The 57671-nt window shown below is 71.5% G+C and carries 51 protein-coding genes, 1 pseudogene and 1 riboswitch (1 of these 53 cut by a window edge); of the genes and pseudogenes, 41 read left to right on the top strand and 11 right to left on the bottom strand.

Annotated elements, in window-relative coordinates; genetic code table 11:
* Positions 1–371, top strand: the 3' portion of a protein-coding gene (gene nusB / locus AQJ54_RS26270) for a transcription antitermination factor NusB (protein WP_062028239.1). Its footprint begins 64 nt before the window's first position; the window shows 371 of its 435 coding nt (coding positions 65–435); its start codon lies beyond the left edge, outside the window; it ends in the stop codon at positions 369–371.
* Between the two features lie 229 nt (positions 372–600).
* Here nusB and bldD read toward each other — a convergent pair whose 3' ends face one another.
* A complete protein-coding gene (gene bldD / locus AQJ54_RS26265; protein ID WP_003956405.1) occupies positions 601–1101 on the bottom strand; it encodes a transcriptional regulator BldD in 501 nt (166 codons plus the stop codon).
* 254 nt (positions 1102–1355) lie between these two features.
* Between bldD and pyrR the strand changes: the two genes are divergently transcribed.
* The 14 genes from pyrR to AQJ54_RS26195 all read left to right on the top strand — a co-directional run bounded on the left by pyrR (position 1356) and on the right by AQJ54_RS26195 (position 17921).
* Positions 1356–1928, top strand: coding sequence for a bifunctional pyr operon transcriptional regulator/uracil phosphoribosyltransferase PyrR (gene pyrR, locus AQJ54_RS26260; RefSeq protein ID WP_062028238.1), 573 nt, complete (start codon positions 1356–1358; stop codon positions 1926–1928).
* Positions 1929–2013: 85 nt separating this feature from the next.
* Positions 2014–2991 (top strand): aspartate carbamoyltransferase catalytic subunit, encoded by a 978-nt coding sequence (locus tag AQJ54_RS26255; RefSeq protein ID WP_020138101.1) that lies wholly within the window; start codon positions 2014–2016, stop codon positions 2989–2991.
* Positions 2992–2996: 5 nt separating this feature from the next.
* On the top strand, positions 2997–4283 hold the full coding sequence (locus AQJ54_RS26250; protein WP_062241466.1) for a dihydroorotase: 1287 nt from the start codon (positions 2997–2999) through the stop codon (positions 4281–4283).
* Positions 4280–4858: a PH-like domain-containing protein gene (locus tag AQJ54_RS26245; RefSeq protein WP_062028233.1), complete on the top strand. Its 579-nt coding sequence runs from the start codon at positions 4280–4282 to the stop codon at positions 4856–4858. The genes AQJ54_RS26250 and AQJ54_RS26245 overlap by 4 nt, the downstream gene beginning before the upstream one ends.
* A complete protein-coding gene (gene carA, locus AQJ54_RS26240; protein WP_062241464.1) occupies positions 4855–6009 on the top strand; it encodes a glutamine-hydrolyzing carbamoyl-phosphate synthase small subunit in 1155 nt (384 codons plus the stop codon). The genes AQJ54_RS26245 and carA overlap by 4 nt, the downstream gene beginning before the upstream one ends.
* Complete coding sequence (gene carB, locus AQJ54_RS26235; protein ID WP_062241462.1) at positions 6002–9310, top strand: carbamoyl-phosphate synthase large subunit; 3309 nt, start codon at positions 6002–6004, stop codon at positions 9308–9310. Before carA ends, carB begins: the two co-directional genes overlap by 8 nt.
* Positions 9311–9380: 70 nt before the next feature.
* Positions 9381–10481: a quinone-dependent dihydroorotate dehydrogenase gene (locus AQJ54_RS26230; RefSeq protein WP_062241460.1), complete on the top strand. Its 1101-nt coding sequence runs from the start codon at positions 9381–9383 to the stop codon at positions 10479–10481.
* Complete coding sequence (gene pyrF / locus AQJ54_RS26225; RefSeq protein WP_062241458.1) at positions 10478–11323, top strand: orotidine-5'-phosphate decarboxylase; 846 nt, start codon at positions 10478–10480, stop codon at positions 11321–11323. Before AQJ54_RS26230 ends, pyrF begins: the two co-directional genes overlap by 4 nt.
* A gap of 302 nt (positions 11324–11625) precedes the next feature.
* Entirely contained in the window at positions 11626–11949 is a 324-nt protein-coding gene (locus AQJ54_RS26220) for an integration host factor (RefSeq protein WP_003977346.1), read from the top strand.
* A gap of 36 nt (positions 11950–11985) precedes the next feature.
* Positions 11986–12543, top strand: a complete 558-nt coding sequence (gmk, locus tag AQJ54_RS26215; RefSeq protein ID WP_062241455.1) for a guanylate kinase — start codon at positions 11986–11988, stop codon at positions 12541–12543.
* Positions 12544–12594: 51 nt separating this feature from the next.
* Positions 12595–12867 carry a DNA-directed RNA polymerase subunit omega gene (gene rpoZ, locus AQJ54_RS26210; RefSeq protein WP_003988945.1) on the top strand — a complete coding sequence of 91 codons (273 nt, stop codon included), beginning with the start codon at positions 12595–12597 and terminating at the stop codon, positions 12865–12867.
* A 103-nt stretch (positions 12868–12970) separates the two neighbouring features.
* On the top strand, positions 12971–14173 hold the full coding sequence (coaBC, locus tag AQJ54_RS26205; protein WP_062028223.1) for a bifunctional phosphopantothenoylcysteine decarboxylase/phosphopantothenate--cysteine ligase CoaBC: 1203 nt from the start codon (positions 12971–12973) through the stop codon (positions 14171–14173).
* A 240-nt stretch (positions 14174–14413) separates the two neighbouring features.
* Positions 14414–15622, top strand: coding sequence for a methionine adenosyltransferase (gene metK, locus AQJ54_RS26200; RefSeq protein WP_062028221.1), 1209 nt, complete (start codon positions 14414–14416; stop codon positions 15620–15622).
* 148 nt (positions 15623–15770) lie between these two features.
* Positions 15771–17921 carry a primosomal protein N' gene (locus tag AQJ54_RS26195; protein ID WP_062241453.1) on the top strand — a complete coding sequence of 717 codons (2151 nt, stop codon included), beginning with the start codon at positions 15771–15773 and terminating at the stop codon, positions 17919–17921.
* A 126-nt stretch (positions 17922–18047) separates the two neighbouring features.
* Here the strand turns inward: AQJ54_RS26195 and AQJ54_RS26190 are convergent, their stop codons facing one another.
* On the bottom strand, positions 18048–18620 hold the full coding sequence (locus tag AQJ54_RS26190; protein ID WP_211278589.1) for a hypothetical protein: 573 nt from the start codon (positions 18618–18620) through the stop codon (positions 18048–18050).
* 119 nt (positions 18621–18739) lie between these two features.
* A complete protein-coding gene (locus AQJ54_RS26185) occupies positions 18740–19291 on the bottom strand; it encodes a hypothetical protein (protein WP_062241451.1) in 552 nt (183 codons plus the stop codon).
* 267 nt (positions 19292–19558) lie between these two features.
* On the opposite strand from AQJ54_RS26185, the gene fmt reads away from it, so the two are divergent.
* Entirely contained in the window at positions 19559–20491 is a 933-nt protein-coding gene (gene fmt / locus AQJ54_RS26180) for a methionyl-tRNA formyltransferase (RefSeq protein ID WP_062028214.1), read from the top strand.
* 301 nt (positions 20492–20792) lie between these two features.
* Positions 20793–22220: an RsmB/NOP family class I SAM-dependent RNA methyltransferase gene (locus tag AQJ54_RS26175; RefSeq protein WP_062241448.1), complete on the top strand. Its 1428-nt coding sequence runs from the start codon at positions 20793–20795 to the stop codon at positions 22218–22220.
* Positions 22221–22257: 37 nt separating this feature from the next.
* Here AQJ54_RS26175 and AQJ54_RS26170 read toward each other — a convergent pair whose 3' ends face one another.
* Positions 22258–22704: an NUDIX domain-containing protein gene (locus tag AQJ54_RS26170; protein WP_062028211.1), complete on the bottom strand. Its 447-nt coding sequence runs from the start codon at positions 22702–22704 to the stop codon at positions 22258–22260.
* A 29-nt stretch (positions 22705–22733) separates the two neighbouring features.
* On the bottom strand, positions 22734–24905 hold the full coding sequence (locus AQJ54_RS26165) for an MMPL family transporter (protein ID WP_062241868.1): 2172 nt from the start codon (positions 24903–24905) through the stop codon (positions 22734–22736).
* A gap of 134 nt (positions 24906–25039) precedes the next feature.
* On the opposite strand from AQJ54_RS26165, the pseudogene rpe reads away from it, so the two are divergent.
* The 5 genes and pseudogenes from rpe to AQJ54_RS26140 all read left to right on the top strand — a co-directional run.
* Positions 25040–25723 (top strand): annotated as a pseudogene (gene rpe, locus AQJ54_RS26160) (ribulose-phosphate 3-epimerase); the annotation flags it as partial.
* 305 nt (positions 25724–26028) lie between these two features.
* Positions 26029–27072, top strand: a complete 1044-nt coding sequence (locus tag AQJ54_RS26155; protein WP_062241444.1) for a sugar-binding transcriptional regulator — start codon at positions 26029–26031, stop codon at positions 27070–27072.
* A 238-nt stretch (positions 27073–27310) separates the two neighbouring features.
* Positions 27311–28753 carry a GuaB1 family IMP dehydrogenase-related protein gene (locus AQJ54_RS26150; RefSeq protein WP_062028862.1) on the top strand — a complete coding sequence of 481 codons (1443 nt, stop codon included), beginning with the start codon at positions 27311–27313 and terminating at the stop codon, positions 28751–28753.
* A 198-nt stretch (positions 28754–28951) separates the two neighbouring features.
* Positions 28952–30409 (top strand): amino acid permease, encoded by a 1458-nt coding sequence (locus AQJ54_RS26145; RefSeq protein WP_062241442.1) that lies wholly within the window; start codon positions 28952–28954, stop codon positions 30407–30409.
* Between the two features lie 10 nt (positions 30410–30419).
* Positions 30420–30872 carry an Lrp/AsnC family transcriptional regulator gene (locus tag AQJ54_RS26140; RefSeq protein WP_020138123.1) on the top strand — a complete coding sequence of 151 codons (453 nt, stop codon included), beginning with the start codon at positions 30420–30422 and terminating at the stop codon, positions 30870–30872.
* Here AQJ54_RS26140 and AQJ54_RS26135 read toward each other — a convergent pair.
* The gene (locus tag AQJ54_RS26135; RefSeq protein WP_062028204.1) at positions 30865–31320 is read right to left on the bottom strand and encodes an SRPBCC family protein; all 456 of its coding nucleotides are present in this window, start codon (positions 31318–31320) and stop codon (positions 30865–30867) included. The two genes, AQJ54_RS26140 and AQJ54_RS26135, sit on opposite strands and share 8 nt — an antisense overlap.
* A 25-nt stretch (positions 31321–31345) precedes the next feature.
* The gene (locus AQJ54_RS26130) at positions 31346–32086 is read right to left on the bottom strand and encodes a GntR family transcriptional regulator (protein ID WP_062241440.1); all 741 of its coding nucleotides are present in this window, start codon (positions 32084–32086) and stop codon (positions 31346–31348) included.
* Positions 32087–32314: 228 nt separating this feature from the next.
* On the opposite strand from AQJ54_RS26130, the gene AQJ54_RS26125 reads away from it, so the two are divergent.
* The 8 genes from AQJ54_RS26125 (at position 32315) to AQJ54_RS26090 (ending at position 41706) form a co-directional block, all read left to right on the top strand.
* Entirely contained in the window at positions 32315–33469 is a 1155-nt protein-coding gene (locus tag AQJ54_RS26125; RefSeq protein ID WP_062241438.1) for an ABC transporter substrate-binding protein, read from the top strand.
* Positions 33466–34362 carry an ABC transporter permease gene (locus AQJ54_RS26120; protein WP_062028198.1) on the top strand — a complete coding sequence of 299 codons (897 nt, stop codon included), beginning with the start codon at positions 33466–33468 and terminating at the stop codon, positions 34360–34362. Before AQJ54_RS26125 ends, AQJ54_RS26120 begins: the two co-directional genes overlap by 4 nt.
* Complete coding sequence (locus AQJ54_RS26115) at positions 34350–35162, top strand: ABC transporter permease (RefSeq protein WP_030321561.1); 813 nt, start codon at positions 34350–34352, stop codon at positions 35160–35162. Before AQJ54_RS26120 ends, AQJ54_RS26115 begins: the two co-directional genes overlap by 13 nt.
* A 2-nt stretch (positions 35163–35164) precedes the next feature.
* The gene (locus tag AQJ54_RS26110) at positions 35165–36232 is read left to right on the top strand and encodes an ABC transporter ATP-binding protein (protein ID WP_062241437.1); all 1068 of its coding nucleotides are present in this window, start codon (positions 35165–35167) and stop codon (positions 36230–36232) included.
* A gap of 86 nt (positions 36233–36318) precedes the next feature.
* The gene (locus AQJ54_RS26105) at positions 36319–37728 is read left to right on the top strand and encodes an HAD-IA family hydrolase (RefSeq protein ID WP_062241435.1); all 1410 of its coding nucleotides are present in this window, start codon (positions 36319–36321) and stop codon (positions 37726–37728) included.
* Between the two features lie 105 nt (positions 37729–37833).
* Positions 37834–39057 (top strand): MFS transporter, encoded by a 1224-nt coding sequence (locus tag AQJ54_RS26100; RefSeq protein ID WP_062241867.1) that lies wholly within the window; start codon positions 37834–37836, stop codon positions 39055–39057.
* Between the two features lie 115 nt (positions 39058–39172).
* Positions 39173–39961, top strand: a complete 789-nt coding sequence (locus tag AQJ54_RS26095) for a carbon-nitrogen hydrolase family protein (protein ID WP_062241433.1) — start codon at positions 39173–39175, stop codon at positions 39959–39961.
* Positions 39962–40002: 41 nt separating this feature from the next.
* Positions 40003–41706, top strand: coding sequence for a flavin monoamine oxidase family protein (locus AQJ54_RS26090; RefSeq protein ID WP_062241431.1), 1704 nt, complete (start codon positions 40003–40005; stop codon positions 41704–41706).
* A 98-nt stretch (positions 41707–41804) separates the two neighbouring features.
* Here the strand turns inward: AQJ54_RS26090 and AQJ54_RS26085 are convergent, their stop codons facing one another.
* Entirely contained in the window at positions 41805–42491 is a 687-nt protein-coding gene (locus AQJ54_RS26085; RefSeq protein WP_062241430.1) for a DUF5995 family protein, read from the bottom strand.
* A gap of 100 nt (positions 42492–42591) precedes the next feature.
* Between AQJ54_RS26085 and AQJ54_RS26080 the strand changes: the two genes are divergently transcribed.
* Complete coding sequence (locus AQJ54_RS26080) at positions 42592–43806, top strand: glycoside hydrolase family 6 protein (protein ID WP_391148171.1); 1215 nt, start codon at positions 42592–42594, stop codon at positions 43804–43806.
* A 25-nt stretch (positions 43807–43831) separates the two neighbouring features.
* Here AQJ54_RS26080 and AQJ54_RS26075 read toward each other — a convergent pair whose 3' ends face one another.
* On the bottom strand, positions 43832–45037 hold the full coding sequence (locus AQJ54_RS26075; protein WP_062241427.1) for an MFS transporter: 1206 nt from the start codon (positions 45035–45037) through the stop codon (positions 43832–43834).
* A 115-nt stretch (positions 45038–45152) separates the two neighbouring features.
* Here AQJ54_RS26075 and AQJ54_RS26070 point away from each other — a divergent pair, with 115 nt between their 5' ends.
* From AQJ54_RS26070 to AQJ54_RS26025, 10 genes are all read left to right on the top strand, one after another.
* On the top strand, positions 45153–46664 hold the full coding sequence (locus tag AQJ54_RS26070; protein ID WP_062241425.1) for an ROK family transcriptional regulator: 1512 nt from the start codon (positions 45153–45155) through the stop codon (positions 46662–46664).
* A 200-nt stretch (positions 46665–46864) separates the two neighbouring features.
* A riboswitch (FMN riboswitch) is annotated at positions 46865–46995 on the top strand.
* 156 nt (positions 46996–47151) lie between these two features.
* On the top strand, positions 47152–47760 hold the full coding sequence (locus tag AQJ54_RS26065; RefSeq protein ID WP_062241422.1) for a riboflavin synthase: 609 nt from the start codon (positions 47152–47154) through the stop codon (positions 47758–47760).
* Complete coding sequence (locus tag AQJ54_RS26060; RefSeq protein ID WP_062028181.1) at positions 47757–48398, top strand: nicotinamide mononucleotide transporter family protein; 642 nt, start codon at positions 47757–47759, stop codon at positions 48396–48398. The genes AQJ54_RS26065 and AQJ54_RS26060 overlap by 4 nt, the downstream gene beginning before the upstream one ends.
* Positions 48395–49684: a bifunctional 3,4-dihydroxy-2-butanone-4-phosphate synthase/GTP cyclohydrolase II gene (locus AQJ54_RS26055; RefSeq protein ID WP_062241420.1), complete on the top strand. Its 1290-nt coding sequence runs from the start codon at positions 48395–48397 to the stop codon at positions 49682–49684. The genes AQJ54_RS26060 and AQJ54_RS26055 overlap by 4 nt, the downstream gene beginning before the upstream one ends.
* A gap of 24 nt (positions 49685–49708) precedes the next feature.
* Positions 49709–50194, top strand: coding sequence for a 6,7-dimethyl-8-ribityllumazine synthase (gene ribH / locus AQJ54_RS26050; protein ID WP_062241418.1), 486 nt, complete (start codon positions 49709–49711; stop codon positions 50192–50194).
* Between the two features lie 34 nt (positions 50195–50228).
* Positions 50229–50501 (top strand): phosphoribosyl-ATP diphosphatase, encoded by a 273-nt coding sequence (locus AQJ54_RS26045; protein ID WP_018534786.1) that lies wholly within the window; start codon positions 50229–50231, stop codon positions 50499–50501.
* 44 nt (positions 50502–50545) lie between these two features.
* Positions 50546–51394, top strand: a complete 849-nt coding sequence (hisG, locus tag AQJ54_RS26040; protein WP_062028177.1) for an ATP phosphoribosyltransferase — start codon at positions 50546–50548, stop codon at positions 51392–51394.
* Between the two features lie 14 nt (positions 51395–51408).
* Entirely contained in the window at positions 51409–51867 is a 459-nt protein-coding gene (locus AQJ54_RS26035; RefSeq protein WP_062241417.1) for a PH domain-containing protein, read from the top strand.
* A gap of 179 nt (positions 51868–52046) precedes the next feature.
* Positions 52047–53381 carry a hemolysin family protein gene (locus tag AQJ54_RS26030; RefSeq protein ID WP_062028173.1) on the top strand — a complete coding sequence of 445 codons (1335 nt, stop codon included), beginning with the start codon at positions 52047–52049 and terminating at the stop codon, positions 53379–53381.
* Positions 53378–54454 carry a hemolysin family protein gene (locus AQJ54_RS26025; protein ID WP_062241414.1) on the top strand — a complete coding sequence of 359 codons (1077 nt, stop codon included), beginning with the start codon at positions 53378–53380 and terminating at the stop codon, positions 54452–54454. The genes AQJ54_RS26030 and AQJ54_RS26025 overlap by 4 nt, the downstream gene beginning before the upstream one ends.
* Positions 54455–54580: 126 nt before the next feature.
* Here AQJ54_RS26025 and AQJ54_RS26020 read toward each other — a convergent pair whose 3' ends face one another.
* Both AQJ54_RS26020 and AQJ54_RS26015 read right to left on the bottom strand, forming a co-directional pair.
* The gene (locus AQJ54_RS26020) at positions 54581–56443 is read right to left on the bottom strand and encodes an AAA family ATPase (protein ID WP_062028169.1); all 1863 of its coding nucleotides are present in this window, start codon (positions 56441–56443) and stop codon (positions 54581–54583) included.
* A 431-nt stretch (positions 56444–56874) separates the two neighbouring features.
* Positions 56875–57495 (bottom strand): uridine kinase family protein, encoded by a 621-nt coding sequence (locus AQJ54_RS26015; RefSeq protein ID WP_062241412.1) that lies wholly within the window; start codon positions 57493–57495, stop codon positions 56875–56877.
* Between the last annotated feature and the right edge of the window lie 176 nt (positions 57496–57671).

Below are 57671 nucleotides of genomic sequence, written 5' to 3'. Positions count from 1 at the left end.
GCGCCGACGTCCTGACGGTCCTCGCGGACTGGGTCCGGCTGTCCCGGGAGGACACCCGGCAGCCTCCGGTGAGCGAGTACACGATGCAGCTGGTCGAGGGCTACTCGGAGCACGCGAAGCGCATCGACGAGCTGATCGCGCAGTACTCGGTGGGCTGGACGCTGGACCGGATGCCGGTGGTCGACCGCAACCTCCTGCGGCTGGGCGCCTACGAGCTGATCTGGGTCGACGAGACCCCGGACGCCGTGGTGCTCGACGAGATGGTGCAGCTGGCGAAGGAGTTCTCCACGGACGAGTCGCCCTCGTTCGTGAACGGCCTGCTGGGCCGGCTGAAGGACCTGAAGCCGTCCCTGCGCCGAGACGAGGCCTGAGCCGAGACCGCCGGGGCGAGGCGTGAGCCGGGACGTCTCGGCGTCCTGAGACCCGCAGTGCCTGAGGGCCCGCAGCATCACCGCTGCGGGCCCTCAGGCGTACGCGTGCGTCGAAGCGGTACACGGCGGCGCCAAAGCGGTGCGAGGCCCGCACAAAGCCGCCGGGGTGGCCGGAACCCTGAAGTTCCGGCCACCCCGGCGGCACGTTTCTGCTGAGGCGGGGAGAGGCTCAGCTCTCCTCGTGGGACACCGCGCGACGCGCGTCCGCGTCCAGCACGCCCCAGCTGATCAGCTGCTCGGTGAGGACCGAGGGCGACTGGTCGTAGATGACGGCGAGTGTGCGCAGGTCGTCCTGGCGGATCGAGAGCACCTTGCCGTTGTAGTCACCGCGCTGGGACTGGATCGTGGCGGCGTAGCGCTGGAGCGGGCCCGCCTTCTCGGCCGGCACGTGGGCCAGCCGCTCCAGGTCCAGGACCAGCTTCGGCGGCGGCTCGGCGGCCCCGCCCGGAGTCGTGCCGGGCAGCAGCTCCTGCACCGGAACGCCGTAGAAATCCGCCAACTCGGCAAGGCGCTGCACGGTCACCGCGCGGTCGCCACGCTCGTACGAACCGACCACGACCGCCTTCCAGCGTCCCTGGGACTTCTCCTCGACACCGTGGAGGGAAAGGCCCTGCTGGGTGCGGATGGCCCGAAGCTTGGCCCCGAGCTGTTTGGCGTATTCGCTGGACATATAGCTCCCCGGACACTGGATCGACGCGACTTCAGTGGTCCCGAGCCGCGCGTCTGGTAACTCACTGTGAGGTTACGCAGCGTGACGCTTCTGCGTCAAGCCGAATGGTCCACACCGACTCTTCCGTGGTCGCGGGCCCCGATTACGCCAAGGGGGTGACGCGAGGCGCCCGAAAGGGCCTGCTACCGTGGATGGCGCAAATCCGACGTCCTTTAAGGTCCGTCCCGTGAGGCGGAGAAGGAGGTCCGTTTCGTATGGACAAGCAGGACACTTCTGATATGGGCGCGTCCGATGCCCGGCCCGTTCTCGAGGGCCCCGACATCGCCCGCGTACTGACCCGCATCGCCCACGAGATCGTCGAACGCGCCAAGGGCGCCGACGACGTGGTGCTCCTCGGGATTCCGACCCGAGGCGTCTACCTCGCCCAGCGGCTCGCCGCCAAGCTCGAGGAGATCACCGACCGCAAGATCCCGGTCGGTTCGCTCGACATCACCATGTACCGCGACGACCTGCGTCTGCACCCGCCGCGCGCACTGGCCCGCACCGAGATCCCCGGTGACGGCATCGACGGCCGGCTGGTCGTCCTCGTCGACGACGTGCTCTTCTCCGGCCGCACCATCCGCGCCGCCCTCGACGCCCTGAACGACATCGGGCGTCCCCGCGCGGTGCAGCTCGCGGTCCTCGTCGACAGAGGCCACCGCGAGCTGCCCATCCGCGCCGACTACGTCGGCAAGAACCTCCCCACGTCGCTGCGGGAGACGGTCAAGGTCCAGCTCGCCGAGGAGGACGGTCGCGACACCGTGCTGCTCGGTGTGAAGCAGACCTAGCAGCAGGTGCATGGGGGCACTTCTCGGTGCGCCCTCGCCTGCCCGGATCCTCCCGATACCTGAACTGCCTTACGGAGCCTGACAGATGCAGCGTCATCTCATCTCGGCCGCCGACCTCACCCGCGACGACGCCGTCCTGATCCTCGACACCGCCGAGGAGATGGCCCGGGTCGCCGACCGGCCGATCAAGAAGCTGCCGACCCTGCGCGGCCGCACGATCGTCAACCTCTTCTTCGAGGACTCCACGCGCACGCGTATCTCCTTCGAAGCCGCCGAGAAGCGCCTCTCCGCGGACGTCATCAACTTCACCGCCAAGGGCTCCAGCGTCTCCAAGGGCGAGTCCCTGAAGGACACCGCGCAGACCCTGGAGGCCATGGGCGTCGACGCCGTGGTGATCCGGCACGGTGCCTCCGGGGCGCCGTACCGCCTCGCCACCTCCGGCTGGATCGACGCCGCCGTGATCAACGCGGGCGACGGCACCCACCAGCACCCCACCCAGGCCCTGCTGGACGCGTTCACCATGCGCCGGCGGCTCGTCGGGCGGGACGCCGGGATCGGCCAGGACCTCTCCGGCAAGCGCATCACGATCGTCGGGGACGTCCTGCACAGCCGGGTCGCCCGCTCCAACGTCGACCTGCTGCACACCCTCGGCGCCGAGGTCACCCTCGTCGCCCCGCCCACCCTGGTGCCGGTCGGCGTCGAGACCTGGCCCTGCGAGGTGTCGTACGACCTCGACAGCACCCTCGCCAAGTCCGACGCGGTGATGATGCTGCGCGTCCAGCGCGAGCGCATGAACGCCGCGTTCTTCCCGACCGAGCGGGAGTACTCCCGGCGCTACGGCCTGGACGGCGACCGCATGGCGCGGATGCCCGAGCACGCCATCGTGATGCACCCCGGCCCCATGGTCCGGGGCATGGAGATCACCGCCGAGGTCGCCGACTCGGACCGCTGCACCGTCGTGGAGCAGGTCGCAAACGGAGTCTCCATCCGGATGGCCGTCCTGTACCTCCTTCTGGGCGGCAACGAGCCCGCCGTCAGCCACACCCGTATCGAGGAGAAGTAAGTCACATGAGCAAGATCCTGATCCGTGGTGCGAAGGTCCTCGGCGGCGAGCCGCAGGACGTGCTGATCGACGGGGCCGTCATCGCCGAGGTGGGCACCGGGCTGTCCGCCGAGGGCGCCGAGGTCGTCGAGGCGGCCGGCAAGGTCCTGCTGCCGGGCCTCGTCGACCTGCACACCCATCTGCGGGAGCCGGGCCGCGAGGACTCCGAGACCGTGCTGACCGGCACCCGGGCGGCCGCGAGCGGCGGCTACACGGCCGTGTTCGCCATGGCCAACACCTTCCCGGTCGCCGACACCGCCGGCGTCGTCGAACAGGTCTACCGGCTGGGGCAGGAGCACGGTTACTGCGACGTGCAGCCCATCGGCGCCGTGACCGTCGGCCTGGAGGGCAAGAAGCTCGCCGAGCTGGGCGCCATGCACGAGTCGGCCGCCGGGGTCACCGTCTTCTCCGACGACGGCAAGTGCGTCGACGACGCCGTGATCATGCGCCGCGCCCTGGAGTACGTGAAGGCCTTCGGCGGGGTCGTCGCCCAGCACGCGCAGGAGCCGCGGCTGACCGAGGGCGCCCAGATGAACGAGGGGATCGTCTCCGCCGAGCTGGGGCTCGGCGGCTGGCCCGCGGTGGCCGAGGAGTCGATCATCGCCCGGGACGTCCTGCTCGCCGAGCACGTCGGGTCCCGCGTCCACATCTGCCACCTGTCGACCGCCGGGTCCGTCGAGATCGTCCGCTGGGCCAAGTCCCGCGGCATCGACGTCACCGCCGAGGTCACCCCGCACCACCTGCTCCTCACCGACGAGCTGGTCCGGTCGTACAACCCGGTCTACAAGGTCAACCCGCCGCTGCGCACCGAGCGGGACGTGCTGGCGCTGCGCGAGGCCCTCGCCGACGGCACGATCGACATCGTCGCCACCGACCACGCCCCGCACCCGCACGAGGACAAGGACTGCGAGTGGGCCGCGGCCGCCATGGGGATGGTCGGCCTCGAGACCGCGTTGTCAGTGGTGCAGGAGACCATGGTGGAGACGGGCCTGCTGGACTGGGCCGGGGTCGCCGAGCGCATGTCCGCCAAGCCCGCCGAGATCGGGCAGGCGCAGGGCCACGGCCGTCCCGTCTCGGCAGGTGAGCCCGCCAACCTCACGCTCGTCGACACGGCATACCGTGGCTCCGTGGACCCCGCGGGCTTCGCCTCGCGCAGCCGCAACACCCCGTACGAGGGGCGTGAGCTGCCGGGCCGTGTCACCCACACCTGGCTCCGGGGCAAGGCCACGCTCGTCGACGGGAAGCTCACGTGACACCAGTAACCCTGCTCGCCGCCGGACTCGCCGCCGAGAAGAAGTCGGCCGAGGTCACCGACTGGGCCGCCCGTGTCGGCTGGCTCGTCGGCCTCGCCCTCTTCGTCGCGCTCGTCTACTGGCTGATGCGCGAGGGCTGGAAATGGCGCGGCACCCTCCAGGGCGACCTGCCCGAGCTGCCCACCGCGCCGGACGACCCCGGTCCGGCCAGACTGACCATGAGCGGCCGGTACCACGGCTCCACCACCGCCGGGCAGTGGCTCGACCGGATCGTGGCGCACGGCCTGGGCACCCGCAGCCGGGTCGAGCTCACGCTCACCGACGCGGGACTGGACGTCGTACGCCCCGGCGCGACCGACTTCTTCGTCCCCCGCGCGGCCCTGCGGGAAGCCGTGCTCGGCAAGGGCATCGCCGGAAAGGTCCTGACCGAGGGCGGGCTGCTCCTGGTGACCTGGGCGCACGGCGAACGGCTGATCGACTCGGGTTTCCGGTCCGACCGCGCGGCCGAGCACACCGAGTGGGTCGACGCCATCAACTCCATGATCAACAAGACGGAAACGGAAGGCGCACGATGACGACCTCCACCAGGGGAACCTCGAAGGTTCCCGCCGTACTCGTCCTGGAGGACGGCCGGATCTTCCGCGGCCGCGCCTACGGGGCCGTGGGGGAGACCTTCGGCGAGGCCGTGTTCTCCACCGGCATGACCGGCTACCAGGAGACCCTGACCGACCCGTCGTACGACCGCCAGATCGTCGTCGCGACCGCCCCGCAGATCGGCAACACCGGCTGGAACGACGAGGACGACGAGTCCCGCCGCATCTGGGTCTCCGGCTACGTGGTGCGCGACCCCGCGCGCGTGCCGTCCAACTGGCGCGCCAAGCGCTCCCTGGACGACGAGCTGGTCGCGCAGGGCATCGTCGGGATCTCCGGCATCGACACCCGCGCCCTCACCCGCCACCTGCGCGAGCGCGGCTCCATGCGCTCCGGGATCTTCTCCGGTGAGGCGCTCGCCGCCGACGCCGAGCTCGTCGCGCGCGTGCAGGCCCAGCCGCACATGAAGGGCGCCTCGCTCTACGAGGAGGTCGCCACCAAGGAGACGTACGTCGTCCCCGCGGTCGGCGAGAAGCAGTTCACCGTCGCCGCGATCGACCTCGGCATCAAGGGCATGACCCCGCACCGCATGGCCGAGCGCGGCATCGAGGTGCACGTCCTGCCCGCCACGGCGAGCGTCGAGGACGTCTACGCCGTCAACCCCGACGGTGTGTTCTTCTCCAACGGCCCGGGCGACCCGGCCACCGCCGACGGCCCCGTCGCGCTCATGACCGCGGTCCTGGAGCGCAGGACGCCCCTGTTCGGCATCTGCTTCGGCAACCAGATCCTCGGCCGCGCCCTCGGCTTCGGCACCTACAAGCTGAAGTACGGCCACCGGGGCATCAACCAGCCCGTTCAGGACCGCACCACCGGCAAGGTCGAGGTGACCGCGCACAACCACGGGTTCGCCGTGGACGCGCCGCTCGACAAGGTCAGCGACACGCCGTTCGGCCGCGCCGAGGTCTCCCACGTCTGCCTGAACGACAACGTCGTGGAGGGGCTCCAGCTGCTCGACCAGCCGGCCTTCTCCGTCCAGTACCACCCCGAGGCGGCGGCCGGCCCGCACGACGCCGCCTACCTGTTCGACCGCTTCACGTCTTTGATGAGCACCGTCATGGAGGGCCAGCGTGCCTAAGCGCACCGATATCCAGTCCGTCCTGGTCATCGGCTCCGGCCCGATCGTCATCGGCCAGGCCGCCGAGTTCGACTACTCCGGCACCCAGGCGTGCCGGGTCCTCAAGGCCGAGGGCCTCAGGGTCATCCTGGTCAACTCCAACCCGGCGACGATCATGACCGACCCGGAGATCGCCGACGCCACCTACGTCGAGCCGATCACCCCGGACTTCGTCGAGAAGATCATCGCCAAGGAGCGCCCGGACGCCCTGCTGCCCACCTTGGGCGGCCAGACGGCCCTCAACACCGCGATCTCGCTGCACGAGGCCGGCACCCTCGACAAGTACGGCGTCGAGCTGATCGGCGCCAACGTCGAGGCGATCAACAAGGGCGAGGACCGCGACCTCTTCAAGGGCGTCGTCGAGGAGGTCCGCAAGAAGATCGGGCACGGCGAGTCCGCCCGCTCGGTCATCTGCCACTCCATGGACGACGTCCTGGCGGGCGTCGAGACCCTCGGCGGCTACCCGGTCGTCGTCCGCCCGTCCTTCACCATGGGCGGCGCCGGCTCCGGCTTCGCGCACGACGAAGAGGAGCTGCGCCGCATCGCGGGCCAGGGCCTCACCCTCTCGCCGACCACCGAGGTGCTCCTGGAGGAGTCCATCCTCGGCTGGAAGGAGTACGAGCTGGAGCTGATGCGCGACAAGCACGACAACGTCGTGGTCGTCTGCTCCATCGAGAACTTCGACCCCATGGGCGTGCACACCGGCGACTCGATCACCGTCGCGCCCGCCATGACGCTCACCGACCGCGAGTACCAGGTGCTGCGCGACGTCGGCATCGCGATCATCCGCGAGGTCGGCGTCGACACCGGCGGCTGCAACATCCAGTTCGCGGTGAACCCCGAGGACGGTCGCGTGATCGTCATCGAGATGAACCCGCGCGTGTCGCGCTCCTCCGCCCTCGCCTCCAAGGCCACCGGCTTCCCGATCGCCAAGATCGCCGCGAAGCTCGCCGTGGGCTACACCCTGGACGAGATCCCGAACGACATCACCGAGCAGACCCCGGCCTCCTTCGAGCCGACGCTCGACTACGTCGTGGTCAAGGCCCCCCGGTTCGCCTTCGAGAAGTTCCCCCAGGCCGACTCCACCCTCACGACCACCATGAAGTCGGTCGGCGAGGCCATGGCCATCGGCCGCAACTTCACCGAGGCCTTCCAGAAGGCGCTGCGCTCGCTGGAGAAGAAGGGCAGCCAGTTCACCTTCGTCGGCGAGCCCGGCGACAAGACCGCGCTCCTGGAGGCGTCCGTACGGCCCACCGACGGCCGTGTCAACACCGTCATGCAGGCCATCCGCGCGGGCGCCACGCCGGAGGAGGTCTTCGCGTACACAAAGATCGACCCCTGGTTCGTCGACCAGCTCTTCCTGATCAAGGAGGTCGCCGACGAGCTGGCCGGGGCCGAGCGCCTGGACGCCGACCTCCTCGCCGAGGCCAAGCGGCACGGCTTCTCCGACCAGCAGATCGCCGAGATCCGGGGCCTGCGCGAGGACGTGGTGCGCGAGGTGCGGCACGCCCTCGGTGTCCGCCCGGTCTACAAGACGGTCGACACCTGCGCCGCCGAGTTCGCCGCGAAGACGCCGTACTTCTACTCCTCCTACGACGAGGAGAGCGAGGTCGCGCCGCGCGAGAAGCCGGCCGTCATCATCCTGGGCTCCGGTCCCAACCGCATCGGCCAGGGCATCGAGTTCGACTACTCCTGCGTGCACGCCTCCTTCGCGCTGTCGGACGCCGGGTACGAGACGGTGATGGTCAACTGCAACCCGGAGACCGTCTCCACCGACTACGACACCTCCGACCGGCTGTACTTCGAGCCGCTCACCCTGGAGGACGTCCTGGAGATCGTCCACGCCGAGCAGCAGGCCGGGCCCGTCGCGGGCGTCGTCGTGCAGCTCGGCGGGCAGACCCCGCTGGGCCTGTCGCAGGCGCTCAAGGACAACGGCGTCCCGGTCGTCGGCACCTCGCCCGAGGCGATCCACGCCGCCGAGGACCGCGGCGCCTTCGGCCGGGTCCTCGCCGAGGCGGGCCTGCCGGCCCCCAAGCACGGCACCGCCACCACCTTCGCCGGCGCCAAGGCCATCGCGGACGAGATCGGCTACCCGGTCCTCGTCCGGCCCTCCTACGTCCTCGGCGGACGCGGCATGGAGATCGTCTACGACGAGACCCGTCTGGAGTCCTACATCGCCGAGTCGACCGAGATCAGCCCCTCGCGGCCGGTCCTCGTCGACCGCTTCCTGGACGACGCCATCGAGATCGACGTGGACGCGCTCTACGACGGCCAGGAGCTGTACCTGGGCGGTGTGATGGAGCACATCGAGGAGGCCGGCATCCACTCCGGCGACTCGGCGTGCGCGCTGCCCCCGATCACGCTCGGCGGCCACGACATCAAGCGGCTGCGGGCGTCCACGGAGGCCATCGCGAAGGGCGTCGGGGTCCGCGGGCTGATCAACATCCAGTTCGCGATGGCCGGCGACATCCTCTACGTCCTGGAGGCCAACCCGCGCGCGTCCCGCACGGTCCCCTTCACCTCGAAGGCGACCGCGGTGCCGCTCGCCAAGGCCGCCGCCCGGATCTCGCTGGGCGCGACCATCGCCGAGCTGCGCCTCGAGGGCCTGCTCCCGGCCAACGGCGACGGCGGCGAACTCCCGCTCGACGCGCCGATCTCCGTCAAGGAGGCCGTCATGCCGTGGTCGCGGTTCCGCGACATCCACGGCCGCGGCGTCGACACCGTGCTCGGCCCGGAGATGCGCTCCACCGGCGAGGTCATGGGCATCGACTCGGTCTTCGGCACGGCGTACGCCAAGTCGCAGGCCGGCGCCTACGGCCCGCTGCCCACCAAGGGCCGCGCGTTCATCTCGGTCGCCAACCGCGACAAGCGTTCGATGATCTTCCCGGCCCGTGAACTGGTCGCACACGGCTTCGAGCTGCTCGCCACCTCCGGCACGGCCGAGGTCCTCAAGCGCAACGGCATCAACGCCACGGTGGTGCGCAAGCAGTCCGAGGGCCCCGGCCCGGGCGGCGAGAAGACCATCGTCCAGTACATCCACGACGGCGAGGTCGACCTCATCGTCAACACCCCCTACGGCACCGGCGGCCGCCTGGACGGCTACGAGATCCGTACGGCGGCCGTGGCGCGGTCGGTCCCGTGCCTGACGACGGTCCAGGCGCTCGCCGCCGCCGTCCAGGGCATCGACGCCCTCAACCACGGTGACGTGGGCGTCCGCTCGCTCCAGGAACACGCGGAACACCTGACCGCGGCCCGCGACTAGCGGCCCCGAGGGGGACACCGGAAACGGTGTCCCCCTCTTCGTGAGGACACCCCTGTCGTCGTGAGGAACCATGTACAAGATCTTCTTCAACCTCGTCTTCCGGCGCATGGACCCGGAGAAGGCCCACCACCTGGCCTTCCGGTGGATCCGCCTCGCCGTCCGGATCCCCGTGCTGCGCACCTTCGTCGCGGCGGCCCTGGCTCCCCGGTACCGGGAGCTGCGCACCGAGGCCTTCGGGCTGCGCATGCACGGCCCCTTCGGCCTGGCGGCCGGCTTCGACAAGAACGCGGTCGCCGTCGACGGCATGGCGATGCTGGGCTTCGACCACATCGAGATCGGCACGGTGACCGGGGAGGCGCAGCCCGGCAACCCCAGGAAGCGGCTGTTCCGCCTGGTGCCGGACCGCGCGCTCATCAACCGCATGGGCTTCAACAACGAGGGCTCGCTGGCCGTGGCGGCCCGCCTCGCGTCCCGCGAGCCGGTCTTCAAGACCGTCGTGGGCGTCAACATCGGCAAGACCAAGGTCGTCCCGGAGACCGAGGCCGTCGGTGACTACGTCAAGTCCGCCGAGCGGCTCGCCCCCTTCGCCGACTACCTCGTGGTGAACGTGTCGTCGCCCAACACGCCCGGGCTGCGCAACCTCCAGGCCGTCGACCACCTGCGTCCGCTCCTGGCCGCCGTCCGCGAGGCCGCCGACCGCATCGTCGCGCACCGCCGGGTCCCGCTCCTGGTCAAGATCGCGCCCGACCTCGCCGACGAGGACGTCGACGCCGTGGCCGACCTCGCCGTCGAGCTCGGCCTGGACGGCATCATCGCCACCAACACCACCATCGCGCGCGAGGGCCTGAGGTCCGAGGCCTCGCTGGTGAAGGAGACGGGCGGGCTCTCCGGGGCGCCCCTCAAGGAGCGCTCCCTGGAGGTCCTCAGGCGCCTGTACGCGCGCGTGGGCGACCGGATCACCCTGGTGGGCGTCGGCGGCGTGGAGAACGCCGAGGACGTCTGGCAGCGCATCCTCGCCGGTGCCACGCTGGTCCAGGGCTACAGCGCGTTCGTCTACGAGGGCCCCTTCTGGAGCCGTGCCATCCACAAGGGGCTCGCCGCACGCCTGCGCACGAGCCCCTACGCCACCCTCGCCGACGCGGTCGGCGCCGACGTGAGGAAGACGGCATGACCTCGTACGAGCCCTTCGGCGCCCGCCTGCGCCACGCCATGGACGAGCGCGGCCCGCTGTGCGTCGGGATCGACCCGCACGCCTCGCTGCTCGGCGAGTGGGGCCTGAACGACGACGTGGCCGGTCTGGAGCGGTTCAGCCGCACCGTCGTCGAGGCACTGTCCGACCGGGTCGCCGTGTTCAAGCCGCAGAGCGCGTTCTTCGAGCGCTTCGGCTCGCGCGGTGTCGCCGTCCTGGAGAAGACGGTCCAGGCGGCGCGGGCGGCCGGTGCGCTGGTCCTCATGGACGCCAAGCGCGGCGACATCGGCTCCACCATGGCCGCGTACGCCGAGGCCTTCCTGCACAAGGACTCGCCCCTGTTCTCGGACGCGCTGACCGTGTCGCCGTACCTCGGCTACGGCTCGCTCGCGCCGGCGGTCGCGCTGGCCCGGGAGAGCGGCGCGGGCCTGTTCGTGCTCGCGCTCACCTCCAACCCGGAGGGCGGCGAGGTCCAGCACGCGGTCCGCGCGGACGGCCGCGACGTCGGCGCGACCATGCTGGCCCACCTGGCCGCCGAGAACACCGGGGAGCAGCCCCTCGGGTCCTTCGGCGCGGTCGTGGGGGCCACGCTCGGCGATCTGTCGTCCTACGACCTGGACATCAACGGCCCGCTCCTCGCGCCCGGTGTCGGCGCCCAGGGGGCCACTCCGGCCGATCTGCCCCGGGTCTTCGGCAAGGCGATCCGCAATGTCGTCCCGAACGTCAGCAGGGGAGTGCTCCGGCACGGTCCGGACGCCGGGGCGCTGCGGGCGTCCGCCGAGCGGTTCGCGGACGAGGTCCGGGCGGCGCTGCCGACCGGGTGAGAAGGTTCGATTTTCTCGTTCGAGTCCCCTGGCGAGTGGTTCGACAGCTGGTTCGACGAGTGGTCACAGGCCCGCTTGAGTCTGAATACATCCTCAAATCCGGGGCAGTATGTCAGGAATGTCCGTCCTGACGGAGGCTGACCAGGACTTTTCCGCTGTTCTCGCTGACTCTGGCGGAGTTGGCCGCTAGTCTCCGAGCAGAGTCAACGGGCAAGCGTGTTGCTCGTGGCTCACCAGGTGTGGGGCGACTAGGTTCCTCACCGGTCCGTATCCGACAGTTCGACATCCGAGGTGACGTAGGCGTGGCTCTTCCGCCCCTTACCCCTGAACAGCGCGCAGCCGCGCTCGAAAAGGCCGCCGCGGCTCGCCGGGAGCGGGCCGAGGTCAAGAATCGACTCAAGCACTCCGGCGCCTCGCTTCACGAGGTCATCAAGCAGGGCCAGGAGAACGACGTCATCGGCAAGATGAAGGTCTCCGCGCTGCTCGAGTCCCTGCCGGGCGTGGGCAAGGTCCGCGCCAAGCAGATCATGGAGCGTCTGGGCATCTCCGAGAGCCGTCGTGTACGCGGCCTCGGTTCCAACCAGATCGCTTCGCTGGAGCGTGAGTTCGGCAGCACCGGTTCCTGAGCCCGGGCACCCCGGGTTTGCTGGAATAATCGCTGTATGAGTGAACGTCCGCGGCTGACCGTGCTCTCCGGCCCCTCAGGGGTCGGCAAGAGCACGGTCGTCGCCCATATGCGCAAGGAACACCCCGAGGTCTGGCTCTCGGTGTCGGCGACGACCCGCAAGCCCCGCCCCGGCGAGAAGCACGGTGTCCAGTACTTCTTCGTCACCGACGAGGAGATGGACAAGCTGATCGCCAACGGCGAGCTTCTGGAGTGGGCCGAGTTCGCCGGCAACCGCTACGGCACGCCGCGTGCGGCCGTGCTGGAGCGGCTGGAGGCCGGTGAGCCCGTCCTCCTGGAGATCGACCTCCAGGGTGCCCGGCAGGTCCGTGAGTCCATGACGGACGCCCAGCTGGTGTTCCTGGCTCCTCCCTCCTGGGAGGAGCTGGTGCGCAGACTCACCGGACGGGGCACCGAGCCGCCCGAGGTGATCGCTCGCCGCCTGGAAGCGGCGAAGGTCGAACTGGCGGCCGAACCCGAGTTCGATGTGACCTTGGTCAACACCTCCGTCGAGGACGTGGCGCGCGAGCTGCTAGCCTTGATGGATGTCCTGTGATCGTCGCCGGTCACTGACACTGATTCTTTCCCATCCATCGGAAGGTAGAGCGTGTCCTCTTCCATCTCCGCGCCCGAGGGCATCATCAACCCGCCGATCGACGAGCTCCTCGAGGCCACCGACTCGAAGTACAGCCTCGTGATCTACGCGGCCAAGCGGGCCCGCCAGATCAACGCGTACTACTCGCAGCTCGGCGAGGGCCTCCTCGAGTACGTCGGTCCGCTGGTGGACACCCACGTCCACGAGAAGCCGCTCTCGATCGCCCTCCGCGAGATCAACGCGGGTCTGCTGACGTCCGAGGCCGTCGAGGGCCCGGCGCAGTAAGTAGTACGTTCAGATTGCAGTTGGCTTTTCCACAGGCCCGGCAGCGCGACTGTCGGGCCTGTGGTGTGTCATGGAGTCGTTGCTTCGACGAAGGGGAGACCTGGTGGACAAGCCGAAGGTCGTGCTGGGCGTCAGCGGTGGCATCGCCGCCTACAAGGCCTGTGAACTGCTGCGCAGGCTGACCGAGTCCGGGCACGAGGTCCGCGTCGTCCCCACCGCCTCCGCGCTGCACTTCGTCGGCGCCGCCACCTGGTCCGCCCTCTCCGGCAACCCGGTCTCCACCGAGGTCTGGGACGACGTCCACGAGGTACCGCACGTCCGCATCGGACAGCACGCCGACCTCGTGGTCGTGGCCCCGGCCACCGCCGACATGCTCGCCAAGGCCGCGCACGGCCTCGCCGACGACCTGCTCACCAACACCCTCCTCACCGCCCGCTGCCCGGTCGTCTTCGCGCCCGCGATGCACACCGAGATGTGGGAGCACCCGGCCACCCAGGAGAACGTGGCGACCCTGCGGCGGCGCGGTGCGATCGTGATCGAACCCGCCGTCGGCCGGCTGACCGGCGTCGACACCGGCAAGGGCCGGCTGCCGGAGCCGTCCGAGATCTTCGAGGTGTGCCGCCGTGTGCTCGCCAGGGGAGTGCCGGAGCCCGATCTCGCCGGCCGGCATGTCGTCGTCAGCGCGGGCGGCACCCGCGAGCCCCTCGACCCGGTCCGCTTCCTCGGCAACCGCTCCTCCGGCAAGCAGGGCTACGCCCTCGCCCGCACCGCCGCCGCGCGCGGCGCCCGGGTCACGCTCCTCGCGGCGAACACCGGACTGCCCGACCCGGCCGGCGTGGACGTGGTCCCGGTGGGGACGGCCGTACAACTGCGTGAGGCGGTCCTCAAGGCTGCGGCCGACGCCGACGCGGTCGTCATGGCGGCCGCGGTCGCGGACTTCCGGCCGCGCGACTACGCCACCGGAAAGATCAAGAAGAAGGACGGCCAGGACCCCGAGCCCGTCGTCCTGGTGCGGAATCCGGACATCCTCGCCGAGATCTCGGCCGAGCGCGCCCGCCCCGGCCAGGTCGTTGTCGGCTTCGCCGCCGAGACCGACGACGTCCTGGCCAACGGCCGCGCGAAGCTGGAGCGCAAGGGCTGCGACCTCCTCGTCGTCAACGAGGTGGGCGAGCGCAAGACCTTCGGGTCCGAGGAGAACGAGGCCGTGGTGCTCGGCGCCGACGGCAGCGAGACCCCCGTCCCGTACGGACCGAAGGAGTTCCTGGCCGAAACCGTCTGGGACCTGGTGGCGGCGCGCCTCTCCTGAATGTTTCATTCGCTTCTCGGTCCCCTCAAACCTCTGCCACAGAGGTGTGGCGCCCCTGGCCAAGCCCGCTCGGAATTGGGCACAATGCGCGTGCCGCAGGTCACAGCCCTCCCGAGAGGCGAGACAGGGGGGCCGATGGCCGAGCACGACCGATAAGCTGTTCTCGGACGATGCCGGGCGCAGCCCCCGAGCCCGTCCGTCAATGATCAGCCAGCAGCCGCTGCAACCCCAGGGAGCGTTGTGTCCCGTCGCCTGTTCACCTCGGAGTCCGTGACCGAGGGCCACCCCGACAAGATCGCTGACCAGATCAGTGACACCATCCTCGACGCGCTGCTCAAGGAGGACCCGACGTCCCGGGTCGCCGTCGAGACGCTGATCACCACCGGTCTGGTGCACGTGGCCGGTGAGGTCACCACCAAGGCCTACGCGCCGATCGCCCAGCTGGTGCGCGAGAAGATCCTGGAGATCGGTTACGACTCCTCCAAGAAGGGCTTCGACGGCGCCTCCTGCGGTGTCTCGGTGTCGATCGGCGCGCAGTCGCCCGACATCGCGCAGGGCGTCGACACGGCGTACGAGAACCGTGTCGAGGGCGACGAGGACGAGCTGGACCGCCAGGGCGCGGGCGACCAGGGTCTGATGTTCGGCTACGCGACGGACGAGACCCCGACCCTGATGCCGCTGCCGATCTTCCTGGCGCACCGGCTGGCCAAGCGCCTGTCCGAGGTCCGCAAGAACGGCACCATCCCCTACCTGCGTCCCGACGGCAAGACCCAGGTCACCATCGAGTACGACGGTGACAAGGCGGTCCGTCTGGACACCGTCGTGGTCTCCTCGCAGCACGCCTCCGACATCGACCTGGAGTCGCTGCTCGCGCCCGACATCCGCGAGTTCGTCGTGGAGCCGGAGCTCAAGGCGCTCCTGGACGAGGGCATCAAGCTGGACACGGACAACTACCGTCTCCTGGTCAACCCGACCGGTCGCTTCGAGATCGGCGGCCCGATGGGTGACGCCGGCCTGACCGGCCGCAAGATCATCATCGACACCTACGGCGGCTACGCCCGCCACGGCGGCGGTGCCTTCTCGGGCAAGGACCCGTCCAAGGTGGACCGTTCGGCCGCGTACGCGATGCGCTGGGTCGCCAAGAACGTCGTCGCCGCGGGCCTTGCCTCGCGCTGCGAGGTCCAGGTGGCGTACGCGATCGGCAAGGCCGAGCCCGTCGGTCTGTTCGTGGAGACCTTCGGCACCGCGAAGGTCGACACCGACCGGATCGAGAAGGCGATCGACGAGGTCTTCGACCTGCGTCCGGCCGCGATCATCCGCGACCTCGACCTGCTGCGCCCGATCTACTCCCTGACGGCGGCGTACGGCCACTTCGGCCGCGAGCTGCCCGAGTTCACGTGGGAGAAGACGGACCGCGTGGAGGCGCTGCGCAAGGCCGCGGGGCTGTAGTACCGCAGAGCCCTTAGACTGCCGCGAGGCCCGGTGCCCCCTTGGGGGGTGCCGGGCCTCGGCGTTTCACGACCAGGGTCCGGCGGGGCTGCGGGAGCCGGGCTTCCGGCTGCGGTGGTTGTCAGTGGGGGCTGGTAAGAATGTCCGGGTGAGCAGCGAGAACGGGGTGACGGGCGAGGGCGCGGAGGGGGCGCCCCCCGAGCAGCTTGCGCTCATTCGGGAGAGCGTGCGCAAGGCCAAGGTGCCGCGGGCCAAGCCGCGGACCTGGCGGGGAGCCGCGCTGGCCAAGCAACTGCCCGTCGCGCGCGTTCTGGTCGACAAGGGCGTGCTGCATCTCGACCGGTACTTCGACTACGCGGTGCCCGAGGAACTCGACGCGGACGCCCAGCCGGGGGTGCGGGTCCGAGTGCGGTTCGGGGCCGGGCGGGGCCGGGTCAGGGACGGGCGGCGCGAGGGCGGCGGCCTGATCGACGGGTTTCTGATCGAGCGGCTCGCCGAGTCGGACTACTCCGGGCCCCTGGCCGCGCTCGCCCAGGTCGTGTCTCCGGAGCGGGTGCTCAGCGAGGAACTGCTGGGCCTCGCCCGGGCCGTCGCCGACCGGTATGCGGGCAGCCTCGCCGATGTGCTCCAGCTCGCCGTGCCGCCGCGCAGCGCCCGGGCCGAGCAGCGGCCCTCGCCCGCACCCCTGCCGCCACCCGGGGCGCCCCAGGCGGGGTCCTGGGGGCGTTACGAGCGCGGGAGCGCGTTCCTGGAGTCGCTGGCCACGGGAGGCGCTCCCCGGGCGGTCTGGAACGCCCTGCCGGGGCCCGAGTGGAGCGAGGAGCTGGCACGGGCCGTCGCCGCGACCTTGTCCTCCGGACGGGGGGCCCTGGTCGTCGTACCGGACGGAAGGGCCGTCGCACGGGTCGACGCCGCGCTGACCGCGGTGCTGGGGGAGGGGCGGCATGCCGTCCTGACCGCCGACGCCGGGCCGGAGAAGCGGTACCGCGAGTGGCTGGCCGTACGGCGGGGGGCCGTGCGGGCCGTGGTGGGGACGCGGGCCGCCATGTTCGCGCCGGTGCAGGACCTGGGGCTCGTCGCCCTGTGGGACGACGGCGACGACAGCCACAGTGAGCCGCATGCCCCGCAGCCGCATGCGCGTGAAGTGCTGTTGTTGCGGGCCGCGCAGGACAAGTGCGCCTTCCTGCTCGGGAGTTGGAGCTGCACGGTGGAGGCCGCGCAGCTGGTGGAGAGCGGGTGGGCGGGGCCGCTCGTCGCCTCGCGGGAGCAGGTGCGGGCCGTCGCTCCGCTGGTGCGGACCGTCGGGGACCAGGATCTCGCGCGGGACGAGGCGGCGCGGGCGGCCCGGCTGCCGACGCTCGCCTGGCAGGCCGTCAGGGAAGGGCTGCGGCACGGGCCGGTGCTCGTGCAGGTGCCGCGTCGGGGGTATGTGCCGCGGATGGCGTGCGGCAACTGCCGTGCGCCGGCGCGGTGCCGGCACTGCTCCGGGCCATTGGAGGGGCAGGAGTCGGGGGCGGCGCTGAAGTGCGGGTGGTGCGGGCGTGAGGAGCCGGCCTGGCACTGTCCGGAGTGCGGGGGGTTCCGGCTGCGGGCCCAGGTGGTGGGGGCCCGGCGCACCGCGGAGGAGCTGGGGCGGGCGTTCCCCGCTGTTCCGGTGCGCACGTCGGGGCGTGAGCATGTGCTGGACACCGTGCCGGGGGCGCCGGCCCTGGTGGTGAGTACGCCGGGGGCGGAGCCGGTCGCCGAGGGCGGGTATGCGGCGGCGCTGCTCCTTGACGGGTGGGCCATGCTCGGGCGGCCGGATCTGCGGGCCGGGGAGGACGCGTTGCGGCGGTGGATCGCGGCGGCGGCCCTGGTGCGGGGGCAGGGCGCCGGGGGGACGGTGGTGGTCGTCGCCGAGCCGACACTGCGGCCGGTGCAGGCGCTGGTGCGGTGGGATCCCGTGGGCCATGCGGTCCGTGAGCTGGGTGAGCGGGCGGAGCTGGGGTTTCCGCCGGTGTCCCGGATGGCCGCGGTGTCGGGGACGGGGGAGGCGCTGGCCGGGTTCCTGTCGGCGGTGGAGCTGCCTGTTGAGGCCGAGGTGCTGGGACCGGTGCCGTTGCCGGTGACGACGGGCGGGGGGCCTCGGAGGGTGGGGGCACCGCCGGTGGGGGAGCAGTGGGAGCGGGTGCTGGTGCGGGTGCCGCCCGGGCGGGGCGCCGCGTTGGCCTCCGCGCTGAAGGCCGCGCAGGCTGCGCGGATGGCGGCGCGGGGGGAGGGGGTGGTGTGGGTGCGGGTGGATCCGCCTGACATCGGGTGACGGTCGTGTGGGCGAGCGAGTGACGGTCTTGTGGTCGAGCGAGGTGACGGTCGTGTGGTGGAGCGCGGGGGGTGGATCGCGGGTCGTGGTGGAGCGCGGGTGACGTTCGGCCGGTGACGTGCTGGCTCAGGACGACGCCAGAGCGTGGACCAGCAGCCACACCATGCCGAGGAGCATGGCCACGAAGACGAGGCAGCCGAGACGGAACACGAAGAGGCTCCCCTTCTCGACCAGCCGACCGGCAGGAGTGTCCAGGCGCCAGGTCGACGGGATCTCGACGCGGCCCTCGGCGATGGTCGACGCGGCTCGCCGGGCATCCTCGGGGTGATAGTGGTGAAAGGTCGGTGCGGCCCCGTAGGTGCCCCGGCTCTCCCCGCCGAACTCGCGACTGCGGACACCTGCGAGAGAGGCGACGCTCGGCAGCCAGTGCTTACGTACCTGCCACAGCTCGGAGACCTCGTCACTGCCGAGCCAGGGCTCCTCGTCTCCTTCGTGGTCCGACCCGGGTCCTCCCGGATCTTCTTCGTGATCCGGCTCCGGTGCTCCCGCATGTTCTTCGTGATCCCGCTCCGGTGCTCCCGGATCTTCTTCGTGATCCGGCTCCGGTGCTCCCGGATGTCCTTCGTGATCCCGCTCCGGTGCTCCTGGATGTTCTTCGTGGTCCGACTCAGGTGCTCCCGGATCCGGCGTTCGCGGCATGGTCCCCCCTCATACGCGGCCCCCAGTACACACCCCGGCCGTCCGTGTCGCCAGAGCGCCTGCCGTACATGCGTCTGCCCTCCCCGGAGAGGGGAGGGCAGAGGAGGGGACGGGTGGGATCAGCCGTTGCGGGGGCTGGGGAAGGCGGTGGGTCTTGCGTCCTCGCGGAGGGCGGGGCTGCCCGCGGTGGGCTGGGTCGGCATGGAGCGGGCCGCGGGGACCGTGGGGACCGACGGGACCGCGGGGATGCCGGTGTTGACGCTGACCGTGCGGGTTCCCGTCGGCTCGGGGGTGCGCTCGGTGTCGGCCGTGGTCTGGGCCGCGGCCCTGCGGGCGCCGTAACGGCGGTGGACCGCCTGCTTGGTGACCCCGAGGGCGGAACCCACCGCGTCCCACGAGAAGCCGAGCGAGCGGTCGAAGTCGACCGCGGCCGTCACCAGGGTCTCGACGCTGTCCCGCAGCTCCTGCGCGAGACGGACCGTGGGGGCGGGGGCGCGTCCGTAGACGACGAAGCCCGTGGAGGGGCCGGAGCGGCGCGGGCGGTAGACGTTGCCCAGCTGGGCGGTCAGTGTGCGCAGTGCGTCCACCTGCCGGCGGACCCGCTCGATGTCCCGCACCAGCAAGTGCAGGCTGGCCCGAGCCTGGGCGTCGTGGGTTGCGTGGTCGGCCATGAACAAGCCTCTCGAACCGGCGTTGAAAAGGATGGGGCCGCGATCGCGGCCCGTTGTGGTCAACTCTTTCTTGACCAACGCGTCTACGCTCCGCTGGTCACGCAGTGGGGGCGTACCGGCATATGCGTGCGCCGGGGGCGGGGAGTGCGCGCCTTGGCCAAGGGTGTGGGGCGCTGCCGCGGGGGTTCCTCGCGGGGCCCGGGTGCGGGGCGCCATAGACTTGTGCGTCGCCCGTCGTCACCCTCGTCCGAGAGGTCCCGCCCACCCATGAAGCTCGTCTTCGCCGGTACTCCCGAGGTCGCCGTTCCCGCTCTGGACGCTCTCATCGCCTCCGGGCGGCACGAGGTCGCCGCCGTCGTCACGCGGCCGGACGCGCCGGCCGGGCGGGGGCGCAGGCTGGTCGCGAGCCCCGTCGCGGAGCGGGCCGAGGAGGCGGGGATCGAGGTGCTGAAGCCGGTCAAGCCGCGGGACCCCGAGTTCCTCGAGCGGCTGCGGGAGATCGCCCCCGACTGCTGCCCCGTGGTCGCCTACGGCGCCCTGCTGCCCAGGGTCGCCCTCGACATCCCAGCCCACGGCTGGGTCAACCTGCACTTCTCGCTGCTGCCCGCCTGGCGCGGTGCCGCTCCCGTGCAGCACTCGATCATGGCGGGGGACGAGATCACGGGGGCCTCGACCTTCCTCATCGAGGAGGGGCTGGACTCCGGGCCCGTCTACGGCACCGTCACCGAGGAGATCCGGCACACCGACACCAGCGGTGACCTGCTGACACGGCTCGCCTTCGCCGGGGCCGGGCTGCTGGAGGCGACCATGGACGGGATCGCGGACGGCACGCTGAAGGCCGTACCGCAGCCGTCCGAGGGCATCACCGTCGCGCCGAAGATCACCGTCGAGGACGCCCGGGTGGACTGGTCCGCTCCGGCGCTGCGGGTGGACCGTGTCGTGCGCGGGTGCCACCCGGCGCCCGGGGCGTGGACGACGTTCCGTGGCGAGCGGCTCAAGCTGATCCAGGTCCGACCGGCCACCGAGCGGACCGATCTCGCACCCGGCGCGCTCGCCGTCGGCAAGAACAGCGTCCACGTCGGTACGGGGTCGTACGGCGTCGAACTGCTCTGGGTGCAGGCGCAGGGGAAGAAGCCGATGAAGGCCGCGGACTGGGCGCGGGGGGTCAGGATCGCGGACGGGGAGAGCGTCGGCGGGTGACGCCGGAAGTGACGGCGGGTCGGTGACGCCGAGCGCCTCACGGGGACCCGCCGGGGCCTCTCGTGGTGAGGCGCTCGTCGGAGGCCGGTCCCGCCCGGCGTGGTGAGGCGCTCGTCGGAGGCCGGTCCCGCCCGGCGGGGTGACGCGCTCCTCGGAGGCCGGTCCCGCCCGGCGGGGTGACACGCTGCTCGGAGGCCGGTCCCGCCCCGGCCGGGGTGAGGCGCACCTCGGAGGGCGGTTCCGCCCCCGGCGGACGTACCCTTGGGGCGTATCCAGCCCATACCCCCGGAGCACTTTTTTCGTGAGCGAGCAGCCCAGCCGGCCCTCAAAGAACGGCAAGCCCGGCAAGCCCTACCGGCGGCCCCAGAAGGACCCCGTCCGTATCCTCGCCTTCGAGGCGCTGCGGGCCGTGGACGAGCGGGACGCGTACGCCAACCTCGTCCTGCCGCCGCTGCTGCGCAAGGCACGGGAGAAGGGCGGCTTCGAGGGGCGGGACGCGGCGCTCGCCACCGAGCTCGTGTACGGGACACTGCGCCGGCAGGGGACGTACGACGCGATCATCGCCGAATGCGTCGACCGGCCGCTCCGCGAGGTCGACCCGCCGGTGCTCGACGTGCTGAGCCTCGGCGCGCACCAGCTGCTCGGGACGCGCATTCCGACGCACGCCGCCGTGTCCGCCACCGTCGAGCTCGCCCGGGTCGTGCTCGGGGACGGACGGGCCAAGTTCGTCAACGCCGTGCTCCGCAAGGTCGCCCAGGACGATCTCGACGGGTGGCTCGCCAAGGTCGCCCCGCCCTACGACGACGACCCCGAGGACCACCTCGCCGTCGTGCACTCCCACCCCCGCTGGGTCGTCTCCGCGCTGTGGGACTCCCTCGGCGGCGGGCGGGCCGGCATCGAGCGGTTGCTGGCGGCCGACAACGAGCGGCCCGAGGTCACGCTGGTCGCCCGGCCGGGCCGGTCCGGCACCGAGGAGTTGCTGCGCGAGGAGGCCGCCGCCCCAGGACGCTGGTCGCCGTACGCCGTCCGGCTGGCCGAGGGCGGTGAGCCCGGTGCCGTGGACGCCGTCCGCGAGGGCCGGGCCGGGGTGCAGGACGAGGGGAGTCAGCTCGTCACGCTGGCCCTCGCGAACGCGCCCGTGGAGGGGCGGGACGAGAAGTGGCTCGACGGCTGTGCGGGGCCCGGGGGCAAGGCCGCGCTGCTCGCCGCGCTGGCCGCCGAGCGGGGAGCCGTGCTGCTCGCCTCCGAGAAGCAGCCCCACCGCGCCGGACTCGTCGCCAAGGCGCTCCACGGGAACCCGGGGCCGTACCAGGTCATCGCCGCGGACGGGACCCGGCCGCCCTGGCGACCCGGCACCTTCGACCGGGTGCTGATGGACGTGCCGTGCACCGGGCTCGGGGCGCTGCGCCGGCGCCCGGAGGCGCGGTGGCGGCGCCGGCCGGAGGATCTGGAGGGGTTCGGGCCGTTGCAGCGGGAGTTGCTGAGCACCGCGCTGGACTCCGTCAGGGTGGGCGGGGTCGTCGGGTACGCCACGTGTTCGCCTCATCTCGCGGAGACGCGGGCGGTCGTGGAGGACGTGCTCAAGCAGTGGCCGTCCACTGAACTGATCGACGCGCGACCACTGTTCCCGGGCGTGCCGGACCTCGGTGAGGGGCCGGACGTCCAGTTGTGGCCGCATGTGCACGGGACCGATGCGATGTATCTGGCGTTGCTCCGTCGGACGGCGTGACCAGCGCCCTCTGTCGTGGGGCCGCCCGGCGACGTGCTCATCCGTCCAGGCGGCCCAGCCAGGCGTCCTGACCGTCCGCCAACGGGAAGGACAGGGGGAGCGGCTCGAAGCGGCAGTGGAACGTCATGCCGTGGTCACGGCCCGCGCCCGTCACGCGGTGGTCCCACGCGTCCGGGACGTTCGCGTCGCCGTCCACCTCCAGCTCGAAGAAGGTGGTGTGGCGGGGGAAGCGGCGGATCGGGTGAGGGGTGCGCTCCTCCGCGACGGGGCGCAGCACCCGTACGCAGGTCAGGCCGCACTCCTCGGCGACCTCCCGCAGCACCGCCTCTTCCAGAGGCTCCGCCGGGGCCACGCCGCCCGCCGGGACGTGGGTGCCGGGCGGCAGGTCCGCGTCGTGGTCGAACACGAGCAGCTCCGGCGGCCGTCCGGCACGTCGGCGCAGGACGTAGGCGGCCACCCTGGTGCGCACCGTCGGCTCTCGCATTCCGGCAGCCTAGGGGTGGCTCGCCGCGATCAGGAGAGCGGGTCCTTCGTCTGCGGCGCCGTCGTGGCCGGTCGCGCAGTTCCCCGCGCCCCTGGGCGGGTCGACCTGTCCCCCTCCCTGGCAAGGCTGTGCGGCCACCAGATCTTCTCGCCCACGTCCAGGAACAGGGACGTCACCAGGACCGACCGCACGATGAACGTGTCGATGAGGACGCCCAGTGCGACCGCGAAGCCGATCTCCGCGAAGGCGACCATGGGGAGGGTGCCGAGGGCGGCGAAGGTGCCGGCCAGGACCAGGCCTGCGGAGGTGATCACGGCGCCGGTCGCGGCGAGGCCCGTGACCACGCCCGGCCGTGTGCCGCGGTGGGCCGCCTCCTCGCGGATCCGGGTGGTCAGGAAGATGTTGTAGTCGATGCCGAGGGCGACCAGGAAGACGAAGACGAACAGCGGGAAGTCCGTGGACTCGCCCGCGTAGTCGAAGAGGTGACGGAAGGCCAGGGCGCTGATGCCCAGGGCCGCCGCGAAGGACAGGATCACGGTCCCGATCAGCAGCAGCGGGGCGATCAAGGCGCGCAGCAGTCCGCACAGGATCAGCAGGACGACCGCGAGCACCAGCGGGATGATCACCAGGTTGTCGTGCGTGGTCGCCCTGTCCATGTCCAGCAGCGCGGCCGTACCGCCGCCGACCTGCGCGTCGGCGTCCGGGATCGCGTGGACCGCGTCCCGCACCCGCTCGACCGTCTGTTTCGCGGCCTCGCTGTCGGCCGGGGCCGTCATCGTCGCCTCGAACAGGACCTTGCCCTCGTAGGCCGGTTTCGTGCCCGGCGGCAGACCGAGGGACTCCGGCACCACGCCCCGTGTGCCCGCGACCGCCTCGCCCACCTGGCGTGCCTGTGCCTGGTTGCTGACGATGACCAGGGGGTCACCGCTGCCCGCCGGGAAGTACTTCGCGGACACCTCCTGGCCGGTGATCGAGTCCGGTTTGCCGGTGAACGCGTCCGCGTTGGAGATGCCCTCGGCGCGCAGCTGGATCAGGCCCAGCGAGCACACCGCGAGGACCAGTGCCGTGATGATCCAGACCATGCGCGGCCGCTGGGCGATCCGGTGGCCGGTGCGGGCCCAGACGCCGGTCTCGATGCGGTCGGGGGCGCCGAAGCGCGGGGTCGCCGGCCAGAAGATCCAGCGGCCGAAGATCACCAGCAGGGCCGGGAACAGGGTCATCATCGCCACCAGGGCGACCATGACGCCGATCGCGGCGACCGGGCCCAGACCGCGGGTCGAGTTCATCTCGGCGGCCAGCAGCACCAGCATGCTCAGGACGACGGTCGCGCCGGAGGCCAGCACGGCGGGGCCCGCGCGGTGCAGGGCGCGGGCCATCGCCTCGTGGCGGTCCTCGTGGTGGTGGAGTTCCTCCCGGTAACGGGCGACCAGCAGCAAGGCGTAGTCGGTCCCCGCCCCGAACACGAGGACCGTCAGGATGCCCGCGCTCTGGCCGTTGACCGTCAGGCCCGCGTGCTGGGCGAGCAGGTAGATGAAGGCCTGGGCCGTGAAGAGCGCCGAGACCACCGAGAGCAGCGGGACGAGGAGCAGGGTGGGGCTGCGGAAGGTGATGAGCAGCATGACGATCACGACGCCCATGGCCGACAGCAGCAGGGTCGAGTCGATGCCCTCGAAGGCCTTGGAGAAGTCCGCGGAGGTGCCGCCGGGCCCGGTGATGTGCACGGCGAGTCCGTCGCCGCCCTTGCCCACCACGTCACGGAGCGAGTCGACCGCCGGCGCGATCTCCTCCCAGCCCTTCTCGTCCATGGTGATCGGGACGATGATCTGGGCCGCGCGCGGGTCGTTCGGCCGGTCGTAGACCGGTCCCCGGGTCTCCGGTCCGCGGATGCCGTGCGCCGTCAGCCGTTTGATCTCGGCGACGTCCTTCGCGATGCCGGCCCGTTCCTGTGCCGTGAGACCGCTCTCGCGCGCGTAGACGACGACCGCGGGGATCTGTTCCGGCCTGAAGTCCTCGGAGATCTGGAGGACTTGGGTCGACTCCGCGGAGCCGGGCAGCCAGGAGGCCGCGTCGTTGTCCTGGGCGTCGGTGAGCTTGGAGGCGAGCGGTGCCGTCAGGAACAGCACCACCAGCCACAGGGCCAGTACCACCCATTTCGCACGCCGTCCGCAGACGAAGTGCGCGATGCCTCGATTTCCGGTCATGGCCACCCCCGGCGCCACCAGTCGAGTCGAGCAGCCGCCCAGCATGGCACGCACAGCTCGTTCACAACATCCGATGAACGGCTTAGGTCCGGACCGGCGCGCCCCGTGGGGCCCCGGCATGGGAGGCTTGGGGTATGGCCGCGCAGATCAACCCCAGCATCCTGTCCGCCGACTTCGCCCGTCTCGCCGACGAGGCGAAGGCGGTCGAGGGAGCCGACTGGCTCCACGTCGACGTCATGGACAACCATTTCGTCCCGAACCTCACGCTCGGCGTGCCGGTCGTAGAGTCGTTGGCCCGTGCGACGGACACCCCGCTGGACTGCCATCTGATGATCGAGGCCCCCGATCGCTGGGCGCCCCAGTACGTAGAGGCGGGGGCCTCCTCCGTCACCTTCCACGTGGAGGCGGCCGCCGCTCCGGTGCGGCTCGCCCGGGAGATCCGGGCCAAGGGCGCGCGTGCCTCCATGGCGCTGAGGCCCGCGACGCCGATCGAGCCGTACGAGGACCTGCTCCCCGAGCTCGACATGCTGCTGATCATGACGGTCGAGCCCGGTTTCGGGGGACAGGCCTTCCTCGACATCATGCTCCCCAAGATTCGCCGGACCCGCGAGTTGATCAGGAAGCACGGCCTCGAGCTGTGGCTCCAGGTCGACGGCGGGGTCTCGGCCGACACCATCGAGCGCTGCGCGGAGGCGGGAGCCGACGTCTTCGTCGCAGGGTCCGCGGTGTACGGGGCGTCCGACCCGGCCGAAGCGGTACGTGCCTTGCGCAAGCAGGCCGAGGAGGCGACCGCCAAGGCGTCGTGGGCGTGCGACCACCAGGTTCTTCCCGGAGGGCCCGGCCGGCAGGAACCGACGGAATCCGGTCCACGCCAGTGAACGGGGCCTGGTGCGTGCAGCTGCGAGGCGGAGGAGGGAGTCGACGCGATGGGGGCCCCTCCCGCGTGAGGTTGTTCGAGCGTGGGGGAGTCGGCGACCGACGACAACGCCGCAGATGGACGTGCCAGGCCACGCGTCCCTGGCCGGGCCCGCCGGGAAGACCCCGGGCGTCAGGAACGTGAACGGCTTCGATCAGGGCTGATCAAGTGCGCCGGATCTGCAAGGATGAACGGCGAATCCAGAGTGTGAACAGCAGTGAGGAGATCGCCGTGTCGGGTATGTCGGCGGGCCGGTCAGCCATGCGGATGGGACCCGCTGAGCTGGTGCAGGCGGCGGCCATGGCCCGCCGCTTCTACCTCGAGGGCAAGTCCAAGATCCAGATCGCGGAGGAGTTCGGCGTCAGCCGCTTCAAGGTGGCCCGGGTCCTGGAGACCGCCCTCGAACGGGATCTCGTACGGATCGAGATCCGCGTGCCGGCCGAACTGGACGCCGAGCGCTCCGACGCGCTCCGCGCCCGCTACGGCCTCAGGCACGCCGTCGTGGTCGAGTCCCCGGCCGATGCCGAGGACTCGCCCGACCCGGAGAACCTGGGGGAAGTGGCCGCCGACCTGCTCGGCGAGCTGGTCGAGGAAGGGGATGTGCTGGGACTGGCGTGGGGCCGGTCCACCATCCACATGGCGGCGGCCCTGGACCGGCTGCCGCCCTGCACGGTCGTGCAGCTGACGGGTGTCTACGACGCCGGGACCGCCGAGCGCGGCTCGGTGGAGGCGGTACGGCGGGCAGCCCAGGTGTCCGGCGGGGACGCCCACCCCATCTACGCGCCGATGCTGCTGCCGGACGCGGCGACCGCGGCCGCGCTGCGCAACCAGACCGGGATCGCCCGGGCCTTCGAGTACTTCGACAAGGTGACGGTCGCCTGTGTCTCCATCGGCTCCTGGGAGGCCGGCATCTCGACGGTGCACGACATGCTCAGCGACGAGGAGCGCGGCCACTACGCCTCGCTCGGTGTCGCCGCCGAGATGTCCGCCCACCTCTTCGACGCCGAGGGCCGCCGCGTCGGCCGGGACCTGGGCGAGCGGTGCATCACCGTCAAGGCCGACCAGCTCCGCCGTATCCCCGAGGTCGTCGCGATCGCGGGCGGGCAGCGGAAGGCGGCCGCGATCGACGCGGTGCTGCGGTCGGGGCTCGTCACCAGCCTGGTGACGGACACCTCCGCCGCGGACTCCCTGATGACGGCGGGCCCCACCCCGAAGCCGGCCCTGAGCCGGGCGGACCCGGACGGGTCCTGACGTCGGGGCATCCCAGCGTGGACGGAGGGGCGGTCACCGTGCGGTGGCCGCCCCTCCGCGCCGCTCGGGAACGCGGTGCGCGGCCGCCCTTGGAGGTTCGTCCCAACGCCCCTCCGGCCGGTCTGGACGATTCGCCCGTGGGTGACTGCGCGGCCGACGTGGGAGAATGAAGTACGTGCTCTTTCCCCCTGGCTGACCTGACCGGGGGCCGCCTCCGATCGACTGGGATGTGCAGCACGTGCGTTTCCTCAACGACATCCAGCCCCCGTACGACCTGACGTACGACGACGTCTTCATGGTCCCGAGCCGCAGCGCCGTCGGCTCGCGGCAAGGCGTGGACCTCAGCTCCCCGGACGGCACGGGGACCACGATCCCGCTGGTCGTCGCCAACATGACCGCCATCGCCGGGCGCCGCATGGCCGAGACGATGGCCCGGCGCGGCGGCCTCGTCGTCATCCCGCAGGACATCCCGATCGAGGTCGTCACCGAGGTCGTGTCCTGGGTGAAGAGCCGCCACCACGTCCTGGACACCCCGATCGTGCTGGCCCCGCACCAGACCGTCGCCGACGCCCTGGCCCTGCTGCCCAAGCGCGCGCACAACGCCGGCGTGGTCGTCGACGAGGCCGGCCGGCCCGTCGGTGTCGTCACCGACCAGGACCTGACCGGCGTCGACCGCTTCACCCAGCTGGAGGTCGTCATGTCGCGCGACCTGCTGCTCCTGGACGCCGCCATCGACCCGCGCGAGGCCTTCAACCGGCTCGACGCGGCCAACCGCCGCTATGCCCCGGCCGTCGACGAGGACGGCAGGCTCGCCGGCATCCTCACCCGCAAGGGCGCGCTCCGGGCCACGCTGTACACCCCGGCCGTCGACGCGCAGGGCAGGCTGCGGATCGCCGCCGCGGTCGGCATCAACGGCGATGTGGCGGGCAAGGCCAAGCAGCTGCTCGACGCGGGCGTGGACACGCTCGTCATCGACACCGCCCACGGCCACCAGGAGTCGATGATCACCGCGATCAGGACGGTCCGGGCGCTCGACCCGCAGGTCCCGATCGTGGCCGGCAACATCGTGGCCGCGGAAGGCGTCAGGGACCTCGTCGAGGCCGGTGCCGACATCATCAAGGTCGGCGTGGGCCCCGGTGCCATGTGCACCACCCGGATGATGACCGGCGTCGGCCGGCCGCAGTTCTCCGCCGTGCTGGAGTGCGCGGCCGAGGCGCGGAAGTACGGCAAGCACGTGTGGGCCGACGGCGGGGTACGGCACCCCCGCGACGTCGCCATGGCGCTGGCCGCCGGCGCGTCCAACGTGATGATCGGGTCGTGGTTCGCGGGCACCTACGAGTCGCCGGGCGACCTCCAGCAGGACGCGAGCGGGCGGCTCTACAAGGAGTCGTTCGGCATGGCGTCCGCGCGTGCCGTGCGCAACCGTACGTCCGAGGAGTCGGCGTACGACCGGGCCCGCAAGGCGCTCTTCGAGGAGGGCATCTCCACCTCCCGGATGTTCCTCGACCCGGCCCGTCCGGGCGTCGAGGACCTGATCGACTCGATCATCGCGGGTGTCCGCTCCTCCTGCACCTACGCGGGTGCGAACTCCCTGGCCGAGTTCGCCGAGAAGGCGGTCGTCGGCATCCAGAGCGCGGCCGGCTACGCGGAGGGCAAGCCGCTGCACGCCAGCTGGAGCTAGGTCCGTCGCGAACGGCCCCCGCCGGGATGCGGGGGCCGTTCGCATGCCCGGTGAGGGGTATGCGCAACGAAGGGCCGCCCTTCGGTGCGGAACGCAACGATCTTGCGAGTGCGTGCAAGGTTGCTGCATTACGGCTGTGACCCCCGGCCTCATAGGGTGCTTCGCTGTACCCACCTGCAACGACGAAGGAGTCAGCGCGTGCTCGACCAAGGCGCACCCCCGCGACAGCGCACCCCACAGGCGACGGGGCTCGGCGCGCGCCTCATGCGGCGCAAGCCGGTGGAACGCCTCGTCGCCGAGGGCGGCCAGGGCGACGGAGGGGCGCTGCGGCGCTCGCTCGGCCTCTGGCAGCTGACGATGATCAGCATCGGCGCCACGCTCGGCACCGGCATCTTCGTGGTCCTCGGCGAGGCCGTGCCGAAGGCGGGCCCGGCCGTCACGCTGTCCTTCGTGATCGCCGGCCTGACCGCCCTGTTCTCGGCCCTCTCCTACGCCGAGCTGGCCGGCACCATCCCGGTCGCCGGATCCTCGTACTCCTACGCCTACGCGACCATGGGCGAGCTCATCGCCTGGATATGCGGCTGGTGCCTGGTCCTGGAGTACGGCGTCTCGGTCGCCGCCGTGGCCGTCGGCTGGGGCGAGTACCTGAACGAGCTGCTCGACGGGACCATCGGCGTCACCATCCCGGACGCGCTGTCCGCCCCGCCCGGCGACGGCGGGGTCTTCAACCTGCCCGCGCTGATCGTCGTCCTCCTCGCGATGGCGTTCCTGCTCGGCGGCGCCCGCGAGTCGGCCCGCGCCAACACCGTCATGGTCGTCGTCAAGATCGCCGCACTGGTGCTGTTCTGCGCGATCGGCGTCCAGGGCTTCCGCTCCGGCAACTACGAGCACTTCATGCCGCTGGGCATGGCGGGCGTGAGCGCGGCCGGGGCCACGCTGTTCTTCTCCTACATCGGCTTCGACGCCGCCTCCACCGCCGGTGAGGAGGCCAGGAACGCCCAGCGCGACCTGCCGCGCGCGATCATGCTGTCGCTGGTCATCGTGACCGCGCTGTACGTCCTGGTCGCGGCCGTCGCGGTCGGCGCCAAGCCCTGGCAGCACTTCAACGACTCCGAGGCCGCCCTCGCCCAGATCATGCGGGACGTCACCGGGCAGAGCTTCTGGGGCACCCTGCTGGCGTTCTGCGCGGTCGTCGCCATCGCGAGCGTGGTGCTGACCGTGCTCTACGGCCAGACCCGCATCCTCTTCGCGATGTCCCGGGACGGGCTCGTGCCGAAGGTGTTCGGGCGGGTCCACCCGAAGACCGGGGCGCCCCGGGCGAACACGGTGATCGTGTCCCTGTTCTGCGGAGTGCTGGCCGCGGCGATCCCGCTGGGCCAGCTCGCCGACGCCACCAGCATCGGCACGCTCTTCGCCTTCGCCCTGGTCAACATCGCCGTGGTGGTGCTGCGCCGGACCCGTCCGGACATGCCCCGCACGTTCCGCGTCCCGCTCTCGCCGGTCCTGCCCGCCCTGGGCCTCGGCTTCTGCGTCTGGATGATGGGCAGCCTGTCCACCGTCACCTGGGTGGTCTTCGGGGTCTGGATGGCCGCCGGGCTCGTGTTCTACTTCGTGTACGGCCATCGCCGTTCCCGACTCGCAACACCCGAAAGCTGATCCACCCACCGTGCTGAACGATCTCGACGAACGCATCGTGCACGCCCTCGCCGAGGACGCCCGCCGCTCCTTCGCGGACATCGGGCAGATCGTCGGTCTGTCCGCGCCCGCGGTGAAGCGGCGCGTGGACCGGCTGCGCGCGACCGGAGCCATCACCGGTTTCACCGTGCGGGTGGACCCGGCGGCCCTCGGCTGGGAGACCGAGGGGTTCGTCGAGATCTACTGCCGGCGCAACACCTCCCCGGAGACCATCCAGCGGGGCCTGGAGCGCTATCAGGAAGTCGTGGCCGCCTCCACCGTCACCGGGGACGCCGACGCGGTGGTCCAGGTCTTCGCCTCCGACATGCGGCACTTCGAACGGGTCCTGGAGCGGATCGCGGGGGAGCCGTTCGTGGAGCGCACCAAGTCGGTGCTGGTGCTCTCCCCGCTGCTGCGGAGGTTTTCCTCCGGGTCTCCTACGTGACCTGCTCGGCGCGGCGCCGGATCCCCGCAAGCAGGCGCCCGGTGAGCAGGGCGTGCGCCCCCGAGGAGATGACCAGCAGTCGGTAGAGGGCACCGGCGGGCCCCGGAAATCGCGCCCGCGTCTCGGCCCGCAGTCGGGTGCCCGCCCCCTCAGGCTCCAGCCGGAAGATCAGCGCGTACGTCGAGAAACGGTGCCGCCCGACGAGGACGAGCTCCCGGCCCGGGACCGCGTCGGCCACCCGGAACCCGGGCACGACCGCCCCCTCGACGAGTGGCCGCGGCCCGGACGCCCTACGGTCGGCGACGCCGACGAGACGTGCGTACCGGGCCGAGCGGGGGCGGCCGAACGACTGCTCCAGGCTCGCGCCGAGCGCGTCCCAGACCTCGACGGCTGTCGCCGCCACGACCGTCGCGTGCTCGTCGACCCGGGGCAGCACACCGATGTCCATCACAACCTCCCGACGGGCTGCAGCCCTACTCCGCCGTCTTGCGGGCCAGGGCGTTGTTGTCTATCGAGTTGTGGACGCTGAAGCTCACCGCGTCCGAGCGGTAGCGGTCGTCCGACCACTCCACCGGGCGGCCCTCGCGGGTCGTGGTGACGCGCCGGACCCGCAGGAGGGGGCTGGTGCGGCGGATCTCCAGCAGCTCCGCGTCCCGCGCCCCCGCGGCCACCGCGTCGATCACGTGCTCCCCGTAGGCGAAGACCAACCCCGTTTCGTCGTACAGGCGTTGGGTGACCGAAGGGCAGTCGGGCTCGATGGTCTCGACGGTCGGGGAGATCCAGTCGGCGTACACCGTGCGCTCCAGCAACACCGGTTCGCCGTCCAGGCCGCGAACCCGCAGGACGTGCAACACGGGTGTGCCGAAGGGCAGTTGGAGGCGGATCGAGTCCTCCTTGGAGGCCGGCCGGTACTCCTGCTCGACGACCTGCCCGGTGGCCTCACGCCCCATCGCCCGGGCCCACTCGGCGAAGCTGCGCAGTTCCGCGAAGCTCTGGCTGCGACGGCTGGCGAGCACCACACGCCGGGCGCCCTGACGGGAGCCGATGAGCCCCTCCGCGGTGAGCGTCGCGACGGCCTGGCGGACCGTTCCGCGCGAGACGCCGTACTGCGCCGCGAGCTCCGTCTCGGCGGGCAGCAGGCTGCCGACGGTGTACTCCTCGCGGTCGATCGCCCGGCGCAGCTCGTCGGCGATCTCCTCGTGTCGCGCCGGCATGCTTCCCCTCTGAGTCGAATGCTGTGCACAGCGTGACCAGCCTAGTCGACGTTCAGGCGGGTTCCCGGGTGCCACGGATTGTGCGGGAATTCGGGGGCCGGTGTTTCGACAGTGTTTACGAACAGGACACCAGCGGCAGCCTTACTGAGGCCAACTTGTTCAGACAAGTTCTCTCCTTCTCGACTCCTGTATGGCTCCTGCACCCTCGCGCGTCCCCCTGGAGAAGCCGTGACCGTGTCCCTGCCGAGAACCGCCGCCGCCGGTGTTCTCGCCACCCTCGCCGCCCTCGCCCTGAGCGCCTGCGGCGCCGCCCCCGACACCACGTCGACGACCGCCGACGGCAAGAGCGCCGCCACCGCCACCTCCGCGGCCGACTTCGGCGGCCTGGACAAGCTGGTCGCCGCCGCCAAGAAGGAGGGCACGCTCAACGCCATCGCGCTGCCCCGCGACTGGGCCAACTACGGCGCCCTGATCGACGGCTTCCAGAAGAAGTACGGCATCAAGATCTCGGACGAGAACCCCGACGGCACCAGCCAGGACGAGATCAACGCCGTGACCTCGCGCAAGGGCCAGGACCGGGCACCCGACGTCCTCGACCTGGGCAGCTCCTTCGCGCTCAGCGCGGCCCAGCAGGGCCTGCTCGCGCCCTACAAGGTCCAGTCGTACGACGACATCCCCGCAGGCCAGAAGGACACACAGGCCCGCTGGTACAACGACTACGGCGGCTACATCTCCATCGGCTGCGACGCCAAGCGGGTCAAGACCTGCCCCACCACCTTCGCCGACCTGCTCAAGCCGCAGTACAAGGGCCAGGTCGCCCTCAACGGCAACCCCACCAAGTCCGGTTCGGCCTTCGGCGGTGTCTTCGCGGCCGCGCTCGCGAGCGGCGGCTCCTTCGACGACATCCAGCCCGGCCTCGACTTCTTCGCCAAGCTGAAGAAGAACGGCAACTACACGCCCGTCGAGTCCACCCCGGCCACCGTCGAGAAGGGCGAGACCCCGATCAGCATCGACTGGGACTACCTGAACGCCGGGTACGCCGACGAGTTCAAGTCCAAGGGCGTCGACTGGAAGGTCACGGTCCCGAGCGACGGCCAGTTCTCGCAGTACTACTCCCAGGCCATCAACAAGGACGCCCCGCACCCCGCGGCCGCCCGCCTGTGGCAGGAGTACCTCTACAGCGCAGAGGGCCAGAACCTCTGGCTCAAGGGCTACGCCCGCCCGGCCCTGATGACCGCCCTGGAGAAGGCCGGCACCCTCGACAAGACCGCCGCGGCCAAGCTGCCCGAGGTCACCGGAACGCCCAAGTTCCCGACCGAGGCCCAGCAGGACAAGGCCAAGACGGTCATCGCCGGCGGCTGGGCGAAGGCCGTCTCCGGATGACGGCCACCGCCGTACGAGTGGACCCGGCGCCCGCCGCCCGAACCGGTCGGCGGCGCCGGTCCCTCGGCTGGGTCGCCGTCGTCCCGCTGCTCGCGTTCGTCGCGGTCGCCTTCGGACTGCCCGCGATCGCCATGCTGGACGGCGCGTTCACCGCCAAGGACCCGGCCACCGGGGCCACTTCGTACACCCTCGACAACCTGACGACCTCCCTCAAGGGCGCCTACCTCACCGCGCTCCTCGGCAGCGTGAAGCTGTCGGCCGTCTCCGCCGCGCTCGGCACCCTGGTCGGACTGCCGCTCGCCCAGGCCGTGGTGACCTCCCGCTTCCGCGCCCTGCGCGAGGCCGTGCTCACCGCGTCCGGGGTCCTCGCGAACTTCGGCGGGGTCCCGCTGGCCTTCGCCTTCGTCGCCACCCTCGGCAACGCGGGCGTCCTGACCCGGCACTTCGGGCTCACCAGCAAGGGCTGGGACCTCTACAGCTTCTGGGGCCTGGTCGTCGTTTACCTGTACTTCCTGATCCCGCTGATGGTCCTCACCGTCACCCCGGCCCTCGACGGGCTGCGCGTCCAGTGGCGCGAGGCCGCCCGGAACAACGGGGCGACGGCCGTGCAGTACTGGCGTTTCGTGGCCCTGCCCGTGCTGCTGCCCACGCTGCTCGGCGGGTTCGTGCTGCTCTTCGGCAGCGCCTTCGCCGCCTACGCCACCGCCGCCGCGATGGTGGGCAGTTCGATCCCGCTGGTCACCCTCCAGATCGCCGACGCGATCTCCGGCAACGTGCTGGTCGGCCAGGAGAACGTGGCGCTCGCCCTCAGCCTCGACATGGTCCTGGTCGCCGGCCTGGTCATGGCCGTCTACCTGCCCCTTCAGCGAAGGAGCGCCCGATGGCTCGCCTGAACCTGTGGCGGTGGGGCGTGCTCGGCCTCGCCGGACTGTACTTCCTGGTGCCGCTGGCCGCGTCCGTCGTCTTCACCGTCGACGTGCCCGGCCAGGGGATCACCTTCGACGCCTACACCCAGATCTTCTCCACCGCCGGATTCGTCTCCAGCCTGCTGCTCTCACTGGAACTGGCCCTCGCCACCATCGCCGTCGTCCTGCTCCTGATGGTGCCCGCGATGGTCGCGCTGCGGCTCGGGGCGCCCCGGCTGCGGCCCGTCGTCGAGGTGGTGTGCTCCCTTCCCCTGGTCGTGCCGCCCATCGCGTTCGTCGCCGGCATCGGTACCGTCCTCAAATGGGGTCCCGACCACCTCTCCCGCACCCCGCTGTTCGAGACCTTCGTGGCGATCCAGAACCCCGACTTCCCCTTCGTCCTGGTCCTGGCCTACGTCGTGATGGCCCTGCCCTTCGTCTACCGGGCCCTGGACGCCGGTCTCCGGGCCGTCGACGTCCGCACCCTCGTCGAGGCCGCCCGCAGCTGCGGTGCCGGCTGGCCGCAGGCCCTCGTCCGGGCCGTCCTGCCCAACCTGCGGGGCGCCCTGCTCAACGCCTCCTTCCTCACCCTGGCCCTGGTGCTCGGCGAGTTCACCGTGGCCCAGCTGCTGGGCTTCCAGCCCTTCGCGGTGTGGATCGTCAACGTCAGTGGCTCGCAGGCCCAGTTGTCCGTCGCCGTGTCCGTGCTCAGCCTGCTCGTGACGTGGGTGCTGCTCCTCGTCCTGGCCGGCTTCGGCGGCCGTACCCGTACCGCTTCCCGGGGATGACCATGACCCTTCTTGACACCACCCAGACGACCGCGGCCACCGTCGAATTCCAGGGCCTCAGGCGGGAGTTCGGCGCGACCGTCGCCCTCGACGGACTCGACCTGACCGTGCGGCCGGGTGAACTCCTCGCCCTGCTCGGTCCCTCCGGCTGCGGCAAGACCACCGCGCTCAGGATGCTCGCCGGCTTCGAACACCCGGACTCCGGGCGGGTGCTGGTGGACGGCGAGGACGTGAGCCGGGTCCCGGCGCACCGCCGGGACGCCGGGATGGTCTTCCAGTCGTACAGCCTCTTCCCGCATCTCGACGCCCTCGACAACGTGGCCTTCGGACTGCGCATGCGCAAGGTCCGCACCGCCGAACGTCGGTCCAGGGCAGCGGAGTTGCTGGACCTCGTCGGGCTCGCCGACAAGGGCGGGCGGTTCCCGCACCAGCTCTCCGGCGGCCAGCAGCAGAGGGTCGCGCTGGCCCGAGCTCTCGCCCTGCGCCCACGCGTCCTGCTGCTCGACGAGCCCCTGTCCGCGCTGGACGCCAAGGTGCGGCTCAGCCTCCGTGAGGAGATCCGGCGCCTCCAGCAGGAACTCGGCATCACCGCCCTGTTCGTCACCCACGACCAGGAGGAGGCCCTGTCCATGGCCGACCGGGTCGCCGTGATGCACGCCGGCCGGCTCGAACAGTGCGCCACCCCGAGCGAGTTGTACGGCCGCCCCGCCACCGCGTTCGTCGCCGAGTTCGTCGGCACCATGAGCCGGATCCCCGGCCGGCTCGCCCAGGACACCGTCGAGGTGCTCGGACAGCGGCTGCCGGTCGACGGTCCGGTGCCTGCGGCGACCGAGGTCGACGTGCTGGTGCGTCCGGAGGCCGTGCGGCTGCGGGCCGAGGCCGACGGGACGTCCCGGGTGGTCGCCACGTCCTTCCTGGGCGCCGTCGTCCGCGTCACCGTCCGGCTCGCCGACGGCACCGAGGTCAAGGCCGACCTGCCCGCCCACGAGTCCGCCGAGCTCACCGCCGGGGCCGCGGTGACCGTGTCCCTGCCCGAGCGGCCGGTGCTGGTGGCGGAACGCGCCCACTGACCGGTGCCGGTGGCGGAGCACACCCGCTGACCCTCCCCGCATCCAGCTCCCACCCGTACGTCCCCCCCCCCACGAAAGAGACAACCGTGAGCCGACCTGCCCTGCACGCCGTCCTGTTCGACATGGACGGCACGCTCGTCGACACCGAGCGGCTCTGGTGGGAGGCGGTGGAGCGGGTCGCCGGGCGGCCCCTGACCGAGGCGGACCGGCCCGACGTGCTCGGCCGCCCGGTCGAGCACACCGCCGCCTGGCTGGCCGCGGCCACCGGCAGCCCCGTCGGGGACCTCGCCGACACCCTCCACCGCGAGTTCGCCGACCGCGTCCGCACCGGAGTCGTGCCCCGCCCCGGCGCCCTCGACCTGCTCGACGCGCTGGCCCGCGAGGGCGTACCGACCGCCCTGGTCACCGCGTCGCCGCGGGCCGTCGCGGAGGTCGTCCTCCAAGCCCTGGGAGGCGCGAGCCGGTTCGCCGTCTCCGTCACCGCCGACGACACCGAGCACACCAAACCCGCCCCCGACCCCTACCTCACCGCCTGCCGCGCCCTCGGCGTGGATCCCGCGAACTGTGTCGCCGTCGAGGACACCGAGACCGGCGTCCGCTCCGCCGAGGCGGCCGGCTGCGCGGTCCTCGCCGTGCCCTCGCTCGCGCCCATCGAGCCGGCCCCGGGCCGTACGGTCCTCGAAGGGCTGGAGGGCGTCACGGTGCCCCGGCTGCGCGCCCTGCTGCCGTACCGGCTCCGCGTGATGACCTGGAACCTCTGGTACGGCGGCACCAAGGTCCACGACCACCGCGCCAAGCAGCTCAAGGTCATCGCCGAGACCGGCGCGGACGTGGTCGGACTCCAGGAGACCTACGGCACCGCCGCCGAGGAACTCGCCGAGGCGCTGGGCTGGCACCACCACAGCGCCGGACCCAACCTCGGCGTCATCAGCCGCTTCCCGGTCACCGCCGTGCTGGGCGACCCGGACGTCGGGTTCTACGGGGCCGCCGGCGCGCGGATCGCCGTAGCCGACGAGGAAGTCGACATCTGGACCGCGCACCTCGACTCCGAGCACTACGGGCCCTACGCGTCCGAGCCGCTCGCCCACGAGGAGGTACGGCTCGGGCAGCTGCGGGAGGCGCTGCGCAGGATCGGGGACAGCACGCCGGCCGTCCTCGTCGGGGACTTCAACTGCCCCTCCCACCTGGACTGGCCGGACGTCGAGTGGCCGGTGACCAAGGCGGCGGAGGAGGCGGGGTTCCGGGACTCCTACCGGGAGGCGCACCCCGACGCCGTGCGCGAGCCCGGGCACACCTGGTCCCCGGTCCACGCCGAGCCCGAGCCCCAGGACCGCATCGACTTCGTGCTGCACCGGGGGCTGCGGGTCCTCGACTCGCGGACGTACGTCACCGGCACGCCCCGGACCTGGCCGGATGTCGAGGACAACGACTGGCCCTCCGACCACGCCGCCGTGATCACCACATTCTCGCTGGGCAGCGGGCCCGGAACTGCCTAACATCGGTGACATGACCTGGCGACATTGATCCACCAGCCGTGCCTCCCGAGGGCCGCCTCGGACGCCGTGCCCACGACGTCCGAACCGCCCTTCCGGGAAGGCCTCATGACACTCTCACCCGCACGTGTGCCCGCGACCGGCGTCCGCCGGCTGACGACCACGCTGTACGGCTACGCGTTCCTCGACGACCTCGTCCTGCTCTACCCGGTGTACGCGCTGCTCTTCGCCGACACCGGCCTGCCGCTGTGGCAGATCTCCTCGCTGTTCGCCCTGTGGTCCCTCACGGCCGTGGTCCTCGAGGTGCCCTCCGGCGCCTGGGCCGACACCGTCTCGCGGCGCCGGCTGCTGTGGATCGGCCCGCTGCTCACCGCGGCCGGCTTCGCGCTGTGGGTCACCGTCCCGTCGTACGGCGCCTTCGCGCTGGGCTTCGTGCTGTGGGGAGCCGGCGGCGCCCTCGGCTCCGGTTCGCTGGAGGCGCTGGTCTACGACGAGATGGAACGGCTCGGGGCCGCCGACCGGTACGCGCGCGTGATGGGACGCACCCGTGCGGCCCGGCTGCTGGCCACGGTGACCGCGATGGGGCTCGCCGGACCGGTCCTCGCGCTCGGCGGCTACCCGGCCGTGGGCGCCGGCAGCGTCCTCGCCTGTCTGCTGGCCGCGCTCACTGCGACCCGGCTGCCCGAGCACCGGGTACCGGCCGCGAAGGGGAGCACGAGCTGGTCGGGGACCCTGCGGGCCGGAATCGCCGAGGCCCGCGGCGACCGGACGGTCCGGGGCGCCCTGCTGCTGATCCCGGCCGTCGCCGCGGTGTGGGGCGCGCTCGACGAGTACGTCTCACTGCTGATCCGGGACCTCGGCGTGGCCGAGACCACCGTGCCCTGGCTGGTCCTGCTGGTCTGGACGCTGGTCACCGTCGGCAGCCTGTTCGCCGGGCCCGCCGAACGCCTCGGCACCCGGGGACTCGCCGCGCTGATCGCCTCAGCCGCCCTCGCCTTGGCCGTCGGCGCCGGAATCCGCACCCCGGCCGGCATCGCCCTGGTGGGCCTCGCCTTCGCCGGCTTCCAGCTGGCCGAGGTCCTCGTCGACGTCCGCCTCCAGCACCGCATCGACGACGCCCGGCGGGCCACCCTCACCTCGGTGGCGAGCCTGGGCACGGAACTGGTCACGGTCGCCGTGTTCGGCGTGTACACGCTGCTCGGAGCGTCGTTGGCGCACAGCACGGTCTTCATGATCCTGTCCGTGCCGTATCTGGTGACGGCACTGGTGCTGTGCCGGGGTCGCCGACGTCCGCGCAACGAATCGCCGCAGGAGCGCCTGAGCACGCAATGAACCGCTCACCGGCGCGCAACGGCTCCTCCTTGTTCGCGCCGGTGAGCCGCCCGTACCTTCTATATGGCCCGCTACGTGGCCCCCACATCCACCCTCCGCCCGGTGAGGATCACGCATGCGCACCGCCCTGCTCCAGAGCTCCGGCCGCCCCGGTTCCGTCGAGGGGAACCTCAAGGTCCTCGACGAGGCCGCCGCCTCGGCCGCCGCCGCGGGTGCCGCGCTGCTGGCCGCTCCGGAGATGTTCCTCACCGGGTACGCGATCGGCGACGACATCGGACGCCTCGCCGAGGAGGCCGACGGGGAGGGCGCCGACGCGGTCGCGGAGATCGCCGTACGGCACGGCCTCGCCGTCGCCTACGGATATCCCGAGCGGTCCGGCGACACCGTGTTCAACTCCGCCCAGCTGATCTCCGCCGACGGCACCCGCCTCGCCAACTACCGCAAGACCCACCTCTTCGGCTGCTTCGAGCGCGACCACTTCACGCCGGGGGAGCAGCCGGTGGTCCAGGCCGAACTCGGGGGTCTGCGCGTCGGGTTGATGATCTGCTACGACGTCGAGTTCCCGGAGAACGTCCGCGCCCACGCCCTCGCCGGGACCGACCTGCTCCTCGTGCCCACGGCGCAGATGCACCCGTTCCAGTTCGTCGCCGAGTCCCTGGTGCCGGTGCGGGCCTGGGAGAACCAGATGTACGTCGCCTACGTCAACCGGGTCGGCGAGGAAGGGGAGTTCGACTTCGTCGGGCTCTCCGTGCTGGCAGGCCCCGACGGGGTGGCCCGCGCCCGCGCCGGACGCGGTGCGGACCTGGTCCTCGCCGACGCCGACCCCGCCTTCCTCGCCGCCTCACGCGAGGCCAACCCGTATCTGAAGGACCGCCGGCCCGGTCTGTACGGGTCCCTGGTCTGAAACACCCCCAACGCCCTGTCTGTGCAAGGAGTCCGTACCCCATGACGTCCACCGTGCCCAACGCCGTCGAGCATGCGGACGAGCAGCAGCTGCCGCCGATCACCATGTTCGGCCCGGACTTCCCGTACGCCTACGACGACTTCCTCGCCCACCCGGCGGGCCTCGGACAGATACCGGCCACCGAGCACGGCACCGAGGTCGCGGTGATCGGCGGCGGTCTCTCCGGCATCGTGGCCGCGTACGAGCTGATGAAGATGGGCCTCAAGCCGGTCGTCTACGAGGCCGACCGGATCGGCGGCCGACTGCGGACCGTGGGCTTCGAGGGCCAGGGCACCGAGGGACTGACCGCGGAGATGGGCGCGATGCGCTTCCCGCCCTCCTCCACCGCCCTCCAGCACTACATCGACCTCGTGGGCCTTCAGACCCGCCCCTTCCCCAACCCCCTTGCGGAGGCCACCCCTTCGACGGTCGTCGACCTCAAGGGCGAGTCCCACTACGCCGAGACGATCGCCGACCTCCCGCAGGTCTACCGTGATGTCGCCGAGGCCTGGAACAGGTGCCTCGAAGAGGGCGCCGACTTCACCGACATGAACCGCGCCCTGCGCGAGCGGGACGTGCCGCGCATCCGCGAGATCTGGTCGCGGCTCGTGGAGAAGCTCGACAACCAGACCTTCTACGGCTTCCTCTGCGACTCCGAGGCGTTCCGCTCCTTCCGGCACCGCGAGATCTTCGGCCAGGTCGGCTTCGGCACCGGCGGCTGGGACACCGACTTCCCCAACTCCATCCTGGAGATCCTGCGGGTCGTCTACACCGAGGCCGACGACCACCACCGCGGGATCGTGGGCGGCTCGCAGCAGTTGCCGCTGCGGATGTGGGAGCGCGAGCCCGAGAAGATCGTGCACTGGGCGTACGGCACGTCCCTGAAGTCCCTGCACGTGGACGGCGAACCGCGCCCCGCGGTGACCCGGCTGCACCGCACCGCGGGCAACCGGATCACGGTGACCGACGCCGGAGGGGACATCCGCACCTACCGGGCGGCGATCTTCACCGCCCAGTCCTGGATGCTGCTCTCGAAGATCACCTGCGACGACTCGCTCTTCCCGATCGACCACTGGACGGCGATCGAGCGCACGCACTACATGGAGTCCTCCAAGCTGTTCGTTCCCGTGGACCGGCCGTTCTGGCTCGACAAGGACGAGGAGACGGGCCGGGACGTCATGTCGATGACGCTCACGGACCGCATGACCCGCGGCACCTACCTGCTGGACGACGGCCCGGACAAGCCGGCCGTCATCTGCCTCTCCTACACCTGGTGCGACGACAGCCTGAAGTGGCTGCCGCTGTCCGCGAACGAGCGGATGGAGGTCATGCTGAAGTCGCTCGGCGAGATCTACCCGAAGGTCGACATCAGGAAGCACGTCATCGGCAGCCCGGTCACCGTGTCCTGGGAGAACGAGCCCTACTTCATGGGCGCGTTCAAGGCCAACCTGCCCGGCCACTACCGCTACCAGCGGCGCCTGTTCACCCACTTCATGCAGGACCGGCTGCCCGCCGACAAGCGGGGCATCTTCCTCGCCGGCGACGACATCTCCTGGACGGCCGGCTGGGCCGAGGGCGCGATCCAGACCGCCCTGAACGCGGTCTGGGGCGTCATGCACCACTTCGGCGGCGAGACCGACCCGACCAACCCCGGCCCGGGGGACGTGTACGACGAGATCGCGCCGGTGGAACTGCCGGAGGACTAGACCTGGTCGAGTCCGAGGTCAGTCCAACAGTGGGGCAGCCGGAAGGCAGACCAACAGGGGGCACCCCGAGGTCAGTCCAATCGTGGGTCAGCCGCAGGTCAGTCCGGCAGCGGGGTCAGCAGCATGCGGCCCGCGAAACCCACCGCCGTGTCCAGGCGCTCGGTGAACTCCTCGGCCACGTCGGGCAGTCCGCGCAGCGCCCACAGGGCACGGGCCGCGGTCCAGGTGGCGTCCCGGGCGCGGTCCAGGCTCCAGGCGCCGAGCAGATGGGTGAGCGGGTCGGCGACCTGGAGGACGTCGGGGCCCGGCATCAGCTCTTCGCGGATCCGCTCCTCCAGCGAGACGAGGAGGTCGCCCACCCGGTCGAACTCGTCCTCCACGTCGGCGGGTTCGCAGCCGAGGCTACGACAGGTGTCCACCACGGCGAGCGCGAGATCGTGCCCGATGTGCGCGTTGATGCCCGCCAGCGCGAACTGCAGGGGCCGTACCCCGGGATGACGACGGAACTGGAACAGCGGCCGCCAGCAGGCCGGCGGACGGTGTCCGCGGGCGACCTCGTCGACCGCGGTCAGGTAGCGCTCCGCGAACCGCACGTCCAGCGTGATCGCGGCCCGCGCGTCCGCGAACCGGCCCGCGTCGACACAGCGGTCCACCGCCTCGGTGACGGCGAGGTAGACGCGGTTGAAGACCGCCACGCCGTCCCGTTCGGGAAGGGCCTCGTCCAGGGCGCGCATACGGGAGACGACCGCGTCGAGGGGGGTGGTGAACTGTTCCAATTGCGCCATGACGGCAGGGTCCCAGTCCTAGGCTGGCCTGGGTACCGGCGGGCCCGACGCTTCCCCAGAACGGGGTAACGCCCCCGCCGTGCGAGGGGGGAGCGACAGGGTGTCAGGCTTACGTGCCCAGCGACTGGCCGCGCGCCGCGCCGCCCGCAGACGGGCCGTGGGCCGCGGTGTCCTGGTCGCGGTGGCCGCCGTGGTCGTCGCCGTCGGCACCGCGACCGGAATGCTCTCCGCGCTCGGCGGCCGTGACGGCTCCGGCGAGGTGCGACCGGCTTCGGCCGGCGACTCCCCGGGGCGGGTCGGCGTACGGGTCCTGCCCTCGCGCTTCGGCGCCCCGTCGGCCGCCCCGTCCGCCCCCGCGTCCCTCTCCGCCTCCGCCGAGGTGAGCGGGTCTCCGTCCTCGTCGCCCAAGGCCAGGAAGCCGAGCCCGGACAAGCCCCGGCCCACCGCCGCCGGCCGCCTCTACCGCCACCCGTCCTCGCAGGTCCTCGACTGGGTGCAGGACAACCCGCGCGACTGGCGTGCCGATGTCATCCGGTCCCGTATCGCCGACCGCCCGGCCGCGGTCTGGTTCGCCGACTACACCCCGGCGACCATCACCTCCAGGGTCCGCGCGGTCACCGCCCGCGCCGCCGCACAGGGCCGGGTGCCGGTGGTCGTGGCGTACGCGGTCCCGGACCGTGACTGCGGCGGCGCGTCCCAGGGCGGGGCACCGGATCTCGGTGCCTACGACGCCTGGATCGACCGGTTCGCCGCGGGACTCGGCTCCCGCGAGGTGATCGTCGTGCTGGAGCCCGACGCGATCGCCCAGTCGGACTGCCTCCCGGAGGCGGGGCGGGCCGACCGGTTCGCCTCGCTGGCCCGCGCGGGCCGGGTCCTGAAGGCCGCGAACCCGAAGGCCCGCGTCTACTACGACGCCGGCCACTCCGGCTGGAACCCTGCCGTGCAGCAGGCGGCCCTGCTGAAGCGGGCGGGCGCCGCCTCGGCCGCCTCCTCCGACGGGATCTTCAGCAACGTCTCCAACTTCCACACCACGTCCGCCGAGATCGCCTACGACCGTCAGGTCCTCGCCGCCCTGGGCGGACCGCCCGGTCTGGGCGCCGTCATCGACACCAGCCGCAACGGCAACGGCGCGCCGCGGGACGGCGAGTGGTGCGACCCCGCGGGCCGGAGGATCGGACGCGCTCCGACCCTGGACACCGGAGAGGCGAGGATCGACGCCTACCTGTGGGTGAAGCTGCCGGGGGAGTCGGACGGCTGCAAGGGCGCACCGGGCACGTTCAGCGCGTCGTACGCCTACGACCTGGCCTCGCCCTAGCCGGGCGCCACCCTGGGCGCGGACGTCAGTGCCGCGGCTCGGAGACCGTCGCCGCCGGGGTGACGACCTTCCGGCGGTCGCCGGCCCGCAGCACCCCCGCGAAGGCCACGAGCCCGCAGGCCAGGAACGTCACCAGGGCGAACGACACCATCAGGCTGGTCGCCTGGGCCAGCGTGCCGATCGCGCTCGGGGCGACCAGTCCCGAGGTGTAGGTGATCGTCGCGACCCCGGCGATCGCCAGGCTGGGGTTGGATCCGCTGCGGCCCGCGGCGGCGAAGCACAGCGGCACGACCACCGCGATGCCGAGCCCCATCAGCGCGAACCCGCCCATCGCCACCGCCGGTTGCCGGGCGAGGACGATGAGCAGCCCGCCGAGCACCGCCAGGACCCCGCTCGTCCGGACCGTGCGCACCGCGCCGAAGCGGTCCACCAGCCGGTCCCCCGCGATCCGTGCGACAGCCATCGTGAGCGTGAAACCGGTGGTGCACGCGGCCGCGAGCCCCGCCGAGGTCTCCAGCCGGTCCCGCAGGTACACCGCCGACCAGTCCAGGCTGGCCCCCTCCGCGAACACCGCGCAGAACCCGATCGCGCCGATGAGCAGCGCCGACTTCGGCGGCAGCGCGAACCGGGGCGGCGGCTCCTCGTCCTCGGGGGCCTGGAGGTCCAGCACCCAGCGGCAGGCAGCCAGACCGAGGAGGGTCAGGGTGGCCGACGCGAGCGCGTGGTGCAGCCGGGCGTCCGAGCCCAGGTGCGCGGCGAGGGTGCCGGCCGCGGAGCCGACCAGGGCACCCACGCTCCACAGGCCGTGCAGCCCGGACATGATCGAGCGGCCCAGGCGGTTCTCGACCTCGACGCCGAGCGCGTTCATCGCCACGTCCGCCATGCCGGCCGTGGCGCCGTAGACGAACAGGGCCAGGCAGAGCGTCGGGAGGTTGGGGGAGAGGGACGGCAGGACCAGGGCCAGGGTCCACAGGGAGATCAGGCCGCGCAGGGCGTTCCGGGCGCCGAAGCGGTGACTGACCCGGCCGGCCAGCGGCATGGCCAGCGAGGCGCCGAGCGCCGGGAAGGCGAGCGCCAGGCCCAGTTGGCCGGCGCTGACCGAGGAGTGCTCCTGGATCCACGGCACCCGCGTCGCGAACGAGCCGGTCACGGCCCCGTGCACGGCGAACACGGCGGCCACGGCGTACCGGGCCCGCCGTACCTCTGCTGATGTGTGGACCACATCGCTCATCTTCGGGCCCCTCCCGGAATTCTCGTCCCCGACTCAAGTCGCGGTGTAAATTATCAGGAACCCTGCCTGATAGATAGCGCATATCCGGCTCCGCGGATCTGAGAGGATTCCCGGCATGCCCGCATCCCCGAGCACCGCCCGGGCCATCAACGACCGGCTCGCCCTGCGTCTCCTCCAGCAGGAAGGCCCGCTGACGGCAGGCCAGTTGAAGCAGCTCACCGGGCTGTCCCGGCCGACCGTCGCCGACCTCGTCGAGCGCCTCGCCGCCGCCGGACTGATCGACGTGGTCGGGGAGTCGGGGGAGCAGCGCCGCGGCCCCAACGCCAAGCTGTACGGCATCGTCGCCGACCAGGCCCACCTCGCGGCCCTCGACGTCCGCACCGAGGGCGTCTCCGTCGTCGTCGCCGACCTGCTGGGGCGGGTGCTGGCCGAGGCGTCGGTGCCGATCGGCGGTGAGACCGGGACGGGCCCCGCGGTCGAGCAGGCCGTCGCGCTGGTCGAGCGGACGGCGAAGGAGGCGGGGGTGGCCGGACTCCACACCGTCGCCATCGGCGCCCCCGGTCTGATCGACCCGGCCACGGGCGAACTCCGCGACTCCGGCGGCCTGCCGGCCTGGCACCGGCGACTGGTGCTGGCCCTTCAGGAGCGGCTCCCGGAGACCCGCGTCCATGTCGAGAACGAGACCAACCTCGCGGCGCTGGCGGAACAGCGCGACGGGGTGGCCCGCGACCGGGACACCTTCGTCCTGCTGTGGCTGGGCCACGGCACCGGCGCTGCGGTGATCCTGGACGGCGTCCTGCGGCGGGGCGCCTCGGGCGGGACGGGGGAGATCGGGTTCCTCCCGGTGCCGGGGACGGCGGGCCTGCCGTCGGCGGTGGACTGCGCGGGGGGTTTCCATTCACTGGCGGGCTCGGCGGGGATCGTGCGGCTGGCGGAGGAGTGCGGTCTGGCGGTGGCGGTGGACGGGGCTGGTGACTCCGGCGAGGACGCTCGCGGGGGCGCGGGTCTCGTGAGGGGGGCTGCGGAGGCAGCGGAGGTGGTGCGGAGAGCGGTGGCGGCCACGGACCGGGCAGCGGAGGCGGTGGCGGCCGCGGACTCGGCCACGAACCGGGTACCGGCGGCGGACTCGGTCCGGAAAGGGGTGGCGGCCACGGGTTCGGTACCGGGGGCGGTCGCGGCCACGGGTTCGGTACCGGAGGCGGTCGCGGCCACGGACTCGGTACGAAAGACGGTCGCGGCCACGGACTCGGTACGGAAGACGCTCGCGGCCACGGACTCGGTGCAGGCGGGCTCGGTGCCGGAGGCGGTCGCGGTGCGCGAGGAGTCCCGTTTCCTGGACGCTCTCGCCGACCGGCTCGCCGTGGGGGTCGCGTCGGTCGTCGCCGTCCTGGACCCGGGGTGTGTGGTGCTGGGTGGCGAGGTGGGGCAGGCCGGTGGGACGGAGCTGGCCGCCCGCGTGGAGCGAAGGGTGCGCCGCATGTCCCCTCTGGCCACGGAGGTGCGGGCAGGCGTGTTGGGCGGAGAGGCGGTTCTGCGCGGCGCACTGCTCACCGCGCGGGACCGCGCGCAGGACGCCCTGTTCGCACCCCGTCAGCCGGTCGATCAGCAGCGTCGACGCGCGGACTGACCCGGCGCAGAAGACCCGGCGGCGGGCAAGGGCCGTCGTCACCGCCGCCGGGTCCGTCTCTACGGGTGTCCACGCAGGGCGACCCTAAAAAGGACTAGACCATTAGGTCAAGGGGTTTCGGCCACGGGTTGTGAGCCACTGCACACGCATCGCCTGTATGGACCACGATCGGGCGTGGCAGACTGGCTGTGTACCAGAAGCAGCGCACTCCGGGGTCGGTGAAAGTCCGAACCGGCGGTTACAGTCCGCGACCCGACCGCTTCCAGCGGCCGGTTGACCAGGTGAAATTCCTGGACCGACGGTTAAAGTCCGGATGGGAGGCAGTGCGCGGCGGGCGGGCATACCTGTATGCGCGCCGCCGTACCAGGCTTCACCCTCGCGGGGGTGGGTCCCGTCCGGCGTCGCCCCCGGTGTCCCCACTCGCTGATTCTGTCGTCATCGACAGCCCCGGAGTCCGTGCCCGAATGAGGCAGGGAGGACCCGGGAAGTGTTCACCGGAATCGTCGAAGAGCTGGGTGAGATCACCGCTGTCGAGAACCTCGGTGACTCCTGTCGTTTCCGAGTGCGCGGCCCCGTCGTCACCGAGGGCGCGAAACACGGGGACTCCATCGCCGTCAACGGCGTCTGCCTCACGGTCGTCGAACACGACGCCGACTGGTTCACCGCCGACGTCATGGCCGAGACCCTCGACCGCTCCAGCCTCGGTGCCCTCGCCGAAGGCTCCCGGGTCAACCTCGAACGCCCGATGGCCCTGGGCGCGCGCCTCGGCGGACACATCGTGCAGGGGCATGTCGACGGCACCGGACAGGTCCTGGAGCGCAAGCCCTCCGAGAACTGGGAGATCATCAGGATCTCGCTGCCCGCGGACCTGACGCGCTATGTCGTCGAGAAGGGCTCCATCACCGTCGACGGCATCAGCCTCACCGTCGTCGACGCAGGCCCCGACTACTTCACCGTCAGCCTCATCCCGACCACCCTCGCCCTGACCACGCTCGGCATCAAGCAGCCCGGCGACCCGGTCAACCTCGAGGTGGACGTCGTCGCCAAGTACGTCGAGCGCCTGCTCGCGAACAGCGGTCAGGGGGCCGGACAGTGAACTCCCTCAACACCGAGGCCTTCACCCTGTTCGGCCAGCACATCCTCTGGTCGGACATGATCGGCAACATCCTCGGCCTGATCGCCCTCGCCCTCGGCTGGCGCCGCAACCTGTGGAGCTGGCCGGTCCAGTTCGCCTCCGGCCTCATCCTCTTCGGCGCCTTCTACGGCCACCTCACCGGCAGCGCCGGCAAGCAGGTCGTCGTCATGCTCGTCGCCCTGTACGGCTGGTGGCAGTGGAACCGCAACAAGGGGCAGTCCGGCGACGGGCACATCGCGCCCCGGTTCGCCTCCTGGCGTGAGCGCGGAGCCCTCGTCGGCGCCGCCGCCGTCGGCACCGTCGCGGTCGCCCTGCTCTTCAAGGCCTACCCGAGCCTGTCCTGGGACCCCTGGCCGGACGCCTACATCTTCGTCGGCACCGTCGTCGCCATGTACGCCCAGGCCCGCGGCATGGTCGAGTTCTGGTTCGCCTGGCTCCTCGTCGACCTCGTCGGCGTCCCCCTGAACTTCGCCAACGGCTACGCCTTCTCCGGCTTCGTCTACGTCATCTACGGCGCGCTCGTCCTGTGGGGCATGCGCGACTGGTGGCTGCGCTCCCGTGAGTCCGCGCGGCCCGTCATGGAAGGAGCGCCGGCATGAGCGCGGCACCGATTCTCTACAGCACCGACGGGTTCGAGGACTTCGCGCTGGACCCGGTCGAGCAGGCCATCGCCGACATCGCGGCCGGCCGGCCCATCGTGGTCGTCGACGACGAGGACCGCGAGAACGAGGGCGACCTGGTCGTCGCCGCCGAGAAGATCACCCCCGAGATCGTGGCCTTCATGATGAGCGAGTGCCGCGGCCTGATCTGCGCCCCCATGGAGGGCGACGAACTGGACCGGCTGAAGCTCCCGCAGATGGTCGACGACAACACCGAGTCGATGAAGACCGCGTTCACCGTCTCCGTGGACGCGTCCGGCGCGCACGGCGTGACCACCGGCATCTCGGCCGCCGACCGCGCCACCACGCTGCGGCTCCTCGCGAGCGGCGACGCCGACCACACCGACTTCGTCCGCCCCGGTCACATCTTCCCGCTCCGCGCCAGGGACGGAGGTGTCCTCACCCGCAACGGTCACACCGAGGCCGCCGTCGACCTCGCCCGGCTCGCGGGACTGCGCCCGGCCGGCGCGATCGTCGAGATCGCCGGCGAGGACGGCCGGATGCTCCGCCTGCCCGAGCTGATCCCCTTCGCCCGCAAGCACGGTCTGACGATCATCTCCATCGAGGACCTGATCGCCTACCGCCGCACCAGCGAGCCAACGGTCCGCCGCGAGGCCGAGACCCGGCTGCCCACCGCCCACGGCACCTTCACGGCGTACGGCTACCGCTCCGGCGTCGACGGAGTCGAGCACGTCGCCCTGGTCCACGGCGAGATCGGCGACGGCGAGGACGTCCTGGTCCGCGTCCACTCCGAGTGCCTCACCGGCGACATCTTCGGCTCCCTGCGCTGCGACTGCGGTCCCCAGCTGGACGCCTCCCTGGAGCGCATCCAGGCCGAGGGCAGGGGAGTGGTGGTCTACCTGCGCGGCCACGAGGGGCGCGGCATCGGCCTGCTGTCCAAGCTGCGGGCGTACGAGCTCCAGGAGCAGGGCCACGACACCCTCGACGCCAACCTGGAGCTCGGCCTGCCCGCCGACGCCCGGGACTACGGCGCCGGCGCGCAGATCCTTCAGGACCTCGGCGTCCGCAGCCTGCGCCTGATGACCAACAACCCCGACAAGTCCGACGCCCTCCTGCGCCACGGCCTCAAGGTCACCGGCCGGGAGCCGATGCCCGTACAGGCGGGCGAGCACAACCTCCGCTACCTGCGCACCAAGCGGGACCGGATGGGCCATGACCTGCCCTGGCTGGACACCGCCCCGGTGTCCACCTGCAGCAACCAGTAAGCACTTCGAGGAGAGTTCGAGAACGTGAGCGGCAAGGGTGCACCGGAGCTGTCCGTACGCAACGTGGGCGACCTGAGGGTCGCCGTCATCGCGGCGCAGTGGCACGAGAAGGTGATGGACGGACTGGTCGACGGCGCCCTGCGCGCCCTGCACGACCTGGGCATCGACGAGCCGACCCTGCTCAGGGTCCCCGGCAGCTGGGAACTCCCGGTCGTCGCCAAGGTCCTCGCAGGGCGCGGCTACGACGCGATCGTCGCCCTCGGTGTCGTCATCCGCGGTGGCACCCCGCACTTCGAGTACGTGTGCCAGGGCGTCGTCCAGGGCCTCACCCAGGTGTCCGTGGAGACCGGCGTCCCCGTCGGCATGGGCGTCCTCACCTGCGACACCGAGGAACAGGCCCTGGACCGGGCCGGCCTCGATGGCTCCAACGAGGACAAAGGACACGAGGCGGTGACCGCCGCGGTGGCCACGGCGGCCACCCTCCGCTCAGTATCTGAACCGTGGCACTGACGAAGGTGTCATTTGGCATAGGGTGAGCGACACCATGTCCAATAAGACGTTCGAGGAGCTCTTCACCGAGCTCCAGCAGAAGGCCGCCACCGGCGACCCCGCCACCTCCCGCACCGCAGAACTGGTCGGCAAGGGTGTCCACGCCATCGGCAAGAAGGTCGTCGAAGAGGCCGCCGAGGTCTGGATGGCCGCCGAGTACGAGGGCAAGGAAGCGGCCGCCGAGGAGATCTCGCAGCTGCTGTACCACGTCCAGGTGATGATGGTCGCGCGCGGGATCTCCCTCGACGACGTCTACGCCCACCTGTAAGCCAGTCGCCGAACACACCCCTGAGAGCAAAGGAAGCCGACCTCATGCTGCGCATCGCCGTCCCCAACAAGGGTTCCCTGTCAGGACCTGCGGCGGACATGCTGCATGAGGCCGGCTACCAGCAGCGCCGCGAGTCCAAGGAACTGCGGACCGTCGACCCGGTCAACGACGTGGAGTTCTTCTACCTGCGCCCCCGGGACATCGCGATCTACGTCTCCTCGGGGCAGCTCGACATCGGCATCACCGGCCGTGACCTGCTGATCGACTCCGGCGCCGACGCCGAGGAGATCCTCCCGCTCGGCTTCGCCCGCTCCACCTTCCGCTTCGCGTCCAAGCCCGGCACCGCGAGCGGCGTCGAGGACCTCAAGGGCAAGACGGTCGCCACCTCCTACGAGGGGATCGTGGCCGCACACCTCGCGGACAACGGCATCGACGCCGCCGTCGTCCACCTCGACGGCGCGGTCGAGACCGCCATCGAGCTCGGTGTCGCCGAGGTCATCGCGGACGTCGTCGAGACCGGCACCAGCCTGCGCAACGCGGGCCTGGAGGTCTTCGGCGAGCCCATCATGAAGTCCGAGGCCGTCGTCATCCGCCGCACCGGCGCCGACGCCGAGGAACCCAAGGTCCAGCAGTTCCTGCGCCGCCTCCAGGGCGTCCTGGTGGCACGCACGTACGTGATGATGGACTACGACTGCCGCGTCGAGCAGCTCGAGAAGGCCGTCGCGCTCACCCCCGGCCTGGAGTCCCCGACCGTCTCCCCGCTGCACAACGAGGGCTGGGTCGCCGTCCGCGCGATGGTCCCGGCCAAGGAGGCACAGCGGATCATGGACGACCTGTACGACATCGGCGCGCGGGCCATCCTGACGACGGCCATCCACGCCTGCCGTCTCTGAGGGGCGTACCGCACATGTCCTCCGAACCTCCCGCTCTCCCCGTCACGTTCCGGCCGGGCCGCACCCGTGTGGTCCTGCTCACCGCCGGTGTCGCGATCTTCGTGGTGATCACGGTGATCGCGCTGCTCCTCGAACAGCTGGGCCCCGGCGAGCGCCTGAGCTTCGTGTTCACCGCGGCCCTGCTCGCCGGTGTGCTGTTCCTGCTGGCCAGGGTGAAGGTCGTCGCCGACGAGTCCGGGGTCACCGTCCAGAACATCGCCAGCAGGCGACGGCTGGAGTGGGCCGAGATCATCCAGGTGAACCTCCGCCCGGGCGACCCCTGGGTGTTCCTCAACCTCAGCGACGGCACCAGCCTGCCGGCGCTCGGCATCCAGCCGGGCATCGCGAAACAGCAGGCCATCGCCGACGCGAGGGCCCTGCGGGCGCTCGCCGAGGCCCGTTCCACGGCCCGCTCCGACGAAGATCAGGGATGACTCGGGGAATTCCACCCTGCCGCATCGGGCCCTGTCTTGATTAATCTGTTGGCGGAGGCGTTTTCACCACGCCTCCGCCTCTCGTTGTTCCTGCTACCCGAGGAGTGACTCCCTCCAGCGATGGACGGATCGTCCTGTAGTACCTGCGCTGCCCCCTCCGTACGTGTCGAGGCGGCAGCATGACCATCCCCCTGCTGCTCCTCGGAGCGGCGTTCCTGCTCATTCTCGCCAACGGCTTCTTCGTGGCGGCCGAGTTCGGCCTCGTCACCGTGGAGGCCACCGACGCCGAGAAGGCCGCCGCGGAAGGCGACCGGAGGGCCCGCCGGGTCGCCGAGTCGCTCAAGGAGCTGTCGTTCCAGCTCTCCGGCACCCAGCTCGGCATCACCATCACCTCCCTGGTCGTCGGCATGCTCGCCGAACCGGCCCTCGCGGAACTGCTGCACGGCCCGTTCACGGCCATCGGCATCCCCGAGGGAGCGGTCTCCGGCGTGGCCGTCGTCGTCGGCATGCTGCTGGCCTCCGCCGTGCAGATGGTGATCGGCGAGCTCGTGCCCAAGAACTGGGCGGTGTCCAAGCCGATGCAGGTCGCCCGCTTCGTCGCCGGCCCGCAGCACGCCTTCGCCCGGCTGTTCCGGCCGGTGATCGCCGCCCTGAACGCGGTCGCCAACCGCCTCGTCCGCGCGCTCGGCATCGAGCCCGCCGAGGAGCTGGCCTCCGCCCGCACCCCCGGCGAGCTGGTCTCCCTGGCCCGGCACTCCGCCCAGGCCGGCGCCCTGGAACAGGACACCGCGGACCTCTTCGTGCGCACCCTGTCCCTCGGCGAGCTCACCGCGCAGCACGTCATGACCCCGCGCGTGAAGGTCAGCTCGCTCCAGGCGTCCGCGACCGCCGAGGACGTCGTCAACCTCACCCGTGCCACCGGTCTGTCCCGCTTCCCGGTCTACCGGGAGAAGATCGACGAGATCGTCGGCATGGCCCACCTCAAGGACGCCCTCGCCGTCCCCGCCCAGGACCGGCTGCGCACCCCCGTGGGCCGGATCGCCCGCCCGGCGCTGCTGGTGCCCGAGACGCTCCCGGTCCAGCCCCTGCTGGCCCAGCTGCGCAGCGAGCAGCCCATCGCCGTCGTCGTCGACGAGTACGGCGGCACCGCCGGCGTGGTCACCCTGGAGGACATCGTCGAGGAGATCGTCGGCGAGGTCCGCGACGAGCACGACGGCCAGGACATCCCCGAACTCGCCGCCGCCCCGCCCGAGGACGGCCGGCTCGCCTGGGACGCCGACGGCAGCTGCCGGGTCGACATCCTCCAGCGCATAGGTCTCGACGTGCCCGAGGGGCCGTACGAGACGGTCGCCGGACTGGTCGCCGACCTGCTCGGCCGTATCCCCGCCGTCGGAGACCGGGCCGAACTGCCCGGCTGGCGGCTCACCGTGCGCCAGGTCGGGCACTACCGCGCCGAGCGGGTCCGCCTGGTCCGCACGGTCCCCGCGGTCAACGTCATGGAGGCCGCCCGATGAGCGTGCTCCAACTCCTCTTCGCAGCCCTGCTGGTGCTCGCCAACGGCTTCTTCGTCGGCGCCGAGTTCGCGCTGGTCTCGGTGCGCCGCAGCCAGATCGAACCCCTCGGCACCGCACGCGCCCGCCAGGTGCTGTACGGCCTGGAGCGGCTCCCCCAGATGATGGCGGCCGCCCAGTTCGGCATCACGGTGTGCTCCCTGACGCTCGGCGCGGTCGCCGAACCGACGGTCGCGCACCTGCTGGAGCCGGTGTTCGAGTGGATGCACCTGCCGCACGGCATGATCCACCCGCTGGGATACGTCATCGCCCTGGCCGCGGTCGTCTTCTTCCACCTCGTCATCGGCGAGATGGTCCCGAAGAACCTCGCGATGGCCGCGCCCGAGAAGCTCGCGCTCTGGCTCAGCCCGGGCCTGGTGGCCTTCGCGCGGCTGTGCCGCCCCATCACCCTCGCCCTAGGCGCCTGCGCCGCCGCCATCCTGCGGCTCTTCCGCGTGGAGCCCAAGGACGAGGTCGAGGCCGTCTTCACCAGCGAACAGCTCAACCGGCTGGTGGAGGACTCCGGCCAGGCGGGTCTGCTGGACCCCGAGGAACAGGAACGCCTGGAGGACGCGCTGGAGCTGGGCTCCCGCCCGGTCACCGACGTCCTGCTCAAGCGCGAGTCCCTGGTGACGGTCCGCCCCTCGGTCACCCCGGGCGAGATCATCGAACTCACCGGGCGCACCGGGTACTCCCGCTTCCCGATCGCCGCGGACAACGGCGTGTTCATGGGGTACCTGCACGTGAAGGACGTCCTCGATCTGGAGGAGTCCCAGCGGGCGGTGCCGCAGCAGGTCTGGCGGCCGATGACGAAGCTCAGGTCCGACCTGCCGCTCGATGACGCCCTCACGGTGATGCGGCGTGCGGCCACGCACCTGGCCCAAGTGGCGGACGGGTCGGGCAAGGTGCTCGGACTGGTGGCGCTGGAGGACGTACTGGAGCTGCTCGTCGGTGAGGTACGGGACCCGGCGCACCGGGAGCTGCCGGAGGTTCGGGTGACCGAGCCGCGGGGCAGCGAGGAGGCGTTGGCGTCGTAGGTTCGGCCGCGGGTTCGTCGTGGCTGGTCGCGCAGTTCCCGCGCCCCTGAGTAGGTGACCGCACCCACTCGTTTTCAGGGGCGCGGGGAACTGCGCGAGAAGCCCCACCGACCCGCAGCCGACGAACTACGTGGCCGACGGATCCTGCGGCCCCCGCCCCGACAAGACCTCCCCGTACGCCTGCATCAGATCCGGCAACCGCAGCGTCGACAGGTCGTCCCGGCTCAGCATCCCCGGATACCCGGACAACCGAAGATCCCGGTACGCGCAGCTCTTCTCGTACAGCGTCCGCAGGAACCGCCCGTTGCCCAGCTCGTCGATCCACCCCTGGTCCACCACGTGCCCGGCGATGGAGCGCAGCTCGTCCAGGGCCTCCTCGTCCCACACGTCCCCGTTCTCGGCGGCCAACACCTCACCGATGGAGGTGAGTTCGAGGGGGCGGTACGACGGGAAGTCGACGCGGGTGGTGAAGCGGGACGACAGGCCGGGGTTCGCGGTGAGCAGCCGGTCCATGCCCTCCGGGTAACCCGCGAGGATCACGACGAGGTGGTCCCGGTTGTCCTCCGCCCGCTTCAGCAGCACCTGGAGCGCCTCGTCGCCGTACGCGTCGCCCTTCCCGTAACCGGAGTTGGAGAGCGAGTAGGCCTCGTCCACGAACAGCACCCCGCCGAGCGCGGAGTCGATCAGTTCGTTCGCCTTGACCGCGGTCTGGCCGAGGTACTCCCCGACCAGGTCCGCCCGCTGCGCCTCCACGAGATGGTCGCCGCCGAGCAGCCCGAGGGCGTAGAAGACGCGCCCCAGGATGCGGGCCACCGTGGTCTTGCCGGTGCCGGAGGGCCCGGAGAAGACGAAGTGACGTTTGGGCGGCTGGACCGGAAGCCCCTGCCCGGCGCGCAGGCGGGCCATGTTCAACTGCGCGGACAGCGCCTTGACCTGGCGCTTCACCGGTTCGAGGCCCACCATGCGCTCGAGTTCGGCGAGCGCTTCCTCCAGGAGGACGGGGTCGGTGGGCCCGGCGGGCAGTGCTCCTGCCAGGGTGCCGGACCGCTCCCGTCCGGCCGGGTCCGTCATCGTGGGCAGTGGCCCGGTCGGCGGCTGCGGATCGGAGAGCTTCAGGTCCCGCCCCTCGACACCGAACAGCGGCTCGATTCCGTCGGGCCCCTCCAGCACGTCCTGTCCGAACCCGGTGAGCGTGATCGACGCGAGGTCGGCGGGGTCGTCGTACCCGTCCCCCTCGGCGATCGCGGCGAGCCGGGCCGAGGTGTCCATGAAGGCGGGGTCGACGCGGTGCACCGCCCGGTAGAGGGGCAGCGCGGCGGCGGACCGGCCGGTGCCCTCGTGGGCCCGGGCCAGCCAGTACCGCAGTTCCTTGCGCTGGGGCTGTTCGCTGCGGCAGCGCATCAGGGCCGCCGAGAGCAGCGGTTCGGCCTGCCCGAACATCTCCAGGCGGACCCGGGCCATGCCCCCGAACAGACCGGCCTCGATGCCGAGCATGGCGTCGTCGATCAGCGGGTCGGTGTGCCGTACCAGCTGCTCCCAGTCCTTGACCAGGTAGGCGCGGCAGGCGTGCAGGAAGCGGACCTGGTGGTCGGTGTCCACCGGGGGCAGCCCCGCGAGGGCCCGGTCGAGCTCCGGGACGTGCCGGCCGTCCAGCCAGTGCGAGGCGTGCGCGAGCAGCAGGTCACGCGGGCTCTCCAGCACCGGCTGCACCCACCAGCCCAGCCAGTACCAGGAGTTGAGGGTCCGGCGGTGGCGTGTGCGTTGCTCGCCGAAGCGTTCGCGATGCCGGAACATCCGCAGCAGCGCGGTCGTCGTGTCGACGCGCAGCGCGTGCAGCCCGAGCCAGCCGTCGGCCATCCCGGGGTCGATCCGCACCGCGGCCCGGAACTCCTCCTCCGCCTGTGGGTAGGCGCCCATCGTGTAGGCGTCCACACCCCGCAGCCAGGCGAGGTCGGCCGGGGCCTCGGGGCCCTGCGTGCCGAAATCCATCACGTCCCCCACAAACCGTGCCCCCGTGGTTCACCACCGGGCCGACGCCCGATGGCCGCCTTCGTCCAACCGCTGTGCCGCGGACCGGAGTTGCAACGGTGCGCAGAGCAGCTGTCCGTAGGTCGCACCGAGGGCATCGTACCTGCGGTGGTGTCGCTCGCCGTAGGGTGCCGCACGGGCCGTTTGACGAGGTGGGAGCAGATGGGGCGCACCGCGCACGGTGACCGAGGGTGAGCGGACGGCGTCTCACCGCGTGCATATTTCTGTATGAGGGCAGAACGAAGCCCCCGATCACGGGGGAACAACCGGGGGCTTCGCGACTGCGGGCGACCTGCATCGGCCGCACATTGAGAACGTAAGACCTGTACGGCCCCTCGGTCAAGCGGAGTTGGGCGACTCAGGCAAGTTCTTACCGGTGGTTCTTCACAGCTTCAACACATCGCCGCTGGACCGTCACCGTGCGTGATGTCGTGGTCCGGTCCAGGAGTCACAGCAGGCCCGTCAGTGGTCTCGTATCCCTGCGGGCACTGGCGTACCAGCGCATCGGCGAAGGGCCGGGAGGGGTCTTCGGCGAAATGCCGTTGTTCCGCCAGGACCCATTCCTCCCAGAACTCCCGCTGTTCCACCCCGTCCCGGGACCGCCCTCGGGCCCAGGACTCCGCACGCGGCAGCTCCATCCACAGCAGACACGCCAGGTGCGGTCTGAGCGCGCGCCGGCCCGCGCCGACTCCCTCGACCAGGACCACGGGCGCCGCCGGCAGATCCCGGGGCGGTCCGAAGTGCCGGGTGCGCCAGTCGTAGGGGGCGTAATGGGCGGTCTCGCCGCGGCCGAGCGGGGTGATCACCTCGCGCAGCAGCCGTCCGGTCCAGTCGAACAGTTCGTCGTGGCTGGCGATGTCGTCGAGATGCAGGACCGGCGCGCCGCCGAGGGCGTCGGCCAACTGTCCGGCGAACGTGGACTTCCCGGAGCCCGCGTGGCCGTCGACGCCGACCAGCCGGACCGGGCCGCAGGACGGGGGGAGCCGGCGGAGCCGGGAGGCGAGGACGTGGATGACGATTCCTGGAGGCGCTCATACGGACGGGCGGTCTGGCCCGTCCAGTGTAGTGAGGAGCCTGCGCTCGCCGCCGGAATCACAGCTTCCCAGGTCATGCCAGTGGTCGAGACCAATATTGGTGGGCGTGGCACGGCCTGAAGTGCTGGCAGGAGCATGGCGCCTCATCCATAGTT

Origin of the sequence: Streptomyces griseorubiginosus (assembly GCF_001514195.1) — a bacterium.
Classification (GTDB): Bacteria; Actinomycetota; Actinomycetes; order Streptomycetales; family Streptomycetaceae; genus Streptomyces; species Streptomyces griseorubiginosus.
Note: the sequence above shows the minus strand (reverse complement) of the source record. Positions and strands in the feature narration are given on the sequence as shown.

Coding starts and splice junctions, on each gene's coding strand:
- AQJ54_RS26020 (WP_062028169.1), bottom strand. CDS start 56,443: ATGGATTTCGGCACGCAGGGCCCCGAGGCCCCGGCCGACCTCGCCTGG.
- carA (WP_062241464.1), top strand. CDS start 4,855: ATGACGACCTCCACCAGGGGAACCTCGAAGGTTCCCGCCGTACTCGTC.
- AQJ54_RS26030 (WP_062028173.1), top strand. CDS start 52,047: ATGACCATCCCCCTGCTGCTCCTCGGAGCGGCGTTCCTGCTCATTCTC.
- AQJ54_RS26095 (WP_062241433.1), top strand. CDS start 39,173: ATGCGCACCGCCCTGCTCCAGAGCTCCGGCCGCCCCGGTTCCGTCGAG.
- AQJ54_RS26070 (WP_062241425.1), top strand. CDS start 45,153: ATGCCCGCATCCCCGAGCACCGCCCGGGCCATCAACGACCGGCTCGCC.
- AQJ54_RS26075 (WP_062241427.1), bottom strand. CDS start 45,037: ATGAGCGATGTGGTCCACACATCAGCAGAGGTACGGCGGGCCCGGTAC.
- AQJ54_RS26230 (WP_062241460.1), top strand. CDS start 9,381: ATGTACAAGATCTTCTTCAACCTCGTCTTCCGGCGCATGGACCCGGAG.
- hisG (WP_062028177.1), top strand. CDS start 50,546: ATGCTGCGCATCGCCGTCCCCAACAAGGGTTCCCTGTCAGGACCTGCG.
- AQJ54_RS26120 (WP_062028198.1), top strand. CDS start 33,466: ATGACGGCCACCGCCGTACGAGTGGACCCGGCGCCCGCCGCCCGAACC.
- AQJ54_RS26190 (WP_211278589.1), bottom strand. CDS start 18,620: ATGCCGCGAACGCCGGATCCGGGAGCACCTGAGTCGGACCACGAAGAA.
- fmt (WP_062028214.1), top strand. CDS start 19,559: ATGAAGCTCGTCTTCGCCGGTACTCCCGAGGTCGCCGTTCCCGCTCTG.
- AQJ54_RS26045 (WP_018534786.1), top strand. CDS start 50,229: ATGTCCAATAAGACGTTCGAGGAGCTCTTCACCGAGCTCCAGCAGAAG.
- AQJ54_RS26170 (WP_062028211.1), bottom strand. CDS start 22,704: ATGCGAGAGCCGACGGTGCGCACCAGGGTGGCCGCCTACGTCCTGCGC.
- AQJ54_RS26085 (WP_062241430.1), bottom strand. CDS start 42,491: ATGGCGCAATTGGAACAGTTCACCACCCCCCTCGACGCGGTCGTCTCC.
- AQJ54_RS26250 (WP_062241466.1), top strand. CDS start 2,997: ATGAGCAAGATCCTGATCCGTGGTGCGAAGGTCCTCGGCGGCGAGCCG.
- AQJ54_RS26090 (WP_062241431.1), top strand. CDS start 40,003: ATGACGTCCACCGTGCCCAACGCCGTCGAGCATGCGGACGAGCAGCAG.
- AQJ54_RS26025 (WP_062241414.1), top strand. CDS start 53,378: ATGAGCGTGCTCCAACTCCTCTTCGCAGCCCTGCTGGTGCTCGCCAAC.
- AQJ54_RS26055 (WP_062241420.1), top strand. CDS start 48,395: ATGAGCGCGGCACCGATTCTCTACAGCACCGACGGGTTCGAGGACTTC.
- AQJ54_RS26110 (WP_062241437.1), top strand. CDS start 35,165: ATGACCCTTCTTGACACCACCCAGACGACCGCGGCCACCGTCGAATTC.
- AQJ54_RS26035 (WP_062241417.1), top strand. CDS start 51,409: ATGTCCTCCGAACCTCCCGCTCTCCCCGTCACGTTCCGGCCGGGCCGC.
- pyrF (WP_062241458.1), top strand. CDS start 10,478: ATGACCTCGTACGAGCCCTTCGGCGCCCGCCTGCGCCACGCCATGGAC.
- AQJ54_RS26165 (WP_062241868.1), bottom strand. CDS start 24,905: ATGACCGGAAATCGAGGCATCGCGCACTTCGTCTGCGGACGGCGTGCG.
- pyrR (WP_062028238.1), top strand. CDS start 1,356: ATGGACAAGCAGGACACTTCTGATATGGGCGCGTCCGATGCCCGGCCC.
- AQJ54_RS26130 (WP_062241440.1), bottom strand. CDS start 32,086: ATGCCGGCGCGACACGAGGAGATCGCCGACGAGCTGCGCCGGGCGATC.
- AQJ54_RS26115 (WP_030321561.1), top strand. CDS start 34,350: ATGGCTCGCCTGAACCTGTGGCGGTGGGGCGTGCTCGGCCTCGCCGGA.
- bldD (WP_003956405.1), bottom strand. CDS start 1,101: ATGTCCAGCGAATACGCCAAACAGCTCGGGGCCAAGCTTCGGGCCATC.
- gmk (WP_062241455.1), top strand. CDS start 11,986: ATGAGTGAACGTCCGCGGCTGACCGTGCTCTCCGGCCCCTCAGGGGTC.
- AQJ54_RS26135 (WP_062028204.1), bottom strand. CDS start 31,320: ATGGACATCGGTGTGCTGCCCCGGGTCGACGAGCACGCGACGGTCGTG.
- AQJ54_RS26100 (WP_062241867.1), top strand. CDS start 37,834: ATGACACTCTCACCCGCACGTGTGCCCGCGACCGGCGTCCGCCGGCTG.
- AQJ54_RS26255 (WP_020138101.1), top strand. CDS start 2,014: ATGCAGCGTCATCTCATCTCGGCCGCCGACCTCACCCGCGACGACGCC.
- AQJ54_RS26185 (WP_062241451.1), bottom strand. CDS start 19,291: ATGGCCGACCACGCAACCCACGACGCCCAGGCTCGGGCCAGCCTGCAC.